Below are 57,671 nucleotides of genomic sequence, written 5' to 3'. Positions count from 1 at the left end.
ACACACATGACCTGGGCTTTATGATGTATTGTCCTTTTGGCAATGCGCTGCGCATCACAAAAGACACCGCTTACAAAGCTATCCTGCTTACCAGTGCAAAGTCATTATCCACGCGGTTTAATCCAACTGTAGGTTGTATCAAATCGTGGGATCACGGCGCCTGGAAATTCCCGGTGATCATTGATAATATGATGAACCTCGAACTGCTGAACTGGGCCACCCGCGAAAGCGGCGATAAACAATTTGCAGACATTGCACGCATACACGCCAACACCACCATGAAGAATCATTTCCGGCCGGATTACAGCTCTTACCACGTAGTGGATTATGATCCTGCTACCGGCGCCGTAAATGGACGTAAGACGCACCAGGGGCTGGCAGACAGCTCTGCCTGGTCGCGCGGACAGGCATGGGGCCTCTATGGTTACACCCTGATGTACCGCGATACAAAGGACAAAGCTTACCTGGAACAGGCACGTCATATTGCAGACTTTATCCTGAACAACCCGCATATGCCGGCCGACCTGGTGCCTTACTGGGACTATGATGCACCGGATATTCCCAACGCACTGCGTGATGTATCTGCTGCATCGGTAGCCGCATCTGCACTGCTGGAACTGAGCCGCTACACAGGCAAAGCCGATGGCAAACGTTACTGGAACGCCGCAGAAAAAATGCTGGCAAGCCTTTGCAGCCCGGCATACCTGGCGAAGGAAGAAGAGAACAATGATTTCATACTGATGCATAGCGTAGGCCACCTGCCTAATAAATCGGAAGTAGATGTACCGCTCACCTACGCCGATTATTATTTTGTAGAAGCATTGCTGCGGTATAAACAATGGGCGAAATAACGCCGTAAATTTATTTGCATGGACAGACGCTTTTTTATCAAGGCTATTCCTATGGCAGGAGTGGCCAGCACCATAGGCACAGAAAAAGGATTGCTGAAAGCAATGGCTGGTGAAAAGCCTGCGACCGGCGACAGGGAGTATAATGTGGATCTGATGATTCGTATATGCCGTCCCGTTATAGAGCAGCTGAGCAAAGGGAAACTGAAAGCTACCATGCCTACCGAAGTGGCGCCCAGCTATGGAAAGCCGGTGGATAAAGTAACCTATCTCGAAGCATTTGGCAGAACCCTCGCCGGTATTGCACCCTGGCTGGAACTGGGGGAAGATAATACAATGGAAGGCAGCAAACGTATTGAGATGCTGGAGATGACCCGTAAAGCTATAGCAATGGCGGTAGATCCTGCCTCTCCGGACTATATGAACTTTACCGGTAAGTTTGATGCGCAGCCATTGGTAGATGGCGCTTTCCTCGCACATGGATTACTACGCGCCCCCAAACACGTTTGGGGCAGGCTGTCTGCTAAAACACAACAACAGGTTATAGATGGCCTGATCAGCTTACGCAGCATTAAAGCATTTACCAATAACTGGGTGTTGTTCTCCGCTATCATTGAAGCCATGCTGCTGAAATTCGGCGCCGACTGGGACCGCAAACCAATAGACCTGGCCGTACAAAAAATGATGGAGTGGTACAAGGGCGATAGCATGTATGGTGATGGTGCGCATTTTCATTACGACTATTACAACTCCTTTGTAATTCATCCCATGCTGGTAGATGTACTAAAGGTGATGGCTGAAAAAGAAGAAAGCAGCAAAGCCAATTATGAACTGGCATTAAAACGGATGCAACGCTATGCTGCTATTCTTGAAAAACAGGTATCTCCTGAAGGGACTTTCCCGGTAGTGGGTCGCTCGATGCCCTACCGCAACGCGGCCTTCCAGGCATTGGCGCAAATTGCATTAGAAGAGAAATTACCAGAAGATATATCCCCTGCACAGGTAAGGTGCGCACTAACGGCAGTGAATAAACGAATATTTGAAACGCCCGGTACCTTTGATAAAAAAGGCTGGCTGCAGATTGGTTTCTGCGGGCATCAGCCGGAAATTGCAGATGTTTATACCTCTACCGGCAGCCTGTACTTATGTAGCACCGGCTTCCTGGCATTGGGGTTGCCTGCTTCAAACCCTTTTTGGTCGGCGCCTGCGCAACCATGGACATCAAAGAAAGCATATGCCGGGGCTCCTGTAAAAAAGGATCACGCTATTGATTATTAATGACATTTCTTCTTAAATAAAAACAGCGGCAGAGAATATTTTTCTGCCGCTGTTTTTATTTAAGAAGAAATTATAAGTCAGGAAGAGGTGGAAACAATGGAACTGGTTTCTTTCCATCAGGAGTTAGCCACTTCTCATATACCAGCCGTACCGGTTCATAATCTTTCGACGCGAGGAACTGTTGCATACGATGGTTGTTGGCCAGTGTATATCTTACTATTCTACGGATACCCATCTCTACGTATATCCGTTCCAGTTCCTCATTCATCATCCTGTAAATACCCTGCCGGCGGAATTCATTGGCCACATAGCCATCAGATACATACAGGGTGTTACCGGTGTAATCTTCAATCCGGCTTTCATCCGGTTCTTCCAGGTAGGCAAAGATGAAGCCTGCCGGCTGCGCATCAACATATGCCAGCAGGCAGGTACCATTGCAGGTTTCCTGCATTTCCATTACATGCTGCATGTAGTTTGAAGCAATGCTTTCCCAGGCGGCTGTTTTCAGAAAGAATGTTTTTTCCGAGAGATGCAGCTGCTCCATCATACTGCTGATAAGATCATAGTGATCTCTTATCTGTATGGACCGGATGATGATCATTTTCGTATATACGGTAGCGTTATTCGGGTTTAACCGGGCTGCCTGTCCAGCTGGTACCCGGTTGTAATTTTTCTCCTTTCATTAACAACGAGAGGGGTGCAATGTTTACATCATCGCCTATCTCGCTGTCGTACAGGATGATGGATCTTGCGCCAATGCTGCTTCTGCGGCCTATTTTAATGGGTCCTATCTTCATTACCCGGTCTTCAAACAGGTGTGTCTGCGGACCACTGTCTTCATTCAATACGCTGTCAGTGCCTATTTCCACCATATCAAACTCTGTGATATCTGCGGTATTCAGCAATACGCGGCGGCCTGTTTTTACACCCAGCAGCCGGAGTATCACCGGCAGCCATGGCGTTCCTTTCAGGTATTCCAGCAGGAACGGAATAGAGAGGGCTTCGTAAGTAGAAGTAATCGCTTCGCTGCGCCATACACTGGACGTCCACATAGGACTTTGCAAAGCCTTGTATTTGCCGACAAGGATCCATTTGAGCAATACCGTGAAAAGGAATGCGGGCAGCCCCAGGAAAAAGAGATAATAGAAAGGGAACTGCAACAGGATCATCCACCAGGCTTCATCTGTTACGAGGTCGTGGGCATAGGCGATGAACAGGATACTGCAGCAGATCACCACTGTTTCGGGGATCAGGATACGTATAAACTCTACCGTAGCCCTGGCCAGTTTGCGTTGTGGTGATGGGTGAGTGGTGAGTTCCGGCGGAAAGAAATGACTTTCCTGGCGGCGTGGCAGCGCAATGGCCGGCGATCCAAACCAGTCGCGCGCAGTACTTGCTGCCAGCTGTTCTTTGGATGGCGGCGTGGATAGCACGCCTATCAGCATATTCTCCGGTAATTCATATCCCTGCGGTATCAGGGCGCTGTTGCCTACAAAGCTGGTATTATGGATGATCGTTTTTTCCAGTATTAGTTGTTGCCCGCGTACATCGGATTCGCCGAGCGTTACCGCATCCGCAATAAAGGCGCCGTCGCCGATTTCCAGCAAAGGATGGGTAACGCTGCTGGCGGTAGATACTTCTGTATTGCGGCCTATCTTAGCACCCAGTGCGCGGAATAACGAAGAAATATATACCGTGGCAAAAATTGGATGGATCACAATCAGGGATAACGACATCAGCTGATCGGCAAACCATTTACGGGCATAAAACGCACTGTAAATAGGGTAGGTACCCGGCTTGATGCCCCATTGCAGTAAACGGGTGAGCAATACTGTCTGCCCGGTAAATAAAATAATATAACTCAATGCCAGTGCCGGTGTGATCACCATATAATTGAAGTTATAGTCCGGCGCTGCATTATCCATCTGGTTGAGGGTAATGATAGTAGGCAATAACGGCAATAACACCGTGAATGGAAATACCAGCAGGAACAGGGAAAAGATAGCGCTGTATTTTCTGCGGGTAGCTTTTGATACGGGCAATGGTTGCGGCAGATCGCTGATACTTTTAGTTACTTTTAACACTGCCGGACTACCCTGCCATACTTCGCCTGATTTCACGGTACTGTTGGCGGGCAAAAAGCTAAGGTCCTGTAACTCGCTCCAGGCTTCCATTACCGTATCACCGCCAATAACTGCACTGCTGCCTATGTACGCATGATCGCCAAGATGTACGGTGCGGAGTTTCAGCAGGCCATCTTCTACAAAAGCATTATTAATCACTGCCTGTGAACTGATACTTACATCACTGCCAATCGTAACAAGATCTTCCGCGCCAATAGTCACCGCGCCGAGTTGCGCATCCGGCGCTATTTTCACACCCAGCATCCGGAGATAAGCGGGGTATAGCGGTGTACCATTAAGGAACTGTGAAGGCATGAGACGCTGGATTGTTTTTACCAGCCACCAACGGAAATAATAAGTACCCCATAAAGGATAATCTCCTGCTTTCATTTTTCCGATGACCAGCCATTTTGTACTGATAATAAGAATAGAAAAGAGAGGAGGCAGCAGGCAAAACATGATGAGCGCGGTAACGATAGCATATCCCAGGTGGCTGGTATCCTGTTCTACATAATAATATCCCAGGTAGGGAAGAAATATCTGCATGGCAAATAATCCGAAGATCACCAATACAGCGATGGTTTGCGCTATCCAGCAACTGAGGTGACGCCACCACGGCACTTTATTAAAAACACGATGCGGCTTTGGGGCCGACTGTGGCTGTGCTGCCCATACATTTACCAGTTCCTGCAGGGGGCGATGTATATAAATGTCTTTGAGAGATGCATTCGGCACATTGGCTTCCCGGCGCAGTCGTGATACAAAAGCAGCTGCCAGCAATGAATGTCCTCCGAGGTCTGTAAAAAAGTCCTGCTGAAGATCGATTGTCCTGTCCGGAAATACCTTTGCCAGGATAGCGCTGATCCTGTCGGCAACGGGTGCATCCGGATCGATGGCTTCATGGGTGGTTACCTGTGTAAAGGCAGCCGGAAGTGGCAGCGCCTTGCGGTTTATTTTACCGCTGGGCAGGCGGGGCATATCTTCCAGCGCTACAATGGTGCCAGGCACCATATAGGGCGGTAATGTTTTGGCGAGTGTTGCGCGGAGGGAGGATTCATCAAAAGGAGAATGATCTTCCTGTACAATATAACCCACCAGCTGGTCCTGGTCGTTGCTGTCTTTTTTTACAGCTACTGCCGCTGCGGCGATGCCGGCAATGGCATGGAGCTGGTTTTCAATTTCTCCCAGTTCGATCCTGTATCCGCGTAGTTTGATCTGATCATCGAGGCGGCCCTGGAAGTCGATACTGCCATCCGGTAAAATGATGGCGGCATCGCCGGTGCGGTACAGGCGGTTGCCGGGCAACTCCGTCATGGAAGATGGTTTATCCACAAATTTTTCCCGGGTTAGCTCCGGGCGGTCGATGTATCCGGCGCCTACTCCGGGTCCTGAAATAACGAGTTCCCCGCGTTCGCCTACCGGCAGGATATCCAGTTTTTCATCTACCACGGCCATGTTGTAATTGGGCAGTGGCTGGCCGATGGTGATATAATCTCCCGGCCTTAGTGCGGCGAAAGTAGCGCTGACCGTTGTTTCCGTAGGGCCGTAACTGTTATAGAAGTGACGGGGAGGCGCTGCCCACCTGGATAACACCTGTGGTGTACATGCTTCGCCACCGGCGTTGATGAGGCGCAGTGTGGGGATGTTATCATCCATAATGGCGAGCAGGCTGGGAACGGCGTGTAGTACGGTAATTTTCTCCCGGCGCAATACGTCGCCCAGTTCATCAATGGCCTTCGCGGTAGTAGCGTCGGCCACCCAGAGGGTAGCGCCGGCGAAGTAACTAAGCCAGGTTTCTTCACACCACATGTCAAAGGATACGGAGAAGCCCTGGTACACTTTATCGGTGGCGCGGATATTTAAAACGGTTTGTTCTGCCCTGATAAGGTGGCAGATCTGCCGGTGACTGATCGGAATACCTTTGGGTTTGCCGGTACTGCCGGAAGTGTATAATACGTAGGCAAAGTTTTCGGGTTGTGGTCCGGCATGAAGGGTGAATACTTCGGTGCTGTCGGGTACCGGTGGTATGGATAATACCGGGGCTTCCAGCTGGAGAGGCACTTCGCTGAAGCAGGCGGCAGCCTTTACTTCTGTAAGTACGCCTTCCACTCTTTCCGCGGGCATTTCCCGGTCGAGCGGAACATAAGCTGCACCGGCTTTTATGATACCCAGTATTGCGGCGTGCAGTTCCAGGCTGCGCGGCCACCAGATGCCTACTACACTGCCGGGGCCTATTCCTTTGGATTGCAGGAATGCGGCGATGGCATCGCTCCAGTGATCCAGCTGTTGATAAGTAAGCGTTTGTTGCTGGAATATCAGTGCAGTGTGATGGGCGTGTTCCTGCACTGTTTGTGAAAAGATATCTGCCAGCGTTTCATGGTGAAGCAGCTCTGGCTGTTGGGGCCCTTTAACTATACTGTAAACATTCATAAGTTCGCGTTCCCGTAGGTACTTTGGTGTTTGGTATAGCAAAGTTAGGGGTAAGAATCGGAGCGCCGCCTTATAATACGCTTAAAAATGGTCCGGCAAAATTTGCCTGTAACCGGATAAGGGCTTTTTTAGGTTTGATGCTTACCAATAACTGTATATGCTGGTAGTATAACATAGATAAGCAGCTATATGTTCGATCAGATTGTTTCACTGATTTTATCCAGTACCTTTTTCCAGTAGTCGTTCATTTTGAGTCTTTCTTCGCCGTCTTTCAGCCATTCGTGATGAAAGGCAATGACGGTCTTTTCTTTGGCGGGAATCACTCTTATCTGCAGGGTAGAGGTATTTGTACCGGGGGCCTGCTGCCATTTCATGCGGATCACTTTACCGGTGGTAACGGAAGCTACGTGGATAGTGATACCGGATCGGGTGGTATAGGAGTCGCCTTTTTCAAAGGGGATGTTTGCATTATTATCCAGCCATAATCCCAGTATGGGTTGTGTAAACAGCTTTTCCCAGGCTTCCATGGGAGCGATCGCAAAAGTGCGTCGGATGCCGGTTTCCCAGCCCTGCGAGGTAGTCAGTCCGACAGGTTTCTTTCCGGAGGTCATCGTTTTTTATGGAAAGGTAAGAAAACGCGTAGATATTGGCATATGTAAAGGGTTGATACTAAATGTCGATATAATTTTTAGTGCGGTCTGCAAACAAACAGGAAATTTATATATGAAAATGCAAAATTATTTTTTATTTTTAAGGTAACCTATTAAGCACTACTGAGCATCTGCGGGAGGTGTGTTTATAGTAAGCAACCAAAATCTGAAAAACAGGAGTATCACAAACGATAAACTAACTTGATTAACATCTAAACCAGACGCTGATCTTTCGTGAGAGAACTAATGCTCATGCCCTGCAGGCATGTTGATGACGTTTATACAATGGTGATATTTTGACTTTTCTGACAAACTTTTTTCCTCGTCTAACCGGCAGGCACTATTTAGTGCTGGTCCTTTTTTTCATAAGCAAAAACGGGGCTGTCCTACACAAGCGGGCAGCCCTTTGTTTTTTTGTCTTTGCAGAATATTGATAAGATTACGGGATGATTATATTTCCCCTCCGGCGGTATGCCCTTTCTTTGCGGCTTCCCAGCCGATGATGGCACTTTTACGTGTACTGCCCCAGTGGTATTGCCCGGTGTCGCCGGTAGCTTTAATTACGCGGTGACAAGGGATCAGGAATGCCACAGGATTCTGCGCTACGGCTGAACCCACTGCACGGGAGGCATTCGGGTTTTGAAGGGTGGTAGCCAGCTGGGAGTAGGTGGTTAAATTACCCATCGGAATTTTCAGGAGCGCTTCCCATACTTTCAGTTGAAAGTCCGTTCCCCGCAAATGCAGTTTTATTTCCGACAGCCGGCTCCAGTCCTGCGTAAATATATACAGGGTGTTTTGCTGGATGAGATCCACCATCTGGGTAAACTGCGCATGAGGAAACTGTGCAGTCAGCTCCTGCAGGGCGAGTTGCTGATCGTCTGCAAAGGCCATGTGGCAAATACCTTTTGAAGTGGATGCCACTATGATATCACCAAACGGACTTTCAGCAAAACTGTAATTAATGCGTAGTGCCTTGCCGCCGTTTTTATATTCTCCCGGTGTCATACTTTCGATATTGATAAACAGGTCGTGCAGGCGCCCGGTACCTGAAAGGCCCGCTTCAAAGGCGGCATCGAACACGGTCACCTTTTCTTCTCTCAGCATCGTTTTGGCGTAATCCAGTGTAAGGTATTGCAGGAACTTTTTAGGTGTTACCCCTGCCCACTCAGCAAATACACGTTGAAAATGAAATGGGCTCATATGTACTGCCGCAGCAATTTCCTGTAAGTCGGGCTGCGTTTTGAAATGCTCTTTAATATAGTCTATTGCCGTGGCAACGGTGTTGTAATGATTCATGGCTTCAATGTTTTTAAACAAAGGTAGCCTCGTGAATATCGGTAAAAAACCCGGTTATTGCGGATTAAATCCCACCGCCTGATATCCTTTGTTTTAGTATGGTTTATAAAAACAGATATTAGAAGAATAAAAAAATTCCTGTGAGAATTAAATATATAAGCTGCTGATACCTATGTATTAGAGCAGTAGAAAATCGTTTTTGGAGAGATGAATATTAAGTAATATTTATCGCTGCGATGAAAAGTTAAATTTCTTTTTTATTTTTAAGCAACCAGTAATATTTACCGGTGAACCTTATTGTGTGTATTTGTATTGTAGCTGCAACCAAAATTCTGAATCTAAACCTTTAATTATTATAACTAAAACCTTAAAACTCTGTGCTGTAAAGCCTTTTAGCTAATGTAATCACCTGGCCTTTTTAACGCATGCTAATCCGGTTTCATGAACCGGAACAGGATGTCTATTGCCAAAATCTCGATACCACCATTGTAATTTTTTATCAACAATTAAATCTAACTGACATGAGGAAACTTCTACTCGTGCTGGCAGGTATGCTATTGATAGCCACCTCGCTGCTGGCACAGCATCCCCGCACTGTGAAAGGAAAGATAACAGACGATACCGGTAATGGATTACCTGGTGTTTCTGTAAGCTTACCCGGAGGCAGAACAGGCACTGTTACTGATGCAATGGGCGAGTTCTCGCTTTCCGTACCTGAAAATGTTAAATCGCTGAAAGTATCTTTTGTAGGATACGAAACAAAAACACTGCCTATTACAGGCAATTCTACAGGCAATGTAATCCTGTTGCCTGATTCAAAATCTATTTCCGAAGTGGTGGTAGTGGGTTATGGCACGCAACGTAAAAAAGATGTAACCGGCAGCATCGCCTCTGTGAAAGGCGGCGCCATCGCGGAATTGCCGGTACAAAGCTTTGAGGCTGGTTTAGGTGGCCGCGCGGCAGGTGTGCAGATCACCGTACCTAACGGAATCGTGAACAACCCGCCGGTATTCCGTATCCGTGGTTCCAATTCTATTTCCATGAGCGCCTATCCGTTGATCGTTATTGATGGCGTACCCGCATTTTCAGGAGATGTGGGCGCGGGTATTTCCAACTCACCGCTGAATCCATTATCAAGTATCAATCCTGCTGATATCGCTTCTATAGATATCGCCAAAGATGCTGCTGCTACTGCTATTTACGGTAGCCGTGCCGCCAATGGTGTAGTGTTTGTAACAACCAAAAAAGGCAAGGCCGGTCGCCCGAAAGTAACCTACGATGGTTGGGTAGGTACTACCAGACCTACACGCCTGCCTACTGTATTGAATACAGAACAGTTTCTTGAAATGAAAAATGAAGCGTTGAAAAACGCCGGTAATACAGATCGCTATGTAGCCAACCTCGATGCCAATGGTAAAGTAATTGATACCAAATGGATGGATGTGGTGTACCGCGACAAAACAATATCGCATAATCATAACGTAAATGTTTCCGGTGGTTCCGAAAGCACCAGCTATTACTTTTCTGCAGGGTATACCAAACAACAGGGTATTCTGAAAAGAAATGACTTCGCACGCAAGAGCCTTCTGTTCAGTATTGATCAGCAATTGGGAAAAGCCTTTTCCATCGGTGCGCGGATGTCTTACTCCAATGAGCAAAGCCTGATCTCCGGATCTTCCGGCTCACTGGAAGGGGAAGCCTTTAACTCCGGCGGTCTTGCCCGTCTGGCTTTCCTTACTTCTCCGTTAGTATCTCCCTATAACAATGATGGAAGTTATAATATCAGTGGTTCCGGTATGAGTGGCGGAAAAAATACGCTGCCCATAGGTATCTACAACCCGCAGGTTCTGCTGGATATGGATCATTCCAATACAGAAGCCAGTCATATACAAGGCAACGTTTACCTGCAGTTGAAACCTGCTGAGTGGATCACTTTAAAAACCCAGTATGGTGCGGATTACATCCTGATGAACAACGATATTTATCTCAATTACCTGTCGGGCGACGGAGTATCTTCTACCGGTGATGTTACCAGTATTTATACACAAAACAAACGTTGGGTATGGACCAATACCGTACAACTGGACCGTTCTTTCGGTAAACACAATCTGAGCCTGCTGGCGGGTTTTGAACAACAGCGTGATGCACGCGAGCGTTATGGTTTGCGTCGCCAGAAACAGATGGATAACTATTTCAATAATAGTGAAGGAGGCTGGCTCACGGACCTGTCGCGTTATTTGCTGCGCAAAGAAAATTACCTGTTGTCTGCCTTCTCCCGTTTAAATTATAATTATAACGAGAAATATTATTTAAGCGCCAACGTAAGACAGGACCAATATTCCGCTTTCGGGCCCAACTTTAAGAAAGGTACTTTCTATGGTTTTTCTGCAGGATGGGAAATTACGAAAGAAGCATTCTGGACAAACGCCGGTCTTAATAATGTATTCAGCAGTTTCAAGATCAGGGCCAGTCATGGTAAAGTGGGTAACTTCGCGGGCCTGGGCGATTATGACGCCTTATCATTGTACAAGCCTGCTCCTTACGGTGGTAGTTCTTCTATCTATTTCAACCAGGCGGGTAACCCCGATCTGAACTGGGAAACCAGTAAAAAAACAGACGTAGGATTTACCTACGGCATACTGAATAACCGGATCAGTGGTGAGTTTTCTTATTACTATAATGATATTAACGGCTTAATCCTGTTTGTACCGCAGATGCCATCTGCCGGTATTCCTATCACCAGCACCACGGCTACTATTGCTACCATCCCCACCAACGTGGGCAGCATGTATAACAAAGGAATAGAGTTCAGTGTAAACGCTGTGGCTATTGATAAACGTGATTTCTCCTGGAACATCGGTTTCAACATTGCGCATAACAAAAATGAAGTGACATCACTGGCCGGTGATATCACTGCGATCCCTTTTGTTACCAGCAGCCTGGAACAAACCAGTATCAACAAAGTAGGCTATCCTACCAGCATGTTGTACGTAGTACGCACCGATGGTGTGGACCCGGCAACAGGCAGAAGGATTTTTATCAATGCCAACGGCGACAAGGTTTATTTTAACAATGCAGATGCCGTTAAGTATAAATATGAAGATGGCAAAGCTGCTCCTACCGTGGGTGTGAAAGATGCGGTGGCGTATAGAAATACCAATCCGAAAGTACTCGGCGGACTGGAGAATACCTTCCGCTACAAAGCCTTTGAGCTGAACGTGCTGCTTACCTATCAAACAGGATTTTACGTGTACTATGGCAGTAATGCAGGATTAAGAGATCAGCGTTACTGGAACAACAGTACAGATGTGTTAAACAGATGGCAGAATCCAGGCGATCAGACTGATATGCCGCGTGTAGTATACGGGGATAACATTTCCAACGGTTCTTCTTTTGCAATTGCCGCGAATGTTTTTAAAGGCGACTTTGTAAAATTAAGCACCGCTGCACTCACTTACCGTCTTCCTGACAACATCGCAAACGCCATCCGGCTGCAGGGCGCCAAAGTTTATGTAAGAGGACAAAACCTCGCGCTGATTACAAAGTATCCCGGTCCGGATCCGGAAGTTTCTTCCAATGGTAATAATGCTTCCGGTCAGGGTGTTGACCGTAATACGCTTGGTAATGGAAGAACACTGACAGTGGGTCTTAATGTTAACTTTTAAATTGAAAGAAGATGAAAAAATATGCTTTAAATATATTGGCTGTTACTGTGATGGGTTTAGGTGCTTGTCAGAAAGGATTACTGGAGCCGGTTCCCTCTACGGATATTCCTGATTTCAAGGCTTTTGAAACCAAAGAGCGGATTGCCAGCCAGGCGAATGGCTTGTATTCTGTAATGAAGCATGGCAAGTTCCTCGGTGGAAAATATGCCATTGCCAATGAAGTAAGGGGCGAAGACTTTGTGAATGAAAAGGCTAACAACGTAACATTGAATGCCAGCTGGAGAATGGTGCCTACGGGTGAAGCGCAGGAAGTGAAGGAGATCTGGTCGCAGGGTTACATCACCATTAACAACGTGAATGTTTTTCTTACGGGCATGAATGCTGTTGGCAACCAGGTGGTGGGTGACTCCATTGCGAAGCTGTATGCCGGCGAAGCGAAATTTGTACGGGGCGTGAGCTACTTTTCATTACTGCAGTTATATGCGCGTCCGCATTGGGATGGCGCCGGCAGTAAGCCCGGTTTAATTATTCACACCGAAGGACATGCTAAAATTGGTAGTTATGCCCGTGCGCGTAGTACGGTGAATGAAACATATGCGCAGATTATCCGCGACCTGGATTCTGCTGAAACGTTGTTAACAAAACCGGCTGCAGGCGCCCTGACGTCTATTACGCGCGCCAACGCCTATAGCGCTATTGCTTACAAAACCCGTGTGTACCTGTATATGGAGCAATATGATAAAGTAATAGCAGAAGCGGCAAAACTGGTGTCTGCCAGCGCGCCGTTTGTATCACCTGCCGGGCATGCATTGGAAGCGGATGTACAAAAGGTATTTGCGCCGCCGTATTCTACAAAGGAATCTATATTCTCCCTGCCATTTACCGGTTCTACAGACGATTTTCCGGGCACGCAAACACAGCTTGGATATTATTTTACGCCTGCTGCAAAGCCATTTACCGGTAATGGTGAGTACTCCATGCATCCTAATGGGGTGATCGCTGATTCTTCCTGGAAGTCTGACACTGATACACGAAGGAAATTTATTGTACAATCTCTCGGGAAAAAATACTGGACCAAATTCCCTACTCCAAGTCCGTTCACAGATTATATTCCTGTGATCAGGTATGCAGAAGTATTACTGAACCTGGCGGAAGCAAGGGCGCGGCAAACCAATTCAGTAGACCCAACTGCGGTAGCGTTGTTGTCTGCGGTAAGACACCGTTCCGATGCTACCATCACTTATACTGTAGCTGATTTTGCCAATGTAACAGCCTTGCTGACGGCTATTGCCCAGGAGAAACATATTGAATTGCTGGGAGAAGGTTTCAGAAGTATGGAGATTACCCGTCTTGGCATTCCGTTCCCTGCCAAAAGCAGTACGGTGCCTGTTATTGCGCCAACGGTTCCTCAGTATATCTGGCCGATTTCTTCTGATGAACTGATCTATAATAAGCTTTGTGTTGACAATAACTAAGTCCTCATAACTAGAAAAAGCCCCCGCATCCGTCTGGGTGCGGGGTTCTTTTTTGGCTGATCGTTGGGTTGAAAGAAAGAAAAAGCGGATGTATACACCTACAACCTATTATTCTTTTTTGTAGATTCCTTCCCTGAAGGAAGCATTTACAGACTTATTTAAACCCAAGATCAATGAAAATCAGGAAAAGCTTTGTAGTGGTGGCGGCATTTATGGCTGTCGGTACCCTATGTTCACTCGCATTGCCCCAGGAGCCGGAGAAGGCTACCAATCTGAAAGTATTGCCAAAAGATATCAGTCATGATGACCTGATCAAGGTAATGCGCGGTTTTAATGCTGCGTTGGGCGTAAAATGTAATTTCTGTCATGAGCCGCGGAAAGATGATGCAAAGAAACTGGACTTCGCCAGTGACGCTAATCCGCATAAAGGCACTGCCAGGGATATGATGAAGATGACCAAACGCATCAACAAGAAATTCTTTAAAGGCAGTGAAGTAATGGCGGTTTCCTGTTATACCTGTCATCATGGGGATGAAGAGCCAAAAACCAAACCTGATGCTGCACCGGAGGCGGCAAAGTAAGTTTTTAGAAGCCGCTGTGAAAGCGGCTTCTTTTATTTAGGCCTGATAACGGCAATTTCAGACGTTTTCAACGCGTAAAACACCCCTTTCATATGGCTTTTTTTTAATTTATCAGCATCTTGACCAGAAAAACAGTATCTTTGCTTCCGTCTGTTGAGTTAAAAGCATAAAGCACAGAAATATCTATTCTCTCCAGTCCGGAAATCTTTTCTTTACTGCTCTCCTCAATTGTGATAACGCTAAAGATGAAGAAGCGTTATTTTATATTTATTACATCAGATATATCAACATGTTATTTGAGCAATTAGGGCTTATTGAGCCCATTTTAAAAGCAGTTAAAACCGAAGGGTACACTACACCTACTCCTATACAATTACAATCTATTCCTATTGTATTGGAAGGTAAAGATCTCCTCGGCTGCGCGCAAACAGGCACCGGTAAGACGGCTGCGTTTGCTATCCCCATCTTACAGTTATTACATAACAGTACGCCGGAAAAACAAGGCTTTAAACATATCCGCACACTGATCCTCACGCCCACCAGGGAACTGGCGGTGCAGATCGATGAAAGTTTTGCCGCCTATGGCAAACACACCGGTCTGAAACACGATGTGATCTTTGGTGGTGTTCCGCAACACAGGCAAACTATTGCCCTGCGCAACGGAACAGATATATTGATTGCCACACCGGGTCGTTTACTCGACCTGATGAATCAGGGTTACATTTACCTGAACCACCTCGAAATATTTGTGCTGGATGAAGCCGACCGCATGCTGGACATGGGCTTTATCAACGATATCAAAAAGGTGATCAGGGAACTGCCACAGCAACGCCAAACGCTTTTCTTTTCGGCTACCATGCCGCCAAGCATCGCGCAACTGGCTAACTCTTTACTTTACAAACCGGAAAAGGTTACCATTACACCGGTATCTTCCACTGCGGAAAGGATTGAACAATCCGTTTACTTTGTAAAGAAGAAAGATAAACAGTCACTGCTGGAAACTATCCTGAAAGACCATCGTATTGAACGTACCATCGTATTTACCCAAACCAAGCATGGTGCCGACAGGATCGCAAAGAACCTGAAGAAACGTAATATCGATGCCGATGCCCTGCATGGGGATAAGTCACAGGCTTCCCGCCAGAATACCCTGAACAACTTTAAAAATGGCCGCCTGCGTGTGCTGGTTGCTACAGACATTGCTGCAAGAGGTATCGATGTGGATTCACTGGAACACGTCATCAACTACGATCTGCCAAATGTTTCTGAAACATACGTACATCGTATAGGCAGAACCGGTAGAGCGGGTGCTGCAGGTTATGCCCTCTCTTTCTGTGATACAGAAGAAAGACCATTCCTCCACAGCATCAATAAACTGATCCGTCAAACCATTCCTTCCGTGTCCCATCCATTTGAAGAAGCGGCACTGATGGAAGCCAACAGCGCCAACCCGGATATGCCGAAGGCACTTCCAAGAAGACCCAAACCACACAACAGGAGAGGGAAACTGGATAAACGCGACAGAACTTTTTAGTGTTAGAAATTAGTTATAGTGATTGGGATGTTGTACTGCAACATCCCTTTTTATTTTACAGACACCGGTAGCTTCCCGCCCTTTACCGCTTTCAGGAAGTCCGCGTAGTCTTTCTCTGTCTGATCTGCATAGGCTACTGCAAACTTACCGATGGCTTCATCCATCACCTCCGATTTACCCAGGTAGTTGCTGATCACGGCGCCCTGCCCGGTTTTGGCATGCGCCCTTGCCAGTACTTTTCCACACAAACCTGCATATGCCGCCAGTATCTCCTTATCAAAATGTTCGACATCCGGTGCAATTTTCCGGTCTCTCAGCTGCCGCAGGTAATAATGCCTGTTTTCCCCGTCGGTGCTCCAGCCCAGGAAAATATCGCTGGCTGCCTGTACCAGCCGCTGCCCCTGTACAATCCTTTCTCCGTTATGCGGGTATTTGCTTTTACTGGTATAGGCTTCCAGCACACTGGTTCTGGCTTCTTTTACCTGCAGAAAAAGAGGATCGTCTTTTGCATTCATGAGCAACGCTACGAGGCAACGGGTACCCACACTGCCTACGCCCACAACTTTCAGGGCAATATCGACGATGTTGTATTGACTGAAAAGATATCGCCGGTCATCCTGTAAAGTACTCTTGTAATGGTCCAGGAACGACTGTACCTTTTTTTTCTGCTGCACCAGGTCGATCGGGTGATAGATCAGCGGGTGCTGATCCGCAATTTCAAAACTTCCCAGCACGCTCTGGGTGATTTGATAAAACACTTTGGTATGTGAACTTTTTTCCGCTCTGTCCATTGCTTCTTTCAGCAGGGTTTTTACTTTTTCGCTACGGGTGCGGTTTAGCAGGTCATGCATTTCAAACTTCATATACCAGAGATCCAGTGCATTCATCCGGGCGTATTCTGCCATACCGGTACGATAAGCCATCGCCATATCAACGGCCATCTGCTGCGCATCTGTCTCCCGCATATTGTTATGCCGTGCTGCCAGTACAAAGCTGGTGGCCAGCCGTTTTACATCCCACTCCCACGGTGCGGGCAGTGTTTCATCAAAATCGTTGGCATCGAAGATCAGGTTACGTTCCGGTGTGGCAAACCCGCCAAAGTTCATCAGGTGGCAGTCGCCCATTGCCTGTACCTGCAAGCGGGTATGCGGTAACGAGGAGAGATCCCGTGCCATAATATCGGCAGTACCCCTGTAAAAAGCGAAGGGCGATGTACTCATCCTGCTCATCCGGATGGGGATCAGGTCTTTTACCCGGTCGTAGTTGGAAGCTTTAATGGCTTCCAGTATAGTAGGACGTTGGGCCGGCAGCCGGAAGATGCCCTGCGAAGTGCGGGGCACCGTATCCCTGATTTTTTTGCCGGGATTGTCTGTAGAAGTAGTCATAATCAAAGCACTTACTATCAAAACACAGGAAAGGCATTGGTTGTTGCAATTAACCGCCGGCCGGACATTGAAGGGGCTACCGGTAACGGATAAACGGTATTTAACCCGGCGCCGGGCCGGAGGCAATCTCCTTTCGGGTAGCTGCCCGTGAAGCTATTATTGATATTGCGTGCAGTCGTATCAGAACATTATCTATCTTTACAATACCTAAAGAAAAACTTTAACCTGGTTTTATCCGTAAATACCAGGAATTAGCTCATTTTAACCGAACCCTTAACCAATCCTGATGGATCAGCAGCACTATATGGAGCAGCAACTGCGCAATATGGGACTCAGCGAAGAAGAAATTGCCTTGTATAAGCAGCAGTTACAGCCCCCTGCCACTTCGGCAAACGATTGGCCAGCCCTGTTTAAGGATGTGAAACAGTTTAACCACTTATTTTCAGGAGATGATGCAGATGTAACGGACGGGGATGAACATCCGCCGGCCTTATCTCTGAATCCGAACAGCCGGCTGGATATCCGGCGGCAATGGGCAGTAGCCTGCGGAGCTGACGTTGCCTTTCTAAACCGTCTGTACCTGAATGATCTTACTACCGGTGCAGATGGGCTGACATGCCGCGAACGGCTGTCGGAATGGTGGGATATCAACAATACCGCAGCGTTGCGGGAAACGCTCGCCTGGCTGCAGGAGAGCGGTCACCGGATAGAATATGATATTATCTGGCAGGCGATCAATGCAGTTTCTATGAAAGAAAGCAAAGCCTTTCTGAAGGAACATATCGCCACCAATGAGCTGGAAGAGGCGGTAGTGATGGAACGCTTACGCAATACCCGTGAAGCCCTGGAGCTGTTCAGGCAACGGGAACTCATAAACGAAAACCTGCAACCGGATATGCTGATCTGGGACTTTGGCCGTATTATTAACCTGAGCCGCTCTGGCTATGATGCCGGTTATATCAGTTATGACGAGGCGCAGGAATACATCCAGGCCTGTGTTCCGCTGATTAAAAGAACTTACACTTCCTGGAAACATCTTTCCGTTTCCTACCAGTTTGCCCGTTGTGTGTGGAACGGGGTAGAAATGGGTAGTTTCGAAATTCTGCGCAATAATATGGAACACCTGCTGGCAGCGCCGGAAAGCCCGTGGGTACGGTTACCTTTTAACAGCCGCTTGTTTTAGTGTTGCATGATCCTGTTCTGCTCACTGTCTTTCAGGTGTACCAGGATATGCTTTGGCAGCAGTGGGCTGTCGAAAGCCAGGTCTATGGATGTTTTGTCGAAGTCCTTTACTTTTGCCACCCGGTGAAATATTTCATACAGCGCGATGGGTTCTTCATTAAAGCTCACGCAGGTACTTACAAAGTTTAACTCATTGATGGCATACCCGGATCTCTTTATATTATCTTCCATATCTTTCAGCCGGCCTATGAAATGACGTTGACGGATAAACGTAGTACTGTTCATGATAATAAAAATGTAGTTGGCATAAGAGGTTATCTTACCATAATACATATGGTTATCCCTTCCGGTGCGCTCCACAAGGTATTCATCGCCCGACTTATATATCTCCAGGGAAGATCTCCAGATACGTTCAGCCGCCTTCTTACCCGACTTAAACGGAAGGTTACGGTTATAGCAATACCAGTATCCCACCAGGTGATCCAGTAATTTATGATTGACTGCCGACAGGGGAATACCGATTTTAAGTTCATGAAAGGGATATACCTCCGACGAGTTATTGATGAAATCAATGTAACTGCTGAAGCCAAGTGCCACTGCTATTACATTCAGTTTAGAGAAATTCGGGCTGCTCAATGCTGCAATGGCAGTATTGTTTTTAGCGGCTTTCAGTTTCCGGATCACGAGGTGTTCATAGAAATAATTGTCGCCGAACAGGGAAGGAGGTGCGGCTAATTTCCTGAAGCGCTGCTGTTTGCCGATGATCGTGTTGAACTCATCTACAACATGGCTCCATTCTGTTTTTGAAACATCTTCCCAGCTTACCTTTTTCAGGTATTGATAAGCAATGTAATTCATCAGCCGTTCCAGGTTAAGCAATTCTTCCTTACTCATAATAATACGATTATAATACGGAAATAGGTCTGTCTAAGATACGCACAAGACTTTAGTATTCTAAAATAATTTCATCTTGGTAATAACAAATAAAAAATGAAATTATGATGATGAAAAACAACCAATTCGTAGCCTTATCACCGGGTACATTGCTATGGGAGCAGATCAGCAACTTCCGTTTGGATGAGCCGGATGTAAAGTTCCCGTTTTCGAAGAAGCTGGCCCGGGAACAGCGCTGGAGTGAAGACTTTACGCGGAAAGCCATACAGGAGTATAAGCGCTTTATCTATCTCTGCTGTATTTCTCCGACGGGCGCTTCCCCTTCTGAAATTGTAGATAAGGTCTGGCACCAGCATTTACTTTACACCCAGAATTACTGGGAAGTATTTTGTGAGAAAACGCTGGGTAAAAAGATCCACCATTATCCTTCCGGCGGTGGACGGGCAGAACAACAAAAGCACGCGGCCTGGCAGGAGGATACGCTGCAGTTATACCGGCGATGTTTTGGAGAAGATCCGCCTGAAGCTATCTGGTTAAATAAATCCCCCTCCCTTTCCTTCTCCCTGATAAAGCGCTTTACCTTGTTTTCCCGGCGCTGGTTAACACCCCTTCTCTTCTTATCCTTCTTCTTCTTTGCAGGTTGTACGGCCGACAGTGCGCCTTTCTTTGGATATACAATGGTGCTGTTGTTTCTGGGACTTCTTATTGCAAAAAGCAATAAGAAAAAGACGAAAGCTGACAGTGAGGATGATTCCGGCGGAAGTAATTGCAGTAGCGGCAGCAGCTGCGGAAGTAGCTGTGGCAGCAGTTGCGGAGGTGGATGCGGCGGGTGCGGGTCCTGATCTTAAAAAAATGATACGATGAAAAAAGAAATAACTCCACGACCCCTTTTTCTTTCTCTCCTTGCCATCGGCGCGTTCTTTTTGCCCTTCCTCTATGTTTACTGTGTTTCATCGCAGTGGAACCCCTTTGCCATCAACGGGAAAAAATTCCTGGTGTTCTATGGCGGGTGTATTATCATTGGTTACCTCGCTGTATTGTTCCGGCAATATGCCGGTTTTTTCCCTTTTATGAGAGGATTGGTGATAGTGCTACTGGGCGCCGGCGTAGCCCGGATGTGCCAGGGACTTTATCACGGGAAGCCGGTTGGCTACCTGCTCCTGTTATTGATGAGTTTGTTGGTATTATGGCAGTGGGTGCAGTATTTATATAATAAAAAGAGATAGACGGTTGTCTATCTCCTTTAGAGCTGTAAGGGGGAAATTCATAGTGTTTCCATAGAATAGAATAGTATTAGCAGGTAGATGTTCATACCCTCAGCTATAATCTTTTTTTGGAGTTCACGCAGGACAAAATTCGCTAGGTTTTCTGACCAGATTGGTGTAATATTATTAATAAGTTAAATGTCAATCTTTTAAGTGACAATGGTAACAACAATGGATGAAAGTATCTTTTGTGCAGGTTAATGCACGCTTCATCCTTGTTTTTGTAGAATTTGTAACGGCAAAGAGCTTAAGCCAGCGAACATATTCAGGCTTGCATCTCAAAAGTCAGCATTAAATAGCAAGCGATTAAACTTATTAGATGAATTGACTCATAAACGCGATGAAAATGCGGTTGTATCCAACATTGTGTACTTTGAGTGCTGGCAGAAGACATTCATAATGTGTAAGTTATAGACTGAAAAGGGTATTTGTATAATATTAAAAATTTATATGATAAAAGAAAATTCAGATTGGTAAAGTATTTTTATCTTACTTGCTTCCTGCTTAGTGTAAATTTTTTATATTCAGGGATACGATGCTAGCTTTTTTCAGAAGAAAAACCAATGGAGAGCCGCCTGATATCAGCCGGAAACTCATGGAATGGTTTTCATTTTTTTTATCTGATAAGTATTATGGAACAAGAGTCAGGATATGGGCGCATGTGCTCATGTGGGGATGCATGGCAATGTTCTATGCTTTATTATTGAGTGGTACTTTTACTGTTTCCGCCAGCGCCAGTCTTGTATTTGTTATCCGGAATGTGCTGGGCGCCATGTTCTTTTTTTATTTCGTTTTTTATTTTACAATACCGAAGGTTTTACTGAAGGGATACTTTTTTCTTACGATTGTATATTTAATAATACCTTTCCTGTTCTGGTCTGTTATTAATTACCTATGCTCGTTGTATGTACTTATATTTCTGGAGATTACGGATGTTCCGGTGAGGGAATTCCTGGAGCGGGTGGTTAACAGCGGATGGAGGGATACTTTTTCGCCTAATCATTTGCTGAAGATCTTCTTTCCGGTATTGATGACTGTAGCGCCGCCCATGTCGTTGAAACTGATACTGGACATTATCCGCGCTTCCACCCGTACATTGAGGCTGGAGCGGGATAACCTGAACCTGGAGGTTGATTTTCTCCGCTCCCAGCTGAACCCGCATTTCCTGTTTAATACACTGAATAATATCTATTCATTGTCTATCAGGAATGACGCGCTGGCATCGGACCTGATCATGCACCTGTCGGAAATGATGCGGTATACGCTCTATGATTCAAATACAGAAATGGTGCCGCTGGGTCTGGAAGCGGAGTTCCTGAAAAATTATGTAGAACTGGAAAGTGTGCGTTATGGAAAAAATGCCAGTATACATTTCGATTGCGATACAGAGAAGATGGAGGGCTACCAGATAGCGCCATTGCTGATGTTTCCTTTTGTAGAAAATGCTTTTAAATATTCACATAGTACTACAGCAGATAAATGCTGGATCCACGCATCAATGGATGTATCGGATAACCGGCTGAGATTTGAAATTTCGAATAGCAAAGGAGAGCTGCCGGAAGGCAAAAAGATATCCGGGGGGATCGGATTAAGCAACACCCGTAAAAGGCTTATTCTATTATATCCTGATCAACACATTTTATTTATTGAAAATAATCCCGAATATTACAAAGTTGTCTTGACACTAACGTTGAACTAGAAAAAATATGGATCAAGTAATTACCTGCCTTGTAGTGGACGATGAGCCGTTTGCGAGGGATCTGATGGAAAATTACATTGGAAGGGTGCCTTATCTGCAACCTGTAGCCTTTTGCGAAAATGCCTTTGATGCAATCAATGAATTGCAACGGCAGCCTGTGGACCTGCTGTTTTCCGATATCCAGATGCCCAATATTAATGGCATCGAAATGATCCGTTCTCTGAGCAATCCGCCTGTTGTTATTTTTACCACTGCCTCAAGGGACCATGCCATTGCTGGTTTTGAGCTGGATGCCGTGGATTACCTGGTGAAGCCTATTTCGTTCGACAGATTCCTTAAAGCCGTAAACAAAGCGCGGGCACATATCAGTCAGCGCTGGCAGCCCGCAGCCGCAGAAACCATCAAACCCAAAATTCAGAATACCAATCACCTGTTTGTAAAAGATAATAACAAGCTGACAAAAATTCTCTTCGACGATATTTATTATGTGGAAGGGATGAAAGATTATATCAAAATTGTATGCAGGGAAAAAAATATCATTACCTATATGCGCATGAAAGCAATAGAAGATATTTTGCCGCCTGATCAGTTCATGCGTATCCATAAATCGTATATTGTAAGATTGCAGGCTATTAAATCTATCATGGGTAATACCGTGGAAGTCGTTAACGGCCAGTCTGTGATTATTTCCAAAGCCTCCCGGCAAGACCTCAAGCGACTGCTTGGCATTGCCAACTATAACGAGGAGGACGAAGAGTAATTACCGGCATCCATAACCAGGGCTGTTGGTCGAAGAAAAAAGCAATTATGTCTAATAAAATATGATATTTAAGATCATTGGGCGAGATTCGGTCGTTGATTTGTCTATCAGGTCACTTTAAATGCATATTTTATGTCGGAAACTAAATTGTCTGTGAATCGCCGCCCTGTGTTAATTTTAGAAAAAGAAATTGTTTCAAAAGCTGATATAAGTACAATAGAAAACATAAGGGCATCCAGTTATGATGGAGCAGCAACAATACCTTCAAGTATTCCCACTACTCCTACTACTTTGACAGGTTTATTTCGCTAGGTCTTTAACAAATTTGATTATTATTCCTAATTGATTAACCCCTTTGGTAAGAAATGCAATACAGATGTGCCATAGTAGATGACGAGCCTCTGGCATTAGATATACTGGAAAGCTATATCCAAAGAACATCCTATCTGAAACTTGTAAAAAAAGCATCAGAGCTGGACACCGTGGAAAGCCTGATTGCTGAGAGAAAAGTGGACGTCGTTTTTTTGGATGTTAACCTAAGAGGCAATACAAGAGATATTATAGCGAAGTTTCTTAAAAAGGACTGCGTTTTTATTCTTGTTACTGCTTATTCCAGTCGCGAGGTCCAACATCTTTGCCAGGAAGAACGGCAGGGTTACCTGGGTAAACCTGCCAGTTATAAGAAATTTGTAGATGAAATGGAACGGGTTATTCCAGGTGTCAAAATAGCCGTCACCTGAGATCCTGAAAAAACATTTTTATCTTTATCAAGCATACAGAGCCGGAAGGCGTAGCTTTCCTACTAAAGTAAGTATGCCAGCTATCTATGTCCGTGCTGCGCACCTGCGATTTCTTTTTACTGAGAATGCCACTATTGTCATATGAGGAAGTGTTACAATTGCATTGTAACACCCGCAGTGATCAGCCTTCCTTTGTATCAGCCCTCCGGGAAATATATACCCATCCGTTATTACAGGAGGCCGTTTTCCTGGCCAGCCCCGCGCTTCATGCAGAAATGATGAAGTGGCTGCCATCCACCGATACTTCCCTGAAACTGCCGTTGGCGCTTTACCGTTACCTCCTGAGAATGAGCACCCGCTGCACTCCATACGGCTTATTTGCCGGTTGCAGTACCGGCTACATTCATACAGGCCCTACCCGGTTACCAGCCCCTGCCATACATCAGCACCAACCCGTAGCCCGGCTGGACATGGGGTACCTGTCTGAACTGATAAGCGAACTGGCACAATGGCCCGAAATAAGCAGGCAACTGCTTTATTTTCCCAATAGCAGTTTATATCATTCCGGTAACGCCTCCCGCTATTTTGAATACCAGCTGCGCGATAAAAAAAGGCATTACTTCCTCAGCGCCTTCCCGCAGAATGAATATATGGAAGCCCTGCTCGCAGCCGCCGGCAAAGGCGCCAGCATCGCCGGACTCACCGGTGTACTCACCAACCTGGACATACCGGCGGAGGAAGCCCGCACTTTTATTGAAACACTGATCCGGAGCCAGATCCTAGTTGTAGGATTATCCCCCGAAATTACCGGGAGTAATAACCTGGATGCCCTGATCCGCGAACTGCTGGCATTACATCCCGCGCCCGCCTGTGTTCCTGCTTTGCAACAGGTGCAGCAGCTTTTGGAGCACCCGGCTAAAGGAGTAAACCGCTACCAGGAAGTTAAGGATATCCTGGCATCGCATTTCCCGGCTATTAATGCCAAAGAGCCGGTACAGGTGGATCTTTTTTTTGAGTCTGGCCCCCGCCTGTCCGCATCTGTTACCGGTACCCTGTTACAGCGACTGGAACGCCTGCTGGTATTCAGCACTTCCGGCGATGGTGGGGACCTGCAGCGTTTTAAAGAACAGTTCCTTCAAAAATATGATCAGCGCGAAATACCACTGATGATGGCGCTGGACAGCGAATCAGGGATAGGCTACGGCGTGGTATCCGGTGAAGATGCAAGTTATACGCCGCTGATAGATGACCTCGTGATGCCGGCCGGCAAAAAGAACGGTACCATTCACTGGAACGCCCAAACGAAGTTTGTACTGAAGCACTTGCTCGCTTCAAAAGCAGCAGGCACGAATGTCATTTCCCTGGCAGATGCCGACCTGGATGAGCTGGCCACCGGCATGGATAATCCTGGAATGCCTCCGGCGCTTTGTCTCATGGGCTCGCTGATGGCCACTTCAGCCGCTGCAATGGATAATGGCGACTTTAAGTTTTTGCTGAAAACATGCCACGGACCCAATGCCCTCGCCCTGCTGGGCCGCTTTGCCGCCGGGAACAGGGTACTGGAAAACCTCTTACGCGATTTTACCAAACAGGAACAGTTACTGGAGAAAGATAAAATACTGGCAGAAATTATTCATTTGCCGGAAGGCCGCACCGGAAACGTATTACTACGGCCATCCCTATACGATTATGAAATACCATTCCTGGGAAAAAGCAGCCTGCCGGAAGCATTCCAGTTACCGGTGAGCGACCTGCTGGTGAGTGTGCGCAACAACAGGGTAGTGTTGCGTTCGCAACGATGGGGAAAAGAAGTACTGCCCCGGCTGACCAGCGCCCATAACTTCAGCCGTGGCTTATCGACCTATAAATTCCTGTGCGACCTGCAACAGCAGCACGCACTGTCTGTAGAATGGAACTGGGGGATTTTACAGGAAGAACCGTTTCTGCCCAGGGTGGTATATCACGAGGTGATCCTGGCACGGGCCCGGTGGTACCTGACCAGTGCGGCTTTTGCCTCACTCATGGAAACCCATTCTGCAGATGAGGCATTGCTGCTGCTAAAAGAGCAACGTCAGCTGCCGGGGCATGTGGTGTTATCGGAAGGGGATAACGACCTGTTAATAGATTTCTCCAGTGCCTTTGGCCGTATGCTGTTGATGGATAAACTGAAGAAAGGAAATGTAGTATTACAGGAGTGTTTGTTTAATGAAACCACCCGCTTATCGGCAAACGAACAGGGCGCTTTTTGCAATGAAATTATTATACCGCTGCGTAATACAGCATGGCAGCCATCCCCTGCATTGCCTGCCACGCAGGTGCCGGCTGGTTTGCAACGCAGCTTTGCCCCCGGCAACGAATGGATGTATATAAAAATATACTGTGGTCCCAAATGGATGGATAAGCTGTTGCTGAAGGTATTGCTGCCCCTCACCGTGAGATTGCAGTCGTCGCAGGTAACAGACCGCTGGTTCTTCACCCGGTACCAGGATCCGGATCATCATATCCGCATCCGCTTTCACCTGCCTCAATACCGGGAGCACAGCGCCGCCGTAATACAGGAGATAGATGCATTACTGTTTCCTTATCTTAACAGTGATATTGTACAGAAGATACAGCTGGATACTTATGTGCGGGAGCTGGAGCGGTACGGGCCGGCGCTGATGGAACAAAGCGAGGCTTTCTTTTTTCACGACAGTGAAGCGGTGTTGAGGCTGTTACTTACCATAAGCGGCGCAGAAAACGAGGAACGCTGGCTGCTGGCGCTAAAAGGAGCAGATGAATTATTAAACGGTTTCGGCTATACGCCGCTGATGAAATTGAAATTGTTGCAGCAATTGCAACAACAGTACTTTGCAGAGCATCATGGAGATGCCTCCCTGCTGCGGCAATTGAACAATAAATACCGGGAGCACCACAGGCAGGTTACGGATGTACTGTCTGATAACGTGAACGATTATACGTTACCGGATGGCGCGCGCGAAATACTTGCGGCGCGGGCGGCTGCGTGGAAGGACATCATCCTGGAACTCCGGACCAAACAACCGGCAGCCGTAACAGAATTGCCACCGCATTACCTCCACATGTTCCTGAACAGGATGTTTACGGCCAACGCCCGTTTGCATGAGCTGGTGATTTATCATTACCTGGTGAAGTATTACACTTCCCTGGTAGCCCGGAGCTGATGCCATTCATCCATAAATTACCAATTCCATAAAAAGCCTTATTATTTTTACACGGTAAGTTTACATATCCCCTCATCAATCATTGTAAATAAAGAAAATATGAAAACAAGAGTAGTTCTCCTGGGATATTTGTCCATGATGACGCTGTTATCTGTTCAATGCCTGGCCAATAACGGCGACAGCAGCGCTGTTCGGCGTACAGTGGCAGATCCCGGCAATGCAGGGTTGAAACTGCCCGCAGGATTCAAGGCACAGGCAATAGCGGAAAACCTGGGCGCAGCCCGCCACATAGCGGTCACTCCGCTGGGGGATGTCTATGTAAAAATCCAGACTTCAAAACCAGGAAAAGCAATTGCGGTTATACATGGCAATGACGTAAAAACCTTTGGCACTTACCGCGGTACCGGCATGGTGATCAAAGGGAAATACCTGTATACTTCCTCTGATGAGGACGTATACCGTTATGCCCTGAACGATAAATTTGAAGTGATCAACCCCGAACAACCGGAAAAAATTGTAACGGGATTGATTAACCGCCACCAGCACGAAGCCAAAGCCTTAACGCTGGACAACGACGGGAATATTTACGTGAACATCGGCGCCTACTCCAATTCCTGCCAGGTACAGGACCGCGCAAAAGGTTCCAAAGGCATGGAAGGCTGTCCTATCCGCGATTCGGCGGCAGGCATCTGGCAATTCCGCGCAGATAAGCAGAACCAGACCTATGGCGATGGCAGCCGCTACGCTACCGGTCTGCGTAACGTGGTGGGGCTCGACTGGAATACAACAGATAACCAGTTATTTGTAATGCAACACGGAAGAGACGGACTGTTTGACATGTTCCCGGAATATTACAACCTGCAGCAAGGCAACGAACTACCCGCTGAGTGTATGTATGCTTTGAAGAAAGGAGATGATGCCGGCTGGCCCTATATTTATTACGACGGCCAACAGCAAAAGAAAATACTGTCGCCCGAATATGGTGGCGACGGAAAGAAAACCGGTGGTGAAAACGCCATTGATCCGGTAGTGGCATTTCCTGCGCACATGGCGCCAAACGGTTTGTTGTTCTATACCGGCAGCCAGTTTCCAGCGAAATATAAGAATGGCGCTTTTGTGGCTTTTCATGGTTCCTGGAACCGTCAGAAAGGACAGAAGGGTTATTTCGTAGCATTTGTACCGTTTAAAGATGGGAAACCATCCGGTAAATGGGAAGTTTTTGCAGATGATTTTGCCGGTGTACCGGACATCCAATCGCCAGGCCAGGCAAAGCACCGCCCCTGTGGACTGGCACAGGGTCCCGATGGTTCCCTGTATGTAACAGATGATGTAAAAGGAACGGTTTATAAGATTACCTACAGTGGTAAATAATGATATTGTATGAAGAGGATCATTTTAACAGGTGTTGCATTCAGTGCAGTGCTTTCTTTTTTATCTGCGCAGACAAAAAAGCCCGGCGCCAATCCTGCGATGGCCCGCGGCAAAAAGGTATATGAGCAATATTGTCTTACCTGCCACCAGGTAGATGGCAGTGGCGTACCACATTTAAATCCGCCGCTGATTAAAACTACTTTTGTGCTGGGTGATAAACCCACATTGGTACAGGTGATATTAAAAGGCATGCAGTCGTCTGTTCCGATAGATGACGAGTATTATTCCAATAATATGCCGCCGCATAATTTTCTGAAAGACCAGGAAATAGCGGATGTACTGACTTATGTGAGAAATAATTTCGGTAACAAGGCCAGTGCGGTTACTGCTGCGGAAGTAAAAGCCATCAGGGCAAAAAATTAATCCGTAACGGAAAATGAGAGGCCGGGTCAAACGTTGATCCGGCCTCTCTTCATTTTGGTACATGTTACCCGTTTGTCGTAATTTTAAAATATGAAGGTTCTCTGGAACTATTTGAAGCCGCACAAGTGGCTGGTCATTTTATCTTTATTACTGGCCGGCGTCAGCCAGGTGCTGGTAATGACAGACCCGTTGATTTTCGGTAAAATCATCGATGACTACGCCGGTAAGGTAAACAGTATACCCGAAAAGCAACTGGTGAACGGGGTGTTGTTCTGGCTGGGCGTTGCAGTGGTAATTGCTTTGCTGGCACGGCTGGCAAAATCTTTCCAGGAATATTTTCTTCGCCTGGTAGTGCAGAAATTCGGGATGCAGGTATTCAACGATGGGCTCAAACAAACACTCCGGCTGTCGTTTGAGGAATATGAAGAGCAGCGGAGCGGAGAAACACTTGCCGTACTGCAAAAGGTAAGAACAGATACAGAACGTTTTATTACGGCTTTTATCAACATCCTCTTTACTTCCCTGGTGGGTATGGGATTCCTGATCTGGTACGCCATTACCAAACACTGGGCGCTGATACCCGTATTTGTGGTAGGGATTATTTTCCTGGGTGGACTCACCGGCTTGCTCAGCAAGAAAATGAAAACCGTGCAGCGGGCCATTAACCGCGAAACGTTGCAGCTCTCCGGCGCCATTACAGAATCATTGCGGAATATAGAACTGGTAAAAAGCCTGGGCTTAACCTTCCCGGAAATAAGGCGGCTGAAAACCTTTACCAAAGAGATCTTTGACCTGGAAATGGAAAAGACCAGGCAGGTAAGAACCTTATCTTTCTTACAGGGTACTACACTTAATATTTTAAAGCAGAGCATCCTGTTTATCCTGCTGTGGCTGATCTTCCGGAATATACTCACCACCGGTGAGCTGATCACCATGCAGTTTATTACCACGGCTATTTTTGTTCCGTTGCAGGATCTGGGGAATATTATTATCCAGTACCGGGAAGCAGAAGCCTCGTTGCAATTGTTTCATAAACTCATGCAACGCCCGGTGGAAGAGCGTCCGGAAGAACCGGTGGAAATCGGCGACCTGCAGCAGATGCGTTTTGAGGATGTGGTGTTCAGGCATAAAACCGCTGCCATCAATGCCATCGACCACATATCATTTGCCGTGGAAACCGGCGATACCATTGCATTTGTGGGGCCATCCGGCTCCGGTAAATCAACCCTGGTGAAATTGCTGGTGGGACTGTATAAACCGGTAGAAGGAGAAATATACTTCAATGATGTGCCTTCCGGCGATATCCGGTATAATGCGCTGAGAAGACAGATTGGCTTTGTAACGCAGGACACACAGCTGTTTGCAGGTACCATCAGGGAAAACCTGTTGTTTGTGAAATCCGACGCCACCGATGAGGAAGTGATTGAAGCATTGGAGAAAGCTTCCTGTACCGCCCTGCTGGCACGTTCCGGCAAAGGCATTTATGCCCGGCTGGGCGAAGGCGGCGTAAAATTATCGGGCGGGGAAAAGCAACGCATCTCTATTGCCCGTGCATTGATCCGTCATCCCCGTTTGCTGATCTTTGATGAGGCTACTTCCGCACTGGATTCTATTACTGAAGAAGCCATTACCGATACCGTAAGAAGTATTTCCGCCCGCAGGGAACAGATCACCATACTCATTGCGCACCGGTTATCGACCATTATGCATGCCGACCGGATCATTGTGCTGGAAAAAGGAAAGATCGCGGAAACCGGCACACATGAGGAGCTGGTGGAACATAAGGGGTTGTACTATGCCATGTGGCGCCAGCAGATAGGAGAACGGAGAACAGCTGAATTATCTGTAGAAAAGAAGGCGCCGGAAGAGGACGAAGACCCGGAATGGGACGCTTTATAATGCCGGCTTAAATTCCCCGAATTACAAGATTGTCTGTTAAATCCTATTTAAACTTATATTTTTGTGCTCCAAATTTGATCGTTTCGTGGGCAAAAAATACTATATAATCGACTTTGACAGCACTTTCACGCAGGTGGAGGCATTGGATGAACTGGCGCGCATATCCCTGCGGGACCATCCGGACAGGGAACAGATCTATAAAAAAATTGAAGATCTGACAAACCTCGCTATGGAAGGAAAGCTTTCTTTCAGGGAAAGTCTGGCTGCCAGGGTGCAGTTGCTGGAAGCCAATAAGCACCACCTGAAGCTGTTGGTGAAGCATCTGAAAAAGCTGGTGTCTACTTCTTTCTCCAGAAATAAAAACTTTTTTAAACATCATGCAGAAGATGTATTAATTGTTTCCGGTGGATTTAAAGAGTTTATCACACCGGTGGTGCTGCCGTTTCATATCAAAAAAGAAAATATTTATGCCAACACCTTTTTGTTTAACGACGAAGGGAAGATAGTAGGCTATGATGCGGCAAATCCTCTTTCCAATGAAGGCGGTAAAGTGAAATTGCTGCATGAACTGCAGCTCCAGGGCGAAATTCATGGTATTGGCGATGGCTATTCCGACTTTCAGCTGAAGGAGTCCGGGATGATCAAGAAGTTTTACGCCTTTACAGAAAATATCGAGCGTAAATCCGTTACAGAAAAAGCAGATCATATTACTCCGAGCCTCGATGAGTTTCTGTATGTGAATAACCTGCCTTCCGCCATCTCCTATCCAAAGAACCGCATCCTTTGCCAGGTAGCGGGCGATGTACCGGAAGCAGCAGTAAAATACCTGAAGAAAGATGGCTTTACCATTAAGCACGCCGGAACAGACGATAAACAGTTATCGGCTGCCGGAATACTGTTGATGGGAGAAGGAGAAAAGATCAGCGCGGAACAACTGAAAAAGGTGACTAAACTGAAAGTGATCGGTTACCTGGGGAATAGTAAAAAACATATCCCGCAGGAACTTTGCACAGAAATGGGGATCGTGATTTTCGATAATATCCGCAAGCCGGAATCCGTGGCGAAAAGAATTGCTAAGTTTATCAACAATGGCGACTCCTTTAAAAGCAGCAACTTCCCCAACATCCAATTGCCGGAAGTAAATAATGCGCACCGCTTTATCCACATTCACCGCAACGTTCCGGGCGTGATGGCAAAAGTAAACCAGGTGCTGGCGGATCATCGTATTAATATTGTTTCACAATTTCTGATGACGAACACCGCGATCGGTTATGTGATTACAGATACCAGCAGTGAATACGATAAAAAGATATTGAAAGAACTGAAGAAGATTAAAGATACTATCAGCTTCCGGGTGTTGTATTGAGGAAGTTGTGTTGTTATATAAAGAGGCTGTATCAAATTACTTTTGATACAGCCTCTTCTTGTTTTAACCCTGTGCTGCTTTCTCCGCCAATTTTCCACAGTTACCGTTATATTCCAGTGAAAGCTTCGTCAACTGTGCAGCCCATACAATAAACTTCGCCAGTATTTCTGCTGCTACTATGCCGGTTGCCAACGTAAAAGCTCTTGTAAGGATAGCAGTCAGGCCAAACCAACCCGCCGAGACTATAAGGAATTTTAAAATGGGCCATAAAACCTTTTCACGATGCATTTCTGTTATAATACCCAACCCGGAAGCAACGGAGATGGTAGTGCCGACCAAAGCGGTGATTTTTGCCAACAGCTTTGCATTCCTGACAACAAGATTGAAAATTTTAGTGGGAATCTGGTTGTAGGGCGAGAAAACCGGAAGCGGAAGGAATATGCCCAAAAATTTAACGGAGATGGCGAAGGTAAAAGTTATCCACCAGATAGTACAGTCAGTTACTTCTCCTATTGGACGGTCATAAATAAGTGTGTCTCCACGAAGGTCGTGGTATATGATCTTTGTTCTTCCATTTTCATCTGTTCTTGTATAAACTTTCCGGAGATTTTCATTCTCTGAGAGCATTTCTTCTGCCTGTGCATATGCTTTTTCAAATACTTCCCGGAAAGCATTTTGTTTTTCTTCATCCAGCTTCCAGAAGCTTACCAGGTCTGTAAATGTTTTTTCCTTATGAACAGCGGAGGATAGTTCAGGCTGAACAGCAGGTTTTATGACTGTTGGAAGAGGAAGGGGTTTTTCTTCCACATTGTTAAAGTAGCTGGAATTGATAGGCATAGAAACACCCAGCTGGGCTTTTCTGTCTGCCAGCTCAAGGGTAGTTGTTGCCATCATGTTGGCGGCATCGCCCAATAGTTGAACAGTATGGCCCATTGAATCCATCGGTGGAGTAGTGGTGAAATCGAAGTTGGCTACCAGTCTTGGATCGGTAATCACATCATTCAGTATCCATTGGCGTAGTTCTGCCTGATCCAGGCAATCTTTCCATAAACGAACGTTTTGAAAGTAACCGGTGAAGCCAATTCCGCCTAATATCAATCTTCCCTGGGCAACATTCGCTACACCGCCGGGAAAATATTCAGCTGTTTGCAGGTTCCCGTTTACGTAGAGGCTCATCATTTTTGTATCGCCGTTATAGGAAACGGCAAAATGATAGAAACGTCCTTCCGTGATTTGTTCCTTGGAATAGATGGCTTGTCCATCTGAATTCCGTTTTGCAATGATGCGCTGGTTGAGTTTATCGTACTGGATATAGTATTGCCAATGCAAATCTTTTTCAAAGGCTACGAGTACCGCCAAATCCGCTGTGGAGGAGGGGTTGAACCAGCCCTCAATGGTATATGGGTGATAGCCACCGAAATTATAATCCGGATAGACACCGCAATCAATAGCGCCATTTTCTGTTACCCCTACCGAAGGGATACTGTAAACATAACTGGGTGGAGGCGTACTGTAGGAGATCTCAATAGCATTACCGGAACGGTCTTCAGTTGGCATTTCCGTGAAGTCTGTCCATAAAACGAGATCAGTTGTTCTTGCCGGGGGTGGAATAATAGCCAGTGCATCTTCCACGATTTCAAAAACGCTGCGGGCCGATTTCCAAATGGCTACACGTGCCATTTGTCCATTGAAGAATTTCTGGTACCCGGTTGAGGTCTGGGTTTTTCCAACGCCGATATAGGTATGAAGCGGTATGGCCTGGTAAGGAACTCCCTGTACGGCGGTACTACCTGCTTCCACTCCATCCTGGTATAGCGTGATCAATTGCCTGTCACTATCAAAAGTAACTGCCACCTGGTGCCATTCCTGTAGTGATAGCAGCGTTGTAGATGTTACATGGAACCACTTTTGGTTATTATTCAGTGCCTCGAAATAAAGGTACCCGTCGGAAATGGAGAAGTTGAAGTAAACGCCGGTACCCATTGATGCATTGCAAAGAATGGTCCCTGTTGGTGTTGTTGAAAGGATCGTTGCTTCGAAAGTAAACGACTTCATGTTGTTAAGGAGGCCGGATGGGAAATGAGCATACGAAGTTCCATTGAATTGAAGCGCGCTATATCCCCAGCGCATTGTTAATCCGAGATTCATAAGTGTATTTTTTGGTCCTACTCTGTTATGGTTTTTCGGTTCCACCCCCTGCTTATTGTCAAGCCTGGCCGACCTGTTTTTTTCTGTGCTGGCAGCTGCACATTCTTCTTCACAAAAGTCTATTGATCTGCCGGCCTGGATAAGAGTGTAAATGAGTGTTTCTGAAAACGGGTATAAATACCTGTTTAGGGATATATAGCGGGTATTTATATCTGCCTGGTGCGCCATGTGCTAAAACGTTTTTTCCGTATCGCGTAAACCTTTTTCCCGAATCCGTAACCTTGCCCGGTGTATCGTAATTAATTTTGCGCCTGAATTTCTAAACAGAATTAACCGACCTATATGTTTTCATTTATCAACCGGATAACGGTGTACTTATGCTTTCTATGTGCTGTTTGCTTTTCCATAAATGTATCGGCTGTTACTGAGCCTTTATCTGCTATTAAGGGTTTGGTAGTTACGTCAGACGGCACGCCGGCGGCTTATGTAGCGGTGCAGATCAAAGAAAAAAACCGTGGCACACTTACCAATGAAAAAGGAGAGTTTGTATTCAAAAAGCTGATGCCTGGAAAATATACTTTGCAGGTAATGCTGATCGGGTATAAAACAATGTCGCAGGAAATAACTGTAGAACAGGATCAGATTGTGCAGGTAAAACTGCAACTGGAAGCTTCCGATAAACAATTGAAAGAAGTAATTGTGAGTGGTGCAAGAAACCGGTATAAGAACGACAGTCTTTCCGGATCACTGCGATTGAGAACGCCCATCCTCGAGGTGCCGCAGAATATCCAGGTAATATCTGCCAATGTAATTGCCGACCAGCAGGCATTTGACCTCGTAGATGGCATCACCCGTAATGTAAGCGGGGCCACACGTGTGGGGCATTGGGATAATCAGTATGCGAATATCAGGATGCGTGGTTCCAAGATCCCTGCTTTCCGAAATGGCATGAACATAGAAGCCAGCTGGGGACCTACCGCAGAAGATGCCGCTATGATTGACCGGGTTGAATTTGTGAAAGGACCGGCAGGCTTTATGCTGGCAGGTGGCGAACCCGGTGGCTTTTACAACGTGGTTACCAAAAAGCCTACGGGTGTTACCAAAGGAGCTGCCAGCATCAGCATGGGTAGTTTCAGCACTTACCGCGCGGCCCTCGACTTTGATGGTAAACTAAGCAAAGATGGTAAACTGCTGTACCGTTTGAATGTGGCCGGTCAGCAGAAGGATTACTATACCAAATACAACTTCAACAACCGTTACCTGTTTGCGCCGGTATTAAAATATTTGGTAGATGACCGCACTTCTGTTACGCTGGAATATACCTACCAGGGATCAACTTACCTGGCGAATGGGAACTATGTTTTCTCCAAAATTAAATTGCTGGATGAAGATATCTCCAATGATTTCTTTTATGGTGATCCCTCCCTCACACCGGGCAAATTGAAGGATCATAGTGTATACCTGTATTTCGATCATAAGATGAATGATAAATGGGAAGCACATGCGCAGGTAGCTTATTTCAACTTCGGTATGGAGGCAAACAGTATCTGGGCTTCCAATATAGACAGCGCGGGAAATATGGGCAGAACTTTCAGTGTGGCGGATGAAGCGGGGGAAAACCGTTTTGCGCAGGCTTCCATTTCCGGCGAAGAGTATACCGGTACGGTACGTCACAGGATTCTGGCGGGTGTGGATATGGGGAATAAAAAGTTTTGGGGAGATTTCAGATCATTGGCCAATATCGATATGGTAGGCGATAAGAAATTCAATGTATATAACCCTGTATACAGTATTCCTATTGGTACCCTGCCCACGATAGACCGCAGCCAGAGTGTAAAAACAAGAGCGGGCGGCAGTAACTATGTAAGCTCCGTAAACTACACCTCTGCCTATATACAGGATGAACTGGGATTTTTTAACAACAAGCTGCGTTTGTCGCTCGCAGGTCGTTTTACTTATGCAGAAACTGTTGGCAAAACCAAAGCACTGGCCATAAAGGATAATGTATTTACGCCCCGTGTTGGTTTGAGTTACTCTATAGATAAATCTACTACGATCTATGGTTTGTTTGATCAGTCGTTTGTACCTGTGCCGGGTGCTGACTCCAACCAGAACGCATTTAAACCTATTAAAGGGGTAGATGTAGAAGCTGGTGTGAAGAAAGAATGGTTTGAAGGAAGATGGGTGACATCTGCCACTGTGTATCGCATCGCCAGGCAAAACTCGCTTGTAAGCCTGAATATGAAAGACAGTCGTGGTGCTGATGTACAGGAGCAACTCGGCGAAACGCTTACCAAAGGCGTGGAAATTGACATCGCCGGGGAAATACTACCGGGTTTGAATGCCACGTTGAACTATGCTTATACCGATTCAAAGATCTCCAAAGAATCGCCAACAGCCACAACGAAAACAGTAGGTAATATAACGCCTAATACAGCTACGCATATTACCAACGCCTGGCTGAACTACCGCATCGGTAAAGGTGTGTTGAACGGATTTGGCGTAACAGGCGGTATCCAGTGGATGGCCGACCGCTACGTAGGAAGCGCCACAAAGGTGTTCAGCATTCCCAATTACTTCCGTACGGATGCCGGTTTAAATTACGTTAAAGGAAAGTATAGTATTGCAGTACTGGTGAATAACCTGCTGGATAATCAGCGGCTGCTTACTGCTGCTTCTATTCCTACTACTTCCACCGGGTTTTACAATTATATAGTAGAGGCGCGCCGCAATTTCAGGATGACGATCGGTTACCGCTTTTAATATCTTACTAAAATAATAAAACAAAAGGTGTACTATCAACAGTACACCTTTTGTTTTTATTCATTTACCAATACAATTTTACCTATGTGTTCACTGCTGCCCATCAGCCGGTGCGCTTCTGCGGCTTCTTTAAACGGAAAGGTGGCGTATACCACCGGCAGGAATTTTTTCGCTGCTATCAGCGGCCATACGTGTTGGTGGATATCGGCCGCCAATGCTTTTTTATAACTGTATTCCCTGCTCCGGAGCGTACTACCGGTAATGGTTATACGTTTTTGCATCACCGTGGAAATATTTACTTCCGCCAGGTTGCCTTCCATTGAGTTGATATATACCAGCCGCCCTTCGGGGTTAAGGATAGTAAGATTTTTACCTAGATATTTTCCACCCACCATGTCCAGTATCACATCTATTCCTGTTGTGGCGAGTGCTTTCTCAAAATCCTGTTTTTTGTAATTGATATATTGTGTGGCGCCCAGCCTGATACAGGCTTCCCCTTTTTCTTCCGTACCCACTGTTACCCATATTTTATTGTTTAATGCGTGTGCCAGTTGTATGGCAGTAATGCCAATGCCGCTGGAACCTCCGTGAATCAGCAGGGTTTCGCCCGGCGTTAGTTTTCCGCGTTGAAAAACATTGCTCCATACGGTGAAAACGGTTTCGGGCAAACTGGCCGCTTCGGCAAAGCTGAGCCCTTCGGGAACAGGGAGGCATTGCCCTTCTTTTACGGTCACATATTCCGCATAGCCACCTCCCGCCAGTAACGCGCATATTTTATCGCCGGGCGACCACATGGTAACGCTTTCGCCACTACTAACCACGGTGCCGGCCACCTCCAACCCGGGAATATCTGCCGGCACGCCCGGAGGCGCCGGGTACCTGCCTTCGCGTTGCGACAAATCCGCCCGGTTAAGACCGGCTGCATGTACTTTAATCAGCACTTCTTCCTGCCCGGGCACCGGCGCCGGATATTCCTGTAGCTGCAATACTTCCGGACCACCCGGTTTGGTAATAACGACGGCTTTCATGATGAATGATTTTATCAAAAATCGGTGTTTCTTCCGGAATATGTTTATTTTATCCGGAGTTGGAATGCAGAATGAAGAAACGATACCTAAGTCGCAAATGACCCGTATAATGTCGTGTTAGTACCCCGTGAGAACAGCAGGATTATACTAATTTTCAGAAAGAATTCAGCGATATGAAAACAGTAAGCGACATTGATCAGTATATCGCCGGTTTTCCGGAGGAAACCCAGGCGCTGCTGCAGCAAATGAGGGCGGCTATCAGGAAAATTGTACCTGAAGCAGGAGAGAAAATCGGTTATGGTATTCCAACTTTTACTTTAAACGGCAACCTCGTTCATTTTGCAGGATATAAACATCACATTGGCTTTTACCCCGGCGCCTCCGGCATTAAAGCATTTGAAAAAGAGCTTTCCGTTTATAAGAATTCCAAAGGCGCCGTTCAGTTTCCATTGGACCGCCCTCTCCCTATTTCTTTAATCAATAAAATAGTAAAGTTCAGGGTGAAAGAAAGCCTGGCAAAAAATGCCGCCAGGCATACTGCTGCTCCGGGAGATCTTTTTGCTTCCCTTTCCGCACCCGCGCGCCGCGCATTGGAGAGTAAAGGCATCACAACCATACAGCAGCTTTCCAAATTCAGCGAAGCAGCTATACTGGCGCTTCATGGAATGGGAAAAAGCTCATTGCCAAAGTTGCGCAATGCGCTGAAAGAAAAGGGGCTGTCGTTTAAGGCGGAGTAAGGAGGCGCTTTTTATGCAGGCTGCAGGAAGCTACTCAGTTCTTCCACGGTTTGCTTAGCCGTTCTGCCTACACCGATAAGTGTGGCAGAAGCAAAGCCTGTCCATGATCCATAGCCGGTTAACCAGAGGCCGGTAATACCTGTTGCTTTTGTTCCGTTTGTTTTAATCCTGCCATCCGGTTGTATTATTCCCAATGGAGCCAGATGCGCCAATGCGGGCCGGAATCCTGTACAAAAAATAACGGCATCCACGGCTTCCTGTTGGCCTGTATTCCATGCAATTCCATCGGGGTAGAAATGATCGAATGCGGGAAGGAAATGTTGATATACGCCTCTTTCCCTGGCTTCTTTTACAGGAGGCACCATTACAATGTGCCCCAGCGAAGGAGGCTGGTAATCCCTGCCTTGTTGTTTGGCCTGGTATAGCTGGGTAGCCGCATCAAAGAGATATTTGCCGTCAATATCATCCGGTAAAAATTCGGGTGGTTGCCGCGTGATCCACAGGGCAGATGCTACTTTGGAAACCTCCGCCAGGATTTGCGCGCCGGAGTTGCCTTCTCCCACAATGGCCACGCGTTTCCCTGAAAAATCTTCCGGCTCCCGGTACTGTGAAGAGTGAAGTACAGTACCCTTAAAAGAGGCGCTTCCGGGAATATCCGGAATGAAGGGATTGGCATAGCTGCCGGTAGCGCTTACAATAGCTTTTGCGTAATAATAACCGGCGGTGGTGGTTAAAACAAAAGTATCTTCCTTTTTAACTACTGATGTAACCTTTACGGGTCTTGCTACCGGGAATTTATACCGTAATTCATACTCCTGTAAATAGGTGATGGTTTCCGCGCGGCTGGGATAGTGGTGCTGACCACCCGGCATAAAAACACCCGGAAGGGAGCTCCATTGCGCCGGGGAGAACAGGGAAAGAGATTTCCAGGTGTACTGCCAGCTGCCGCCCGGAAGGGGCGCCGCATCCAGCATGATATATTTCAGCGTGGTCCGGCGGAGATAATATGCCACGGATAAAGCGCTTTGTCCGCCGCCAATGATGATTACGTCGTATATGGTTTGCCTTTCATCTGTCATAATAAATTGCTTTCGTCGACTTTATATTTCCCAACAATAGTAGGATCTAAATTAACCATTTTGGTATTCCCAATTGTGGCGCCAGGCGTATTTGCGTTAGGGCCTATTACAGGATAACCCGGACTATATTTATAGAAAAGATAGGGATAAGCCGGAGATAAGCCGTATCTCTATAGGTACGGGTTATCTATGGCTTATATACGGGTTATATACGGCTTATCTACGGCTTATCCTATAATGGGCCTACTCACGGCGCAGCATTACAGGTACCTGGTAATGATACAGAATTAGCATGATGGCCTTTTATTTAAGCCTTCTGATGGGAAATGGATATCAGGCATTGGCAAAAAAAGAAAACCCACTCACGGAGCGGGTTTTCTTTCGGACCAGGGGCCTGCAACTATTGCTTAACAAACTTATAAGTATGATTTATCTGTGCTGATCTGACTTTTAAGTAATAGGTGCCCGGTATCAGTTCAGCAATGTTAATAGACATACCCAATGCCGTTTTCATACGCTGACCATCATTATCATACACCTCAAGATGGGCGTTGTTATTTAGCCCGCTGATATAGAGCCTGGCGCCAACCGGGTTGGGATACAGCGAAATACCCTGTTTTGTGCCCTTCAGCTGGTTGGGGTTTTCCGGCCCTGCCAGGACATTGATACGCATATTGTTCAGACCCGGTGATGGTTCGCCAAACAATTCGATCTCCGACAACTGGAGCATTGTTCCGGTGTTATTTGACAGATTTAATCTATAAAATGTATACCCCGTATTATTGTTAATGTTGAAAATTCTTGTTTGGTTACGATAGGGGAAATCTTCATTGGAACGGCTATCAATAGTGGTCCAACTGCTTCCATCTGCCGACCCCTGTAACGTCCAGTTCATAGGATCCCGCTCCGGGGCGTCATTTGCTGAAGTGATCCTATAGCTTTTCACTACATAGCCGGATGGCGCCTGATACTGGATCCATGCGGAAGGGTTAAATGTCAGGTATTTGGTGTTACGATTGTTATCGGTCAGGTTTGTATATTCTTCACCTGCCGGAGAACCCGTTTGATATTGAGCGGTTAATATCCCGCCCAGATCTGTAATATCTGTTCCCAGGCTATCACCGGCATCAACGGGTGGAAGCCCGTTTTTTTCACGCAGCAATTGAAAAAGATGATCTGGTCGCACCACGATATGATTTGAATCGAGCGAGTTCATGACGTTCTTAAAATTTGTAGGCTTCACATCCTGCCAGGGTTGCGCCTGTATAATCATGAACCTCGGCGATGCTCCATCCCATCCTGCGGAAGCAGCGGCAATGGCATCCTTCATGGCTTGTTCCCCGGTGCAATAGTTACAGGAAAGCGGCATTCCCGGCAAAGTTTGGTTATAGATGCTAAGAGGGCCGCCCGTATTCTGTGCGGTTAACCCAAGTAATGATGGGGCATAGGTGGCAAAGCTCTCACCCACATTTTGGTTGATGCCACCTGTAATTGTGTTCCAGATGGTAACCACCCGGAACCCTGCCCGTTTGTTGTAATCCTCGGTTTTAGCAACAAATTGGTTGAGTGTATTTTGATTGGGGAAATTATTAGGGTAGGCGTAACCGTATCCCGAGGGGCCTGAAATCAGGTTGTCGTTGTTAGTGGAAGTTTGATGATAGAAGTTTAACGCTCCCGGCATGGCGTCCACCATTGCAGGGGACAAAGTCCATCCAATAGGAACCGAGCCCCGGTCAGGATTGTTCCAGAGCTTGCGCATCAGGTGCTCCACATATTGTAAGTTATCCCCGTCGCTTAATATAAACGCCACGTAAATTTTGTTCTTTAGTGCTGGTTTTGGAGGTATCGGTTTAACGTTGACGGTTCTGGGCATACCGCTATGAACCGTTAAATTGGTGGCATAATCACTGGCAACAGTGGCTATACCATAGCTGGATGCCCTGGTTATACCTGAACCTTCTTCCGGCCACCAACCCATGAAGGAGGCTCCTGCCGGCATGGAGGATAAAAAGCTGTTTAGCAGTTCACTTTCACCCGTTACCCGCGGATCTAACCAAATTACTGCGGCGCCCAGGGCAGTGGCGTATTCCCGCAGGGAGCCCTGATGCACTTCCGGACTTAATCCTATTAACACCCGGTGATCCAGCGTTGGCCAATAGGTGTTATATAAGGTTTGGTACACCTGCAGGTTACTGGTGAACTGGCCACGCAAATCGAGCAATACCGGAAGGTTATAAGGGGCGCCTGTTAAGCGTGATAATAACGATGGCGAGGCAATGAGCGCCTTTTTATTTTTTGCAAGCATGGTTGCCAGGTTTACCGTGGCTGACTGCGCCGGATCGTAAACGATCAGGCCGGATACCTCGCTGCGGTATTTGGTGATAAGCTCCCACCTGTCGGTATGTTCGGTCCAGGTTAAACCTAAAGACTGCATCCAGGTATACGGTCCTTCTGCAAAGGCATCGCCTTCATAGGAAAAGAGACGTGGCTGTGTGCTGTTAACGATGCCTTTCAGGGAGGCAAATAAATAGGTTTCGGCGGTGGCATTATCCTGCTGCACACCTACCCAGTCCACTTTTATATACGCCCCTCCTCTCCAGAATACACGCAGTTCAATGGCGTGACTGTCGGCCGGCATCGTGAAAGGCAATTTGAAACTTGTGTAATCGGACGCTATGGGGAATTGCTGACGGGTAATTGCCTTAAACGCAAGGATTGCACCGGTGGTGGCATCCCTTACATCGATATCCACTATAGAATCATTGTTGGCGGTATTATTATCTGTTTTCATTCTAAACTCCGCAATATTGGCTCCCGCTGTAACGCTGTTATCATAAGGCCCGTAAATCATATGTTCATTCGCCGCATCGATTCCAACCTGGCAAAGCCAGCCATCGGTTTCCAGGCGCCCGGTATGATGGCTAAGGGCGGGGCCTTCCCCTTCCCAGCGCCAGGACCGTTGAGACGTTCCGTTATTGTAAAACAGATCCAGGTTGCTGGCTGTTGCCGGAAACGTTGGCAGCAACTGACCAGCAGGCCATGCTATCTGGGCCGTGGAAGGCATGATCAACAATAGTAATAGAGGAATGAGCATTGCAGCCCGGGTTAAAGAGGACTTGATTTTGTGGGTCATCGTGGATAGAATTTGGGTCATAGAATAAGAATGTGCCTATTAAGGGTTTAAAGCGCTTACGGGTTCTCACGGGTTCTCATAAAACAAAATGCCTGTGCAGTACTTACATAAAATAGGCAATTAAATCAGATTTTTTTAATTTTTATTATTGACGGTTACGGCAATAAACAGAAGTGAGGGGGCGGGCGTATGGAAGGATGGTTAGCCTTTAAATCTGGTTTAAAAAGTTACTTAACGATTGCTCTGTTTGCAGGCCTATCTTTTTTCTTATCCTATACCGGCTTACTTCCACGCCGCGAACCGTGATGTTCAGCAATTGCGCCATTTCTTTTGTTGTGAGGTTAAGCTTGATATAAGTGCATACTTTTAAATCGGAATTGGTAAGCTGCGGATATTGCTTTTTCAGTTTATTCAGAAAGCCATCATTTAACTCATCAAAGTGAGCAGCAAATACTTCCCAGTTGGCGTTGTTTTTTTCAGTGTCCTTGATCAGGTCCGTGATACTTTTAATATCGTTGTTATTAGTGGTATCATTGTTAAGACGCGAAACTTTTTCTTTTATTTTTGTTAAGGTATCGTCTTTTTCCATCAGGTGCATACTTGCATTCGCCAATTCTTTTTTCTGGATAAAAACTTCCTGTTCTAATTTTTCATTTTGAAGCTTGATTATTTCCTTTTCATTTTTCTCCAATTCCAGGTGGTGGATGTATTTCAGTCTTTTTTGTTCTTCTTCAAATTTTTTCTGTTGTGAGAGGAATTTATTCTTTTGATGTTTGTTCATCATAAATAACAGACCAGCGAAAATGGAGATATAGCAGAGTATTGCCCAGATAGTTTTATACCACGGGGCATTGATGACAAAACTGTAAGAAACAACCGGGGATTCGTTATTCTGGTTGTCCCGGGCTTTTATTTTAAAAGTGTATTCCCCGTTTGACAGGTTGGTATAGTCTTTTTCCGTTTTAGGATCCCAGGGCGACCAGTCATTGTCGTAGCCTTCCAGTTGATAGCTATATTCAATATTCTTCTGGAATTCATATGATGGCGAGCTGTATTCAAAATGAAACGCATTGTAAGCTGATGGCAATTGCAATACCTGTTTGTCTGTGCCGCCATAGCCGCCAAAGATGGTGCTGTCAGTTTTACCAATAGCTTTTACCAGTCCTAAGAAAACGGTCAGCCCGGGCTTTACGGAAGAATATTTTTGATAATCAAGATGAATTAATCCTCTTTCTGAGCCAATAAAAACGTTTTCCTTATTATAAGGATAGATGTTTTCAAATTTTGGCAGGAGCTGCCCGGTTAGCTCCGGAAAATAAGTGACCTTAGGGGCGCTGACAGCATCAGCTGTAGAAAAATGCGCAACCCCTGTGCCTTTTTCGTTGCAGAACCAGATGTTGCCTTCTTTGTCTTCCGTCAGATAACGTACTTTCATTCTCCCGAAAACATCTGAAAGAAACGGGGAAGGAGAAAATTTATTTGTTTGGGGATTAAACTCGTAGAGTCCGCGGGCCGTAGCAAAGATGATTTGATTTTTTATCTTGAAAACAAAATTATTTAAGGTAGAAGGTAAGCCATCATTGAGGGTGTATAAACGGGCGGTGTATTTTTTCTTGTCCTGAGAAAGACTAAAGCGATAGATACCGCGATAGGGATGGGAGGCCCACACATCCCCGTTATGATCCAATGCCATAAAACGATAGGAATCATTCATGCCGTCCATCTTTCCTTCGTCCCTGAAATCATTGCCTTCGTACAGGAGCCGTTTCAGGCCATAATAGGTACCTACTATGATATCCTGTGCCGGATAAACCGAAGACAGGGGGAGGAAATACCAGCTACCTGCGCCTCCCGAAAGCAGCCGGGCTTCGTTTCCCTGTATTTCATAGCTTCCATTGTCGTTGCCAAGCAACAAATGTCCATTCACTTCGTTGAGGTTCCATGCCTCCCGGTTTTCTGTATTTTTTACCAGGGAGAAATCATTTTTTGTAACATGGTTCCCATTATTTGCCAAAGGGGCGCTATACAGTCCGTTGGAGGTAGCAACAAACAGCTTGTCATTTAGTATCCGGGTTGAATAGCCGGGCAGGTTGTTTGTTTTACCGATCTGGAGGTACCTGATGGCGGAATTGTAATTAATATAACTAATCCCGCTGTTCAACCCGGTCCATAAGTTTTTACCGGCGTCCATAAAAACGCTCAACGCATTGTTATTCTGGAGTCCTTGTTCGTCGGAGAAGCTTTCCCACGTATCCTTTTTTATATTCACCACCAGGCAGCCGGCAGAGGAGGTAGCTATAATAAATTCATCCTCACTTATTTTAGCGGCAGAATTGATGTAGAGATTATTTTGCCTGTTGTTGTTTTGTAAAGTTATCAGGTTGTTATGTAACAGGAAGATGCCATTTGTCCGGGTAACAATGAAGATACTGTCTTTGCCCATCTGGAACATACCGGCAATAAGCACTCCGGCCAGTTTTTTACCATCCGCTACCGGGGTCCATTGATTGTCGTTTAGTTGTAGTAACCCTGTAACACGATCTGAAGCATAGATGCTTTCACCGGCACGTTCTATGAAAAGCCATTGTGAATTGGCCATATAAGTATGAACGTTCTTTTCGTCATACTCGAAGATGCGATCGTCGGCCTGGAAGAAAACCCGGTTGCCCAGGATGGCAATATGCCATATATCTGCAAATTTTTTATATTGTTCCGGGATCTTATTATTTAAGGAGGTATATGTGAGCATACCATTGGGCCCGGGAGAAAAATACCCTATTTCATCCTGGCCGCCAACGTATATTTTCCCGTTATCACTAACCGCAAGTGACCACATCACTGTATTATTAGGCAGCGGATAAAGTTTCCAATGGCTGCCATCAAACCTCAGTAAGCCTTCATTATTGGCAAAATACATTACTCCCTGTTTATCTTGTCCTATGCCCCAGTTCTGGCTACCGCCGTTGTAATTAAACTTGGTATAGTTGATAACAGCAGGAATGCCGATGCCATTTTGGGCATATGCAGTGGTGCCGCTCACCAAAAACAGCCCAAAGAAAAACAGGATATTAAGCAGCATCTTATTCATGTTTCAAGCCCCCGCATAACAGATGTAGTAGTATTGTAGTAGTTGGTTTTGCCCTAAAAATAGGGAATTACGCGATAAGATGTAGTAGTGTAGTAGGGTTTTCTTAACATTTTCTGCCGGGCTAACCTACATTTGATTTTCCACGATTCACATTCGAGAACGAGTTAAAAATTAAATTTTACGTATGAAAAAAAGGTTCTTAGGAATTTTTATCCTCCTTGTGCTTTCCACTATTTTCCACTTAACCACCAAAGCCCAGAACAAAATCATAAAGGGTACCGTCACTGATGACAAAAATGCGCCTGTCATCATGGCTTCGGTAGGAGTGAAAGGCACCGCTACAGGTACTACAACAAACGAAACCGGCGCTTTTACGCTCTCGGTACCTCCCGGCTCGGATTCTATTATGGTGTCGGCAATAGGGTACGCCAGTAAGGTAGTGGCTATTACCGGTAATGTCTTAAATATTCAACTGCGGGAGTCCCTGACCGGGTTGGATGAGGTAGTAGTGGTAGGTTACGGCACGCAGAAGAAAGGCGACCTTACGGCGCCGATATCGATTGTAAATACAGACGATATGCTTAAGCGGACTACGGCTACGCCAATGGAGGCCTTACAGGGAAGCGTTCCCGGTGTACAGGTAGTAACCAGCGGGGTTCCGGGTAGTTCTCCCAATGTCCGGATAAGAGGAGTTGGATCGTTTAATAATGAAAATCCACTTTATGTAGTAGACGGGATGTTTGTAAGTGATATCAGTTTCCTTAATCCCAATGACATTGCTGACATGTCTGTTCTTAAGGACGCGTCTGCTGCAGCGATTTATGGGGTGCGTGCGGCCAACGGAGTAGTGTTAATAACCACTAAGAAAGGGAAATTAAACATGAAGACCCGCGTAACTTATAATGCATATGTAGGGGTTCAGAAGCCAACAAACGTTCTCAAAATGGCCAATGGACAACAATATACCGACTTCTCCCTGAAAAGAGGTTCCACCGCCGACAGTGGTACGGTGTTATTATCTTCTCAAAAATTTGGAGGCAGCGGGCTTAATCCAACCACCAGCACGGATTGGTACGATGTTATTTTAAGAAAAAGCGCCCTGATAACAAATCATGGCATTGATATCCAGGGAGGCAGTGACAAAATAACTTATTCAGTAGGTTTAAACTATACTTATCAAAACGGTATTTTGAATGCGCTGAATAACTTTAAGAGATATAACGGTCGGCTTCAATTGGAAGCCAGAGCCTTTCCCTGGCTTAAAGTAGGATTTTCGGCCATTTTTAATAATTCTATCACTTTTACGCCCAACAGCGGTGCTTTCCTGGATGCCTATACAGCTTCCCCTTTATTCCCGGTATACGACAGCACCAATGTGAATGCTTTCCCGGTAAAGTTCACAGCGGCTTCCGTTATTGGAAGATCGGATGATAAAAATCCAATGGCATCTGCCTATTATAATTATAACCGGTCAAAAGCATTTCAGATATTACCAACCCTGTATGCAGAAGCAGGCTTTTGGGATAATAAACTCACTTTCCGGTCCCAGTTGAGCCAGATATATGGATCGTTACTTGGCACCCAGTACAGCCCTTTAAGGAATCTGGGCCCTGGCGCCGATGCCACCGTATCTCACCTGACTTCTATCCAGGAACGCACTACCAATTATATCCTGGACAACCTGCTTACCTATAAGGATGGTAAAGGCCGCCATCATTGGAGCCTGTTGCTGGGGCAGTCTACCAGGGAAGAGAGATGGCGTCAAACCCGGACAGAAGCAGATAATGTACCCGATGTAGAGGAATCATGGTATACCAGCCAGGGAACGCCGAATGCGGCTTATTATAAAGAAGATGGTACCCGTAACGCCGGTATCTCATTCTTTACACGCGGCACCTATGATTTTGATAATAAATACTTACTGACAGCAACTTTTCGGGCCGACGGAAGTTCAAAATACCAGACAAAATGGGGCTATTTCCCTTCCGTAGGTCTTGGATGGGTAATCAGCAAAGAAGCATTTATGCGGAATCAGAAAGTGTTTGACTTTTTGAAACTCAGGGGTAGCTGGGGACAACTTGGTAACGACGGTGTAAATGCCAATGCGGGATATGCCATCGTGAAAACCGGCAACAGCACTTCCGCTGTTTTTGGTAGTACCGCAGCAGCCAATGGCCAATATCTGCCCGGCTATACAGTAAACAGATTTTATACAGATATCACCTGGGAAGTTGTAACAGAATGGGATGGAGGTGTTGATTTTGAAATGCTGAAAGGAAAATTAAACGGATCTGTTGATTATTACAACAGAAAAACAACTAAAGCAGCGCTCTATCGCCCATTCCCTTTTACTTATACTACTATTTATGGCAACTGGGCTGATATGGTGAACAGTGGTTGGGATATTGCGTTAAACTGGCATGATAAAATTGGTAACGTAGGATACCAGATAGGCGCCAATATGTCGACTTTAAAAAATAAAGTTACAAACTTAGGAACGCTTCCAAGCTCCACAAGTGGATTTCCGGAGTGGACAGCTGAGTTTCCTAACCGCATAGTTGTTGGGCAACCCATCAATTATTTTTATGGTTACGAATTTATCGGTGTTTACCAAACGAAGGCGGAGGTTGATGGTGATCCGGTTGCTGCCCATTATAACCAATCGGCTACCTCTCAGATTGTTCCCGGTTTCCCTAAGTATAAGGACCAGAATGGAGATGGCATCCTGGACGATAAAGATCGCATCAATATGGGAAGCTATTTGCCAAAAGTTACTTATGGTTTCAATTTTGGACTTACTTATAAGGGCTTTGATTTTAGCGTGGCATTCCAGGGTGTATCAGGAAATAAAATTATGAACCTCAACCGGGGACGGCTTTACAAAGCTTCCACGTCGCTGAACCTGGATGAAAAATTTGCCAGCAATCTCTGGACCGGTCCTGGTTCAACGAATGCATATCCTTCCGCGTATGCTTTAGGTCAGGGATGGTTTAAAGTGAGCAATTCCTTTTTTGTAGAAAGCGGCGCTTATTTACGTGTACAGAATATTCAACTTGGGTATAACTTTAATGTAGGCAAGCAGTCGCCCATTGCCCTGAGGGTATTTGGTACTGCCGACAGGCCGTTTATTTTTACCAAGTACAATGGTTTTACTCCTGAAGTAGGCACCAATACTTCCTTTGGTTATTCGGTTTCTGGTTATGATGCAAATGTTTACCCGGTTTCCTCCACTTACAGCTTAGGTGTAAGGGCTACTTTCTAGGATGAACAAACTCTTCAGGCTATAATAACAGTTATAGGAAAACAAAAAAAAGAATCATGAAAAACTATATATCAATTCTGCTCGTAATATTTTTGTTATCTTCTGGTTGCTCTAAGTTTTTAGACCGGCCATTAGAAAATCAGGCGCAGGCAACCACCATCAATTATACAGATTTGTCTTTAATGTACCAGCCGGTGTCGGGTGTTTACAGAACTGCTGCCAGCGGCACTTTTGCAAAATGGATAAGCGTGGCGATCCGCTCTGAGCGCAGTGATGATATAGCGCCGGGAAATGATGATGCAGGGCAGGTAGCCATTCATAATTTCCAGAGTGATGTAACGGTTAAAAGTTACTGGGGCATTAACGACATGTGGATCAGCATGTATGCAGTGGTACTTGGGGCGAACAGCGCATTGGCCGAATTGGAAAAGTTTGGAAAAAATATTCCCGCCAATGATGCGGCAAAAACAAAGCAGTTGGCACAATACCAGGCGGAAGTTCGTTTCTACAGGGCGCTTGCGCATTTCTGGATTTCCAGGACCTTTGGAGCAGTACCCATTCTAGGCATAGAAAGTAATGATCCTACCAATCTTGGCGCCGCTTCAAAAAGCAGTGTTGAAGATGTGAAAAAGCATGTTATTTCCGAAATGGATTTCTGCATTGCAAACCTGGAAGATGCCAGGCCCAATGCTGCCACACATATAGGAGCCGTTACCAAATACACCGCGTTGATGTTAAAAGCCAAAGCAGCAATGGACCTGGCTGGTAACAACAGTGGTAGTACTTATTGGGATGTTGTATTGGATTGTACCAACCAGATTATCAACAGCGGCCAGTTCTCTTTATTCAGCGATTATTACCAGTTGTTTAAGAAGCCAGGTAAACTATGCGATGAAGCTATCTTAGAATTGCAGTATTCCGATTTCGGAAAATCGACCGGCGATATCGTTATATCCGGCGGCCCCGGCGAAGAATGGGGTAATTTCTTTTTCTTCCAGGGTCCTGAAAATACGTTCAGCACGGTGATTACAGGTCCCGGTTGGATGGTGCCTACACAAAAAGCCGTCGATTTTTTGAAATCACGCAATGATAGTATCCGTTTAAAAACAGCGATTCAGTATTGCGGAATTGATGGTAATCCTGATACGTTTTCCTTTACACCGGATGGCGACAAGATCTCCGGTAACGCATCCCGGAAGAAATACTTCAATGGAAAGGCTTATTACCCCCGTTCACAAATGACCGATAGCCGGGTAGATTATTATGGAGCCAATAACAACGTCCGGATCATGCGTTATGCAGAGGTACTGTTGATGAATGCGGAAGCGAAGATCCGTAAGGGACAAAGCGGCGATGCGCAGGTAAACCTGGTCAGGAACCGGGTAAAACTGGCTTCCATCTCCAACGTCACCTTACAGCAATTACTGGATGAACGCCATGCAGAACTGATATGTGAGTGGTGGGGAGAAAGATTCAATGACCTGTTAAGAACAGACCAGGCCGCAACCGTACTCCCCGGCTTTGTAAAGGGACAAAGCGACTACATTCCCATTCCGCAGGCGCAGGAAGATGTGAATCCAAGACTTAAATAATTTTATTAACCGACATATCTATTGAATCTGAATCTGATGAAATATATAATAGTGTTGCTTATTACAATTGGTTGCTCGGGTATAGCTCAATCTCAATCCTTAAAGCGCCACAAAAAGTGGCAGCTTGCCTGGAGTGATGAATTTAACTACCAGGGGTTGCCTGATAGTACAAAATGGGGATATCAAACCGGCAGGTCGGGCTGGGGAAATAATGAACTGCAGCTATACACCGCTGCAGACACCAGCAATGCCAAAGTGGAAAACGGATCTTTGTACATCACAGCAAGAAATACCGGCAGCGGAGATAATAAATATACTTCGGCAAGGATGATTACCAAAGAAAAAGGTGATTGGAAATATGGAAAGCTGGAAGTTAAAGCAAAGCTTCCCGGAGGCAGGGGACTCTGGCCTGCAATATGGATGCTGTCGACCGATGATGAATACGGAGGTTGGCCGGCAAGCGGGGAAATCGATGTGATGGAACATGTTGGCTACATGAAAGACAGCATCTTCGGAAGTTTGCATAGCAAATCCTATAACCATGTTATTGGAACACAAAAAACAAAAGGTATCTATATTAAGCGGCCCTACGACAAGTTTCATGTTTATGCAGTAGAGTGGACTCCTGAAAATATCACTTTCCTGTTAGACGGGAAAGTATATTACCAGGTAGCCAATGAACATAAAACGGCCGCAGAATGGCCGTTTGATAAAAGATTCTATTTGTTGTTAAATGTTGCTGTTGGTGGTAACTGGGGAGGAAAGGAAGGTGTGGATGATACCGTTTTCCCTGCTGCCATGCAGGTGGACTATGTGCGGATGTATAAATGGGTAGAGTAACAGTTTGTAAACCTCTTGAATATAAAATATGAAACGGGTAAAAGTAGCCATATTAGGAGCCGGATTTATTGCCGATATCCACCTGGAAAGTTATGAACGGTTTGTGCCGGAAGCAGAGGTGGTAGCTGTTTATACAAGAAGTGCAGAGAAGGCAAAAGCCTTTGCAGCTAAGCATCATATTGCGCAGCACTTCTCTTCCATAGATGATTTGATCAGTAATGTTGACTTCGACGTAGTTGATATCTGTCTGCCTAATTTTCTGCACAAGGAAGCCACCTTAAAAGCCGCAGCGGCCGGGAAGCACATTATTATTGAAAAGCCGCTGGCTGTTACCCTGGAAGAAGCTGATGAAATGATTGCCGCCTGTGAAAAAGCAAATGTGAAATTAATGTATGCGGAGGAACTTTGCTTTGCGCCTAAATATGAGCGTGCCCGGAAGCTGGTGGAAGAGGGAGCTGTTGGAGATGTGTATATGTTAAAGCAATCGGAAAAGCACTCTGGTCCGCATTCCGATTGGTTTTATAATATCGATCAATCCGGCGGTGGCGTTTTAATGGATATGGGGTGCCACGGCATTGCGTGGTTCAGGTGGATGCTGAAAAACAACAAAGCACTCAGTGTTACGGCATCCATGAAAACCGTTTTACATAAAGAAAGAACTAAGGGAGAAGACAACTCCATCGTAATTATAGAGTTTGAAAATGGCGTAACAGGCGTTGTGGAAAACTCCTGGGCAAAGCAGGGAGGCATGGATGACCGGAGCGAAATTCACGGTACGGACGGAGTAGTGTATGCCGACCTGTTTACGGGCAATTCCGTACTGGCCTATAGCAAAAATGGATATGGCTATGCAATGGAAAAAACGGATACTACTGTAGGCTGGAGTTTTTGCATGTTTGAAGAAGCATTTAACCAGGGATATCCCCAGGAGTTAAAGCACTTTGTAGATTGCGTACAGCATAACCGGGAACCATTGGTTACCGGAAAGGACGGAAGGGCTGTTCTGGAAATCATTTATGCCGCTTACGCATCTGCCGGGCAGGGAAAGAAAATCAATCTTCCGTTTAATCAGCAAGTAGAAAAACCTATTGACCTTTGGCTGAAGCCATAGTTAACCGTTAATACAGGAATTGTGAAATTAACCATACTTAACACGTACCAGGAACTTTCAGCAGCAGTTGCAGAACAGGTAACTGAACTAATGTCCGGGCGTGAAAAGCCTTTACTATGCCCTGCTTCCGGCGATACGCCGGCTGGTTTATATAAGGTGCTGGTGGAAAAATATAAAGACAGAAAAAGTGATGTATCCCAGTGGGGCTTTGTAGGGTTGGATGAGTGGGTAGGATTAAACGGCAGCGATGAAGGAAGCTGCCGTTACTCCATCGACAAAGAGTTGTTGCTGCCACTGAATATTTCCGGAGATAAAATCTGCTTCTTTGATGGCCGTGCTACAGCTCTTCAGCAGGAGTGTGAAGCTGCCGAGCGGTTTATTGCGCAGTATAACGGGATTGATGTAGCCATACTTGGTTTGGGAATGAACGGGCATATTGCCATGAACGAGCCGGGTTGTGCCGCGGATGGCAGGGCGCAGATTGTTACACTACATCCGGTAACCATGCAGGTAGGTCAGAAATATTTTAACCAGCCGCAGGTATTGAAAGAAGGGATTACGCTGGGACTCGGTACGTTACTGGAAAGCAGGCATATTATTTTAATGGTAAGCGGAAAACACAAGGCAGGAATTGTGAAGAAGATGCTGGAAGAGCCGCCTACCAATGAATTGCCGGGAAGTTTGCTGCTCAACCATTCTTCTGTAACTATCTTTTTAGATGCAGATGCTGCTGCTCTCTTATCAAATATACACTAACATGGTTATAGGTATTGATCTGGGAGGAACAAATCTGAGAGCAGGTATAGTGAGCGACGGCGTGCTTTCATCCGTTATTTCCCAGCCCCTTTATGCACAGGAAAATGTACCCGGACAGATTTATAGTGTAATTGATAAAATAATCAACGACGATGTAACCGCAATCGGGATAGGCGTTCCAGGTTTGGTAGACCCATCCACGAAAGTTTTATATGATGTTGTTAATATTCCTTCATTGAACGAAATAGATCTCCGGGAAGTTTTAGCGCAGCGTTATCAGTTACCGGTGAAAATGGAGAATGATGCGAACTGTTTTGCATTGGGGGAATTTTATTTTGGAAGCGGGCGTGCGCATGAATCCGTGGTAGGATTGACAATAGGAACGGGGCTGGGAACAGGGATCATCCTGAACAGCCAGTTAGTTACCGGGAAATATGGCGGCGCCGGGGAATTTGGAATGATAAAATACTTGGATAAAAACATCGAGTATTATGTAAGTGGCCGTTTCTTTGAACAGGTGCATCATGTAAAAGGAGACATTCTCTATAACAACGCACTGGCGAATGATGCAGCGGCTATTGAAATATACAACGACTTTGGCAGGCATTTAGGTGAAGCCATCAAATTGATCCTGTATGCATTGGACACGGAGTGTTTTATTATTGGTGGCGCAGTAAAAGCAGCCTTCCCTTTTTATTCAGAAAGTATGTGGAGAACAGTGAACACTTTCGCATATAAACGCGCAATTTCTACTTTGAAAATTGAAGCGTCTTCCCTGGTGAATGGTAATATTTTAGGTGCGGCAGCTTTGCATTTGCACTAATAGCATACAACGTAGAACAACTTAAATAATAACAAGATAAATATTCACATATGGCCGGTAGTTCAGGTACTTCTGTTAAGCAGGAGGAAATAACTTCTTTTGATGCAATTGTTGTAGGCAGTGGTATCAGCGGTGGTTGGGCAGCAAAGGAATTGTGCGAGAAAGGATTAAAAACACTGGTATTGGAGCGTGGAAGAAATGTGGAGCATATAAAGGATTATCCAACTGCTAATACGCCTGTCTGGGATTTTAAGTATCGCGGAGCGCTTCCGGAGAAAGTGTTAGACGCCAATCCCTATATCAGCAAAGCCGCAGGATATGATGCCAGTACCGCGCATTTTTTTATAAAAGATGCAGACCATCCCTATATCCAGGAAAAACCTTTTGAATGGATACGGGGCTACCAGGTTGGCGGAAAATCCCTGATTTGGGGGCGTGCCTGCGCACGTTGGAGTGAGATGGACTTTACGGCGCCACACCGGTACGGATATGGAATTGAATGGCCCATTGGTTATAACGATGTGGCTCCGTGGTACAGTCACGTGGAAAAGTTTATTGGCGTTTGTGGCAATAAGGAAGGTATTGATACTATGCCGGATGGAGAGTTTTTGCCTGCTTTTGAATTGAACTGTGTAGAACAGCATTTAAAAGAAGCGGTGGCCAGTAAGTTCAACCGTCATTATGTATCCGGCAGATGGGCGCAGGTAACACAGCCGCAGGCTATCCACAAAGAGCAACACCGCCAGTGTTTAAGCAGGAATCTTTGCATGCGCGGTTGTCCGCTGGGCGGATATTTTAGCTCAAATGCCTCTACGCTGCCGGCAGCGGAAAAAACAGGTAATTTAACGATCCGGCCTTTTTCTGTTGTGCATTCCATTATCTATGATGAACAATCCGGTAAAGCAACGGGCGTGAAAGTGATTGATGCCAACACAAAGAAGGAAATCATCTTTCATGCAAAGATTATTTTCCTTAATGCCTCTGCATTAAACACGAACCTGGTGTTGTTAAATTCCACCTCCAGGCGGTTTCCAAACGGACTCGGGAACGATAACGGGTTGCTTGGGAAATACATTGGCTTTCACAATTACAGGGCAGGAATGAGCGGAGAGTTTGATGGTTTTGAAGATAAGTATTACAAAGTATCGAAGCCTTCGGAATGTATTATTCCCAACTTCAGGAATGTGTATCAGAAGGACACAGATTTTGTTGGCGGTTATGTCATCTTTAGCGCTGGTTACCGGGAGAAGTTAAATGATAAAAATATCCCGAAGGCACTGGGCGCTGCATTTAAAGACGCCATTAGTAAGCCGGGTAAATGGGGGGCGTATATGTATATGCAGGGAGAAACAATTCCCAAAGAAAGCAATCATGTAAGATTAAGCAAAGATAAAAAGGATGAATGGGGAATTCCTTTGTTGATAACATCTGTAGACTATGATGATAATGATGATAAAATGGTAAAAGATTTTATCGAACAGGGCAGGGCTATGCTGGAGGCAGCAGGCGCTAAGAATATTGTGGTAAATGAAAACCGCCAGCCGCCGGGATTGGATATACATGAAATGGGCGGCGTACGTATGGGAAAGGACCCTGCCAATTCATTGCTGAATGAATGGAATCAGCTGCATCATTGTAAAAATGTATTTGTTACGGACGGCGCCTGTATGACAAGTACCGGCAATCAAAGTCCTTCTATTCTTTATATGTCACTAACTGCAAGAGCTGCTAACTATGCGGTGGAGCAACTAAAAAAAGGAGCGTTGTAAATGAATCGCCGGGAATTAATAAAAACGATCTCTGTGCTTACAGGCGCGGCATTGGTAGGGGGAGAACTGTTTCTTGCGGGATGCAGGGAACGTAATGAACCGATTTTTGGTGAGCATGACATTGCATTCTTTGATGAAGTAGCGGAAACTATTCTTCCCCGTACAAATACACCGGGTGCAAAGGATGCAGAAGTGGGAAAATTTATTGCATTGTATGCATCGGATTGTTATAATAAGATGCAACAACAAACATTGAAGCAGGGAATTACCCAATTAAATGATGCCTCACTTAAAGAGTTTAAGGCAACTTTTGTAAAGCTTTCTGCTGAACAAAAAAATGTCCTGCTTACCAACGTGGATAAAGACGCGAAAGATCACAGCAGGAACAACACCACATCTCCGCATTACTTTACCTTGATAAAGCAGTTGACTTTACTGGGATTCTTTACATCAAAACCCGGTGCTACGGAAGTATTACGCTACCTGCCTTTGCCCGGGGGCTACCAGGGATGTATAGATTACAATGGAGAAACAGCGTGGAGCTGATAGCACAAGAGAAAGAACAGTATTCAATGAACAAATGAACACATGAAAAGAATTTCGTTAATCTTTGGCCTGGCCGGTTGTTTTTCATTTTCAGCTTTTTCACAGTACAAGGGAGAAGTTGACCGCAACCATTTACCGGCATTAAGCAGTCACTATCAACCGGAATACACCTTCGATAAAACAACCGATGAGCAGGCATGGGCTGCGCAGAGCCACGGCCTGCATGTATCTTTCAGCACTACCGATAAACTTTATTTCAGAACAGAAGTACCGGTGCAAAAGGCAGTCACCACCTGGGATGCCACCGGCTGGAAGGGAGAAAGACTGAATGCACAATTGCTGGTATGGTCGCCGGACACGCTGAACCAGGTTCGCTTTACATTAAGCGATCTTACCGGCGCCGGCGGTAATGTAATCAGCCGGGAACATACCAGTTTGAACATGGAGCGCTACGTACTTTCTAACTATCCGTATGGCGCCAAAGATGCCGTGTGTGGTGAAACGCCGTATAAGAGCGGTTACCTGATGCCGGACCGGTTTGAGCCGTTTGAGCGTTTTGATATTCCCGGCGGAACGGTAAGACCGGTATGGCTGTCGCTCAATATCCCGGCCAATACCCCGCCGGGCACTTATTCAGGCTCCATACAGGTAAACACGGATAAATACAGCACGGCATTACAGGTCAGCATCCGGGTGCAGCCGCAGCTACTGCCTCCGCCGCGTGAATGGTCGTACCGGCTTGATTTGTGGCAGAACCCCTGGGTTGTTGCCTGGCATAATCAACTGCAGCCGTGGTCCGCAGAACATAAAGCACTGTTGAAAAAACATCTGCAATTATATGCCGATGCGGGCGGTAAATATATTACTACCTATGCCGTACATTCCCCGTGGTCCGATAATTCGTACATGATAGAAGGAGGAATGATCGAATGGATAAAACAAAAGAATGG

40 protein-coding genes (2 of these 40 only partly in view) are annotated in these 57,671 nt (G+C 46.0%); 29 read left to right on the top strand and 11 right to left on the bottom strand.

The window, feature by feature from the left end; genetic code table 11:
- Positions 1–851 carry the 3' portion of a glycoside hydrolase family 88 protein gene (locus B5Z18_RS10295; protein ID WP_079469266.1) on the top strand. It extends 343 nt beyond the left edge of the window, so 851 of the gene's 1,194 nt are visible here — the last part of the coding sequence; the start codon falls outside the window, past its left edge; the stop codon is at positions 849–851.
- Between the two features lie 18 nt (positions 852–869).
- Entirely contained in the window at positions 870–2,126 is a 1,257-nt protein-coding gene (locus B5Z18_RS10290; RefSeq protein ID WP_079469265.1) for a DUF2264 domain-containing protein, read from the top strand.
- A 70-nt stretch (positions 2,127–2,196) separates the two neighbouring features.
- Here B5Z18_RS10290 and B5Z18_RS10285 read toward each other — a convergent pair whose 3' ends face one another.
- The 4 genes from B5Z18_RS10285 to B5Z18_RS10270 all read right to left on the bottom strand — a co-directional run bounded on the left by B5Z18_RS10285 (position 2,197) and on the right by B5Z18_RS10270 (position 8,625).
- Positions 2,197–2,727, bottom strand: coding sequence for a GNAT family N-acetyltransferase (locus B5Z18_RS10285; protein WP_079469264.1), 531 nt, complete (start codon positions 2,725–2,727; stop codon positions 2,197–2,199).
- Positions 2,728–2,746: 19 nt separating this feature from the next.
- Entirely contained in the window at positions 2,747–6,679 is a 3,933-nt protein-coding gene (locus tag B5Z18_RS10280) for a Pls/PosA family non-ribosomal peptide synthetase (protein WP_079469263.1), read from the bottom strand.
- 197 nt (positions 6,680–6,876) lie between these two features.
- Positions 6,877–7,290: an SRPBCC domain-containing protein gene (locus B5Z18_RS10275; RefSeq protein WP_079469262.1), complete on the bottom strand. Its 414-nt coding sequence runs from the start codon at positions 7,288–7,290 to the stop codon at positions 6,877–6,879.
- Between the two features lie 489 nt (positions 7,291–7,779).
- Positions 7,780–8,625 carry a bifunctional transcriptional activator/DNA repair enzyme AdaA gene (locus B5Z18_RS10270; protein WP_079469261.1) on the bottom strand — a complete coding sequence of 282 codons (846 nt, stop codon included), beginning with the start codon at positions 8,623–8,625 and terminating at the stop codon, positions 7,780–7,782.
- Between the two features lie 521 nt (positions 8,626–9,146).
- Here B5Z18_RS10270 and B5Z18_RS10265 point away from each other — a divergent pair.
- The 4 genes from B5Z18_RS10265 to B5Z18_RS10250 all read left to right on the top strand — a co-directional run bounded on the left by B5Z18_RS10265 (position 9,147) and on the right by B5Z18_RS10250 (position 15,880).
- Positions 9,147–12,290 carry a SusC/RagA family TonB-linked outer membrane protein gene (locus tag B5Z18_RS10265; protein ID WP_079469260.1) on the top strand — a complete coding sequence of 1,048 codons (3,144 nt, stop codon included), beginning with the start codon at positions 9,147–9,149 and terminating at the stop codon, positions 12,288–12,290.
- An 11-nt stretch (positions 12,291–12,301) separates the two neighbouring features.
- The gene (locus B5Z18_RS10260) at positions 12,302–13,765 is read left to right on the top strand and encodes a RagB/SusD family nutrient uptake outer membrane protein (RefSeq protein WP_079469259.1); all 1,464 of its coding nucleotides are present in this window, start codon (positions 12,302–12,304) and stop codon (positions 13,763–13,765) included.
- A gap of 173 nt (positions 13,766–13,938) precedes the next feature.
- On the top strand, positions 13,939–14,346 hold the full coding sequence (locus tag B5Z18_RS10255; RefSeq protein ID WP_079469258.1) for a c-type cytochrome: 408 nt from the start codon (positions 13,939–13,941) through the stop codon (positions 14,344–14,346).
- Between the two features lie 289 nt (positions 14,347–14,635).
- Complete coding sequence (locus B5Z18_RS10250) at positions 14,636–15,880, top strand: DEAD/DEAH box helicase (RefSeq protein ID WP_079469257.1); 1,245 nt, start codon at positions 14,636–14,638, stop codon at positions 15,878–15,880.
- Positions 15,881–15,930: 50 nt separating this feature from the next.
- On the opposite strand, the gene B5Z18_RS10245 is transcribed toward B5Z18_RS10250, so the two are convergent.
- Positions 15,931–17,265, bottom strand: coding sequence for a DUF2252 domain-containing protein (locus tag B5Z18_RS10245; RefSeq protein WP_079469256.1), 1,335 nt, complete (start codon positions 17,263–17,265; stop codon positions 15,931–15,933).
- A gap of 286 nt (positions 17,266–17,551) precedes the next feature.
- Here B5Z18_RS10245 and B5Z18_RS10240 point away from each other — a divergent pair, with 286 nt between their 5' ends.
- Positions 17,552–18,448, top strand: coding sequence for a DUF1266 domain-containing protein (locus B5Z18_RS10240; protein ID WP_079469255.1), 897 nt, complete (start codon positions 17,552–17,554; stop codon positions 18,446–18,448).
- Here B5Z18_RS10240 and B5Z18_RS10235 read toward each other — a convergent pair.
- Entirely contained in the window at positions 18,445–19,341 is an 897-nt protein-coding gene (locus B5Z18_RS10235) for a hypothetical protein (protein ID WP_079469254.1), read from the bottom strand. The genes B5Z18_RS10240 and B5Z18_RS10235 overlap by 4 nt on opposite strands.
- 104 nt (positions 19,342–19,445) lie before the next feature.
- On the opposite strand from B5Z18_RS10235, the gene B5Z18_RS10230 reads away from it, so the two are divergent.
- The 11 genes from B5Z18_RS10230 (at position 19,446) to B5Z18_RS10185 (ending at position 32,046) form a co-directional block, all read left to right on the top strand.
- Positions 19,446–20,183 carry a glycine-rich domain-containing protein gene (locus B5Z18_RS10230; protein WP_200817226.1) on the top strand — a complete coding sequence of 246 codons (738 nt, stop codon included), beginning with the start codon at positions 19,446–19,448 and terminating at the stop codon, positions 20,181–20,183.
- An 18-nt stretch (positions 20,184–20,201) separates the two neighbouring features.
- The gene (locus B5Z18_RS10225) at positions 20,202–20,567 is read left to right on the top strand and encodes a hypothetical protein (RefSeq protein WP_079469253.1); all 366 of its coding nucleotides are present in this window, start codon (positions 20,202–20,204) and stop codon (positions 20,565–20,567) included.
- A gap of 574 nt (positions 20,568–21,141) precedes the next feature.
- Complete coding sequence (locus tag B5Z18_RS10220; protein WP_079469252.1) at positions 21,142–22,305, top strand: sensor histidine kinase; 1,164 nt, start codon at positions 21,142–21,144, stop codon at positions 22,303–22,305.
- A gap of 7 nt (positions 22,306–22,312) precedes the next feature.
- Positions 22,313–23,065, top strand: coding sequence for a LytR/AlgR family response regulator transcription factor (locus B5Z18_RS10215; RefSeq protein WP_079469251.1), 753 nt, complete (start codon positions 22,313–22,315; stop codon positions 23,063–23,065).
- 132 nt (positions 23,066–23,197) lie between these two features.
- On the top strand, positions 23,198–23,377 hold the full coding sequence (locus tag B5Z18_RS32270) for a hypothetical protein (protein ID WP_143313541.1): 180 nt from the start codon (positions 23,198–23,200) through the stop codon (positions 23,375–23,377).
- 53 nt (positions 23,378–23,430) lie between these two features.
- Positions 23,431–23,805 (top strand): response regulator, encoded by a 375-nt coding sequence (locus B5Z18_RS10210; protein ID WP_079469250.1) that lies wholly within the window; start codon positions 23,431–23,433, stop codon positions 23,803–23,805.
- An 86-nt stretch (positions 23,806–23,891) separates the two neighbouring features.
- Positions 23,892–26,987, top strand: coding sequence for a lantibiotic dehydratase (locus tag B5Z18_RS10205; RefSeq protein WP_079469249.1), 3,096 nt, complete (start codon positions 23,892–23,894; stop codon positions 26,985–26,987).
- 99 nt (positions 26,988–27,086) lie between these two features.
- Positions 27,087–28,358, top strand: coding sequence for a PQQ-dependent sugar dehydrogenase (locus B5Z18_RS10200; protein ID WP_079469248.1), 1,272 nt, complete (start codon positions 27,087–27,089; stop codon positions 28,356–28,358).
- 9 nt (positions 28,359–28,367) lie between these two features.
- Positions 28,368–28,781, top strand: a complete 414-nt coding sequence (locus B5Z18_RS10195; RefSeq protein WP_079469247.1) for a c-type cytochrome — start codon at positions 28,368–28,370, stop codon at positions 28,779–28,781.
- A gap of 90 nt (positions 28,782–28,871) precedes the next feature.
- Positions 28,872–30,680 carry an ABC transporter ATP-binding protein gene (locus B5Z18_RS10190; RefSeq protein ID WP_079469246.1) on the top strand — a complete coding sequence of 603 codons (1,809 nt, stop codon included), beginning with the start codon at positions 28,872–28,874 and terminating at the stop codon, positions 30,678–30,680.
- A gap of 61 nt (positions 30,681–30,741) precedes the next feature.
- Positions 30,742–32,046 (top strand): HAD-IB family phosphatase, encoded by a 1,305-nt coding sequence (locus B5Z18_RS10185; protein ID WP_235015902.1) that lies wholly within the window; start codon positions 30,742–30,744, stop codon positions 32,044–32,046.
- A 63-nt stretch (positions 32,047–32,109) separates the two neighbouring features.
- Here B5Z18_RS10185 and B5Z18_RS10180 read toward each other — a convergent pair whose 3' ends face one another.
- Positions 32,110–34,194: a LamG domain-containing protein gene (locus B5Z18_RS10180; RefSeq protein WP_159454260.1), complete on the bottom strand. Its 2,085-nt coding sequence runs from the start codon at positions 34,192–34,194 to the stop codon at positions 32,110–32,112.
- Between the two features lie 450 nt (positions 34,195–34,644).
- Here B5Z18_RS10180 and B5Z18_RS10175 point away from each other — a divergent pair, with 450 nt between their 5' ends.
- Entirely contained in the window at positions 34,645–36,957 is a 2,313-nt protein-coding gene (locus B5Z18_RS10175) for a TonB-dependent receptor (RefSeq protein WP_235015901.1), read from the top strand.
- Between the two features lie 56 nt (positions 36,958–37,013).
- Here B5Z18_RS10175 and B5Z18_RS10170 read toward each other — a convergent pair whose 3' ends face one another.
- Positions 37,014–37,985 (bottom strand): NAD(P)H-quinone oxidoreductase, encoded by a 972-nt coding sequence (locus B5Z18_RS10170; protein WP_079469244.1) that lies wholly within the window; start codon positions 37,983–37,985, stop codon positions 37,014–37,016.
- 173 nt (positions 37,986–38,158) lie between these two features.
- On the opposite strand from B5Z18_RS10170, the gene B5Z18_RS32785 reads away from it, so the two are divergent.
- Entirely contained in the window at positions 38,159–38,722 is a 564-nt protein-coding gene (locus B5Z18_RS32785) for a DUF1801 domain-containing protein (RefSeq protein WP_079469243.1), read from the top strand.
- An 11-nt stretch (positions 38,723–38,733) separates the two neighbouring features.
- Here the strand turns inward: B5Z18_RS32785 and B5Z18_RS10160 are convergent, their stop codons facing one another.
- The 3 genes from B5Z18_RS10160 to B5Z18_RS10150 all read right to left on the bottom strand — a co-directional run bounded on the left by B5Z18_RS10160 (position 38,734) and on the right by B5Z18_RS10150 (position 46,013).
- The gene (locus tag B5Z18_RS10160) at positions 38,734–39,801 is read right to left on the bottom strand and encodes an ArsO family NAD(P)H-dependent flavin-containing monooxygenase (protein ID WP_079469242.1); all 1,068 of its coding nucleotides are present in this window, start codon (positions 39,799–39,801) and stop codon (positions 38,734–38,736) included.
- 400 nt (positions 39,802–40,201) lie between these two features.
- Entirely contained in the window at positions 40,202–42,895 is a 2,694-nt protein-coding gene (locus B5Z18_RS10155; RefSeq protein ID WP_235015900.1) for a T9SS type A sorting domain-containing protein, read from the bottom strand.
- A 247-nt stretch (positions 42,896–43,142) separates the two neighbouring features.
- Positions 43,143–46,013, bottom strand: a complete 2,871-nt coding sequence (locus tag B5Z18_RS10150; RefSeq protein WP_159454258.1) for a ligand-binding sensor domain-containing protein — start codon at positions 46,011–46,013, stop codon at positions 43,143–43,145.
- Between the two features lie 193 nt (positions 46,014–46,206).
- Between B5Z18_RS10150 and B5Z18_RS10145 the strand changes: the two genes are divergently transcribed.
- The 9 genes in view from B5Z18_RS10145 to B5Z18_RS10105 are tightly spaced (at most 56 nt apart) and all read left to right on the top strand, a layout consistent with a single transcriptional unit that may run on beyond the window.
- Positions 46,207–49,284 (top strand): SusC/RagA family TonB-linked outer membrane protein, encoded by a 3,078-nt coding sequence (locus tag B5Z18_RS10145; RefSeq protein ID WP_079469240.1) that lies wholly within the window; start codon positions 46,207–46,209, stop codon positions 49,282–49,284.
- Positions 49,285–49,340: 56 nt separating this feature from the next.
- Positions 49,341–50,876: a RagB/SusD family nutrient uptake outer membrane protein gene (locus tag B5Z18_RS10140; RefSeq protein ID WP_079469239.1), complete on the top strand. Its 1,536-nt coding sequence runs from the start codon at positions 49,341–49,343 to the stop codon at positions 50,874–50,876.
- A gap of 36 nt (positions 50,877–50,912) precedes the next feature.
- Positions 50,913–51,716, top strand: coding sequence for a glycoside hydrolase family 16 protein (locus B5Z18_RS10135; RefSeq protein ID WP_079470030.1), 804 nt, complete (start codon positions 50,913–50,915; stop codon positions 51,714–51,716).
- A gap of 28 nt (positions 51,717–51,744) precedes the next feature.
- Positions 51,745–52,827: a Gfo/Idh/MocA family protein gene (locus B5Z18_RS10130; RefSeq protein ID WP_079469238.1), complete on the top strand. Its 1,083-nt coding sequence runs from the start codon at positions 51,745–51,747 to the stop codon at positions 52,825–52,827.
- Between the two features lie 21 nt (positions 52,828–52,848).
- On the top strand, positions 52,849–53,583 hold the full coding sequence (locus tag B5Z18_RS10125) for a glucosamine-6-phosphate deaminase (RefSeq protein ID WP_079469237.1): 735 nt from the start codon (positions 52,849–52,851) through the stop codon (positions 53,581–53,583).
- A gap of 1 nt (position 53,584) precedes the next feature.
- A complete protein-coding gene (locus B5Z18_RS10120) occupies positions 53,585–54,406 on the top strand; it encodes an ROK family protein (protein WP_235015899.1) in 822 nt (273 codons plus the stop codon).
- 50 nt (positions 54,407–54,456) lie between these two features.
- Positions 54,457–56,175: a GMC oxidoreductase gene (locus tag B5Z18_RS10115; protein ID WP_079469236.1), complete on the top strand. Its 1,719-nt coding sequence runs from the start codon at positions 54,457–54,459 to the stop codon at positions 56,173–56,175.
- Positions 56,176–56,721 (top strand): gluconate 2-dehydrogenase subunit 3 family protein, encoded by a 546-nt coding sequence (locus B5Z18_RS10110; RefSeq protein ID WP_079469235.1) that lies wholly within the window; start codon positions 56,176–56,178, stop codon positions 56,719–56,721.
- A 42-nt stretch (positions 56,722–56,763) separates the two neighbouring features.
- Positions 56,764–57,671: the 5' portion of a DUF4091 domain-containing protein gene (locus B5Z18_RS10105; RefSeq protein ID WP_079469234.1), read on the top strand. 904 nt of this gene lie beyond the right edge of the window; 908 of the gene's 1,812 nt are visible here — the first part of the coding sequence; the start codon lies at positions 56,764–56,766; its stop codon lies off the right edge, out of view.

Origin of the sequence: Chitinophaga ginsengisegetis, from assembly GCF_900168065.1 — a bacterium.
Classification (GTDB): Bacteria; Bacteroidota; Bacteroidia; order Chitinophagales; family Chitinophagaceae; genus Chitinophaga; species Chitinophaga ginsengisegetis.
The sequence above is the reverse complement of the archived record's forward strand: the minus strand, read 5'-3'. Positions and strand labels throughout refer to the sequence as shown.

Bases quoted from the DNA above. Each gene is read 5' to 3' on its own strand.
- B5Z18_RS10290 (WP_079469265.1), top strand. From the start codon at position 870: ATGGACAGACGCTTTTTTATCAAGGCTATTCCTATGGCAGGAGTGGCC.
- B5Z18_RS10285 (WP_079469264.1), bottom strand. From the start codon at position 2,727: ATGATCATCATCCGGTCCATACAGATAAGAGATCACTATGATCTTATC.
- B5Z18_RS10280 (WP_079469263.1), bottom strand. From the start codon at position 6,679: ATGAATGTTTACAGTATAGTTAAAGGGCCCCAACAGCCAGAGCTGCTT.
- B5Z18_RS10275 (WP_079469262.1), bottom strand. From the start codon at position 7,290: ATGACCTCCGGAAAGAAACCTGTCGGACTGACTACCTCGCAGGGCTGG.
- B5Z18_RS10270 (WP_079469261.1), bottom strand. From the start codon at position 8,625: ATGAATCATTACAACACCGTTGCCACGGCAATAGACTATATTAAAGAG.
- B5Z18_RS10265 (WP_079469260.1), top strand. From the start codon at position 9,147: ATGAGGAAACTTCTACTCGTGCTGGCAGGTATGCTATTGATAGCCACC.
- B5Z18_RS10260 (WP_079469259.1), top strand. From the start codon at position 12,302: ATGAAAAAATATGCTTTAAATATATTGGCTGTTACTGTGATGGGTTTA.
- B5Z18_RS10255 (WP_079469258.1), top strand. From the start codon at position 13,939: ATGAAAATCAGGAAAAGCTTTGTAGTGGTGGCGGCATTTATGGCTGTC.
- B5Z18_RS10250 (WP_079469257.1), top strand. From the start codon at position 14,636: ATGTTATTTGAGCAATTAGGGCTTATTGAGCCCATTTTAAAAGCAGTT.
- B5Z18_RS10245 (WP_079469256.1), bottom strand. From the start codon at position 17,265: ATGACTACTTCTACAGACAATCCCGGCAAAAAAATCAGGGATACGGTG.
- B5Z18_RS10240 (WP_079469255.1), top strand. From the start codon at position 17,552: ATGGATCAGCAGCACTATATGGAGCAGCAACTGCGCAATATGGGACTC.
- B5Z18_RS10235 (WP_079469254.1), bottom strand. From the start codon at position 19,341: ATGAGTAAGGAAGAATTGCTTAACCTGGAACGGCTGATGAATTACATT.
- B5Z18_RS10230 (WP_200817226.1), top strand. From the start codon at position 19,446: ATGATGATGAAAAACAACCAATTCGTAGCCTTATCACCGGGTACATTG.
- B5Z18_RS10225 (WP_079469253.1), top strand. From the start codon at position 20,202: ATGAAAAAAGAAATAACTCCACGACCCCTTTTTCTTTCTCTCCTTGCC.
- B5Z18_RS10220 (WP_079469252.1), top strand. From the start codon at position 21,142: ATGCTAGCTTTTTTCAGAAGAAAAACCAATGGAGAGCCGCCTGATATC.
- B5Z18_RS10215 (WP_079469251.1), top strand. From the start codon at position 22,313: ATGGATCAAGTAATTACCTGCCTTGTAGTGGACGATGAGCCGTTTGCG.
- B5Z18_RS32270 (WP_143313541.1), top strand. From the start codon at position 23,198: ATGTCGGAAACTAAATTGTCTGTGAATCGCCGCCCTGTGTTAATTTTA.
- B5Z18_RS10210 (WP_079469250.1), top strand. From the start codon at position 23,431: ATGCAATACAGATGTGCCATAGTAGATGACGAGCCTCTGGCATTAGAT.
- B5Z18_RS10205 (WP_079469249.1), top strand. From the start codon at position 23,892: ATGTCCGTGCTGCGCACCTGCGATTTCTTTTTACTGAGAATGCCACTA.
- B5Z18_RS10200 (WP_079469248.1), top strand. From the start codon at position 27,087: ATGAAAACAAGAGTAGTTCTCCTGGGATATTTGTCCATGATGACGCTG.
- B5Z18_RS10195 (WP_079469247.1), top strand. From the start codon at position 28,368: ATGAAGAGGATCATTTTAACAGGTGTTGCATTCAGTGCAGTGCTTTCT.
- B5Z18_RS10190 (WP_079469246.1), top strand. From the start codon at position 28,872: ATGAAGGTTCTCTGGAACTATTTGAAGCCGCACAAGTGGCTGGTCATT.
- B5Z18_RS10180 (WP_159454260.1), bottom strand. From the start codon at position 34,194: ATGAATCTCGGATTAACAATGCGCTGGGGATATAGCGCGCTTCAATTC.
- B5Z18_RS10170 (WP_079469244.1), bottom strand. From the start codon at position 37,985: ATGAAAGCCGTCGTTATTACCAAACCGGGTGGTCCGGAAGTATTGCAG.
- B5Z18_RS32785 (WP_079469243.1), top strand. From the start codon at position 38,159: ATGAAAACAGTAAGCGACATTGATCAGTATATCGCCGGTTTTCCGGAG.
- B5Z18_RS10160 (WP_079469242.1), bottom strand. From the start codon at position 39,801: ATGACAGATGAAAGGCAAACCATATACGACGTAATCATCATTGGCGGC.
- B5Z18_RS10155 (WP_235015900.1), bottom strand. From the start codon at position 42,895: ATGCTCATTCCTCTATTACTATTGTTGATCATGCCTTCCACGGCCCAG.
- B5Z18_RS10150 (WP_159454258.1), bottom strand. From the start codon at position 46,013: ATGCTGCTTAATATCCTGTTTTTCTTTGGGCTGTTTTTGGTGAGCGGC.
- B5Z18_RS10145 (WP_079469240.1), top strand. From the start codon at position 46,207: ATGAAAAAAAGGTTCTTAGGAATTTTTATCCTCCTTGTGCTTTCCACT.
- B5Z18_RS10140 (WP_079469239.1), top strand. From the start codon at position 49,341: ATGAAAAACTATATATCAATTCTGCTCGTAATATTTTTGTTATCTTCT.
- B5Z18_RS10135 (WP_079470030.1), top strand. From the start codon at position 50,913: ATGAAATATATAATAGTGTTGCTTATTACAATTGGTTGCTCGGGTATA.
- B5Z18_RS10130 (WP_079469238.1), top strand. From the start codon at position 51,745: ATGAAACGGGTAAAAGTAGCCATATTAGGAGCCGGATTTATTGCCGAT.
- B5Z18_RS10120 (WP_235015899.1), top strand. From the start codon at position 53,585: ATGGTTATAGGTATTGATCTGGGAGGAACAAATCTGAGAGCAGGTATA.
- B5Z18_RS10115 (WP_079469236.1), top strand. From the start codon at position 54,457: ATGGCCGGTAGTTCAGGTACTTCTGTTAAGCAGGAGGAAATAACTTCT.
- B5Z18_RS10110 (WP_079469235.1), top strand. From the start codon at position 56,176: ATGAATCGCCGGGAATTAATAAAAACGATCTCTGTGCTTACAGGCGCG.